This window comes from Brevibacillus sp. RS1.1 (genome assembly GCF_013284365.1).
GTDB classification, from domain to species: Bacteria; Bacillota; Bacilli; order Brevibacillales; family Brevibacillaceae; genus Brevibacillus; species Brevibacillus brevis_D.
This window is the reverse complement of record NZ_JABSVA010000001.1, coordinates 634175-691240: the sequence shown is the minus strand read 5'-3', so window position 1 is coordinate 691240 and position 57066 is coordinate 634175. Positions and strand designations below refer to the sequence as shown.

Annotated in this window: 60 protein-coding genes and 1 riboswitch (2 of these 61 only partly in view); of the genes, 47 read left to right on the top strand and 13 right to left on the bottom strand. The window is 46.5% G+C overall.

The genetic code is table 11. The features are described from left to right. From HP570_RS03125 to HP570_RS03110, 4 genes are all read left to right on the top strand, one after another. Nucleotides 1-997, top strand: the 3' portion of a protein-coding gene (locus tag HP570_RS03125) for a phosphodiester glycosidase family protein (RefSeq protein ID WP_173624859.1). It extends 83 nt beyond the left edge of the window; the window shows 997 of its 1080 coding nt (coding positions 84-1080); its start codon lies off the left edge, out of view; it ends in the stop codon at nucleotides 995-997. A 168-nt stretch (nucleotides 998-1165) separates the two neighbouring features. Next, on the top strand, nucleotides 1166-3199 hold the full coding sequence (gene ggt, locus HP570_RS03120) for a gamma-glutamyltransferase (RefSeq protein WP_173624858.1): 2034 nt from the start codon (nucleotides 1166-1168) through the stop codon (nucleotides 3197-3199). A gap of 26 nt (nucleotides 3200-3225) precedes the next feature. Next, complete coding sequence (locus HP570_RS03115; RefSeq protein WP_173624857.1) at nucleotides 3226-4116, top strand: NAD-dependent epimerase/dehydratase family protein; 891 nt, start codon at nucleotides 3226-3228, stop codon at nucleotides 4114-4116. 82 nt (nucleotides 4117-4198) lie between these two features. Further along, on the top strand, nucleotides 4199-5020 hold the full coding sequence (locus tag HP570_RS03110) for a M15 family metallopeptidase (protein ID WP_173624856.1): 822 nt from the start codon (nucleotides 4199-4201) through the stop codon (nucleotides 5018-5020). A 61-nt stretch (nucleotides 5021-5081) separates the two neighbouring features. Here the strand turns inward: HP570_RS03110 and lepB are convergent, their stop codons facing one another. Continuing rightward, complete coding sequence (lepB, locus tag HP570_RS03105; RefSeq protein WP_015891941.1) at nucleotides 5082-5642, bottom strand: signal peptidase I; 561 nt, start codon at nucleotides 5640-5642, stop codon at nucleotides 5082-5084. Nucleotides 5643-6029: 387 nt separating this feature from the next. Between lepB and HP570_RS03100 the strand changes: the two genes are divergently transcribed. The 4 genes from HP570_RS03100 to HP570_RS03085 all read left to right on the top strand — a co-directional run bounded on the left by HP570_RS03100 (nucleotide 6030) and on the right by HP570_RS03085 (nucleotide 8570). Beyond that, complete coding sequence (locus HP570_RS03100; RefSeq protein WP_173624855.1) at nucleotides 6030-6455, top strand: MarR family winged helix-turn-helix transcriptional regulator; 426 nt, start codon at nucleotides 6030-6032, stop codon at nucleotides 6453-6455. A gap of 74 nt (nucleotides 6456-6529) precedes the next feature. Beyond that, nucleotides 6530-7006, top strand: a complete 477-nt coding sequence (locus tag HP570_RS03095) for a hypothetical protein (protein WP_015891939.1) — start codon at nucleotides 6530-6532, stop codon at nucleotides 7004-7006. Nucleotides 7007-7125: 119 nt separating this feature from the next. Continuing rightward, a complete protein-coding gene (locus HP570_RS03090) occupies nucleotides 7126-7308 on the top strand; it encodes a YozQ family protein (protein WP_173624854.1) in 183 nt (60 codons plus the stop codon). Between the two features lie 146 nt (nucleotides 7309-7454). Continuing rightward, on the top strand, nucleotides 7455-8570 hold the full coding sequence (locus HP570_RS03085) for an aminopeptidase (protein WP_015891937.1): 1116 nt from the start codon (nucleotides 7455-7457) through the stop codon (nucleotides 8568-8570). Between the two features lie 16 nt (nucleotides 8571-8586). On the opposite strand, the gene HP570_RS03080 is transcribed toward HP570_RS03085, so the two are convergent. The 3 genes from HP570_RS03080 to HP570_RS03070 all read right to left on the bottom strand — a co-directional run bounded on the left by HP570_RS03080 (nucleotide 8587) and on the right by HP570_RS03070 (nucleotide 10622). Then, the gene (locus tag HP570_RS03080; protein WP_173624853.1) at nucleotides 8587-8907 is read right to left on the bottom strand and encodes a hypothetical protein; all 321 of its coding nucleotides are present in this window, start codon (nucleotides 8905-8907) and stop codon (nucleotides 8587-8589) included. Between the two features lie 120 nt (nucleotides 8908-9027). After that, nucleotides 9028-9555 carry an isoprenylcysteine carboxyl methyltransferase family protein gene (locus HP570_RS03075; RefSeq protein ID WP_173624852.1) on the bottom strand — a complete coding sequence of 176 codons (528 nt, stop codon included), beginning with the start codon at nucleotides 9553-9555 and terminating at the stop codon, nucleotides 9028-9030. A gap of 2 nt (nucleotides 9556-9557) precedes the next feature. After that, a complete protein-coding gene (locus HP570_RS03070) occupies nucleotides 9558-10622 on the bottom strand; it encodes a type III polyketide synthase (RefSeq protein WP_173624851.1) in 1065 nt (354 codons plus the stop codon). Between the two features lie 286 nt (nucleotides 10623-10908). Between HP570_RS03070 and HP570_RS03065 the strand changes: the two genes are divergently transcribed. From HP570_RS03065 to HP570_RS03055, 3 genes are all read left to right on the top strand, one after another. Beyond that, nucleotides 10909-11595: a GGDEF domain-containing protein gene (locus tag HP570_RS03065; protein ID WP_173624850.1), complete on the top strand. Its 687-nt coding sequence runs from the start codon at nucleotides 10909-10911 to the stop codon at nucleotides 11593-11595. A gap of 159 nt (nucleotides 11596-11754) precedes the next feature. Then, on the top strand, nucleotides 11755-12372 hold the full coding sequence (locus tag HP570_RS03060; RefSeq protein ID WP_007728239.1) for a DUF47 domain-containing protein: 618 nt from the start codon (nucleotides 11755-11757) through the stop codon (nucleotides 12370-12372). After that, nucleotides 12365-13384, top strand: a complete 1020-nt coding sequence (locus HP570_RS03055; RefSeq protein ID WP_015891932.1) for an inorganic phosphate transporter — start codon at nucleotides 12365-12367, stop codon at nucleotides 13382-13384. The genes HP570_RS03060 and HP570_RS03055 overlap by 8 nt, the downstream gene beginning before the upstream one ends. 70 nt (nucleotides 13385-13454) lie before the next feature. Here the strand turns inward: HP570_RS03055 and HP570_RS03050 are convergent, their stop codons facing one another. The 3 genes from HP570_RS03050 to ligD form a co-directional block, all read right to left on the bottom strand. Beyond that, nucleotides 13455-13694, bottom strand: coding sequence for a hypothetical protein (locus HP570_RS03050; protein WP_173624849.1), 240 nt, complete (start codon nucleotides 13692-13694; stop codon nucleotides 13455-13457). A gap of 124 nt (nucleotides 13695-13818) precedes the next feature. Then, on the bottom strand, nucleotides 13819-14616 hold the full coding sequence (gene lgt, locus HP570_RS03045; protein ID WP_015891930.1) for a prolipoprotein diacylglyceryl transferase: 798 nt from the start codon (nucleotides 14614-14616) through the stop codon (nucleotides 13819-13821). Nucleotides 14617-14689: 73 nt separating this feature from the next. Further along, nucleotides 14690-15592: a non-homologous end-joining DNA ligase gene (gene ligD, locus HP570_RS03040; RefSeq protein ID WP_173625127.1), complete on the bottom strand. Its 903-nt coding sequence runs from the start codon at nucleotides 15590-15592 to the stop codon at nucleotides 14690-14692. 145 nt (nucleotides 15593-15737) lie between these two features. Here ligD and HP570_RS03035 point away from each other — a divergent pair, with 145 nt between their 5' ends. The 4 genes from HP570_RS03035 to HP570_RS03020 are packed head-to-tail and all read left to right on the top strand — an operon-like array spanning nucleotide 15738 to nucleotide 20105. Continuing rightward, on the top strand, nucleotides 15738-17342 hold the full coding sequence (locus HP570_RS03035; RefSeq protein WP_173624848.1) for a spore germination protein: 1605 nt from the start codon (nucleotides 15738-15740) through the stop codon (nucleotides 17340-17342). After that, complete coding sequence (locus HP570_RS03030) at nucleotides 17339-18505, top strand: Ger(x)C family spore germination protein (RefSeq protein ID WP_173624847.1); 1167 nt, start codon at nucleotides 17339-17341, stop codon at nucleotides 18503-18505. Before HP570_RS03035 ends, HP570_RS03030 begins: the two co-directional genes overlap by 4 nt. After that, nucleotides 18498-18734: a hypothetical protein gene (locus HP570_RS03025; RefSeq protein WP_064200662.1), complete on the top strand. Its 237-nt coding sequence runs from the start codon at nucleotides 18498-18500 to the stop codon at nucleotides 18732-18734. The genes HP570_RS03030 and HP570_RS03025 overlap by 8 nt, the downstream gene beginning before the upstream one ends. Nucleotides 18735-18746: 12 nt before the next feature. Next, nucleotides 18747-20105, top strand: a complete 1359-nt coding sequence (locus HP570_RS03020) for a GerAB/ArcD/ProY family transporter (protein ID WP_173624846.1) — start codon at nucleotides 18747-18749, stop codon at nucleotides 20103-20105. A 167-nt stretch (nucleotides 20106-20272) separates the two neighbouring features. Here the strand turns inward: HP570_RS03020 and HP570_RS03015 are convergent, their stop codons facing one another. After that, the gene (locus HP570_RS03015) at nucleotides 20273-20992 is read right to left on the bottom strand and encodes an SDR family NAD(P)-dependent oxidoreductase (protein ID WP_173624845.1); all 720 of its coding nucleotides are present in this window, start codon (nucleotides 20990-20992) and stop codon (nucleotides 20273-20275) included. Nucleotides 20993-21267: 275 nt separating this feature from the next. Here HP570_RS03015 and HP570_RS03010 point away from each other — a divergent pair, with 275 nt between their 5' ends. The 9 genes from HP570_RS03010 (at nucleotide 21268) to HP570_RS02970 (ending at nucleotide 30669) form a co-directional block, all read left to right on the top strand. Continuing rightward, nucleotides 21268-21978: a response regulator transcription factor gene (locus HP570_RS03010; RefSeq protein ID WP_309139184.1), complete on the top strand. Its 711-nt coding sequence runs from the start codon at nucleotides 21268-21270 to the stop codon at nucleotides 21976-21978. Nucleotide 21979: 1 nt separating this feature from the next. After that, the gene (locus HP570_RS03005; RefSeq protein ID WP_173624843.1) at nucleotides 21980-22915 is read left to right on the top strand and encodes a HAMP domain-containing histidine kinase; all 936 of its coding nucleotides are present in this window, start codon (nucleotides 21980-21982) and stop codon (nucleotides 22913-22915) included. A 160-nt stretch (nucleotides 22916-23075) separates the two neighbouring features. Beyond that, nucleotides 23076-24029, top strand: a complete 954-nt coding sequence (locus HP570_RS03000) for an ABC transporter ATP-binding protein (RefSeq protein WP_173624842.1) — start codon at nucleotides 23076-23078, stop codon at nucleotides 24027-24029. Beyond that, nucleotides 23992-24684, top strand: coding sequence for an ABC transporter permease (locus HP570_RS02995; RefSeq protein ID WP_173624841.1), 693 nt, complete (start codon nucleotides 23992-23994; stop codon nucleotides 24682-24684). Before HP570_RS03000 ends, HP570_RS02995 begins: the two co-directional genes overlap by 38 nt. Nucleotides 24685-24734: 50 nt before the next feature. Continuing rightward, nucleotides 24735-25550, top strand: coding sequence for a DUF4097 family beta strand repeat-containing protein (locus HP570_RS02990; protein WP_173624840.1), 816 nt, complete (start codon nucleotides 24735-24737; stop codon nucleotides 25548-25550). 492 nt (nucleotides 25551-26042) lie between these two features. Next, on the top strand, nucleotides 26043-26606 hold the full coding sequence (locus HP570_RS29465; protein ID WP_254494994.1) for a hypothetical protein: 564 nt from the start codon (nucleotides 26043-26045) through the stop codon (nucleotides 26604-26606). 813 nt (nucleotides 26607-27419) lie between these two features. After that, entirely contained in the window at nucleotides 27420-28586 is a 1167-nt protein-coding gene (locus HP570_RS02980) for a serine hydrolase domain-containing protein (RefSeq protein ID WP_173624839.1), read from the top strand. A 380-nt stretch (nucleotides 28587-28966) separates the two neighbouring features. Beyond that, nucleotides 28967-29902, top strand: a complete 936-nt coding sequence (locus HP570_RS02975) for an ATP-dependent DNA ligase (protein ID WP_173624838.1) — start codon at nucleotides 28967-28969, stop codon at nucleotides 29900-29902. Nucleotides 29903-30339: 437 nt separating this feature from the next. Beyond that, on the top strand, nucleotides 30340-30669 hold the full coding sequence (locus tag HP570_RS02970) for a DUF1904 family protein (RefSeq protein ID WP_064200666.1): 330 nt from the start codon (nucleotides 30340-30342) through the stop codon (nucleotides 30667-30669). A 49-nt stretch (nucleotides 30670-30718) separates the two neighbouring features. Here the strand turns inward: HP570_RS02970 and HP570_RS02965 are convergent, their stop codons facing one another. Next, nucleotides 30719-30889: a hypothetical protein gene (locus HP570_RS02965; protein WP_173362204.1), complete on the bottom strand. Its 171-nt coding sequence runs from the start codon at nucleotides 30887-30889 to the stop codon at nucleotides 30719-30721. 15 nt (nucleotides 30890-30904) lie between these two features. After that, entirely contained in the window at nucleotides 30905-32659 is a 1755-nt protein-coding gene (thiC, locus tag HP570_RS02960; protein ID WP_173624837.1) for a phosphomethylpyrimidine synthase ThiC, read from the bottom strand. 146 nt (nucleotides 32660-32805) lie between these two features. After that, a riboswitch (TPP riboswitch) is annotated at nucleotides 32806-32918 on the bottom strand. Between the two features lie 246 nt (nucleotides 32919-33164). Between thiC and HP570_RS02955 the strand changes: the two genes are divergently transcribed. Further along, entirely contained in the window at nucleotides 33165-34046 is an 882-nt protein-coding gene (locus HP570_RS02955) for a cation diffusion facilitator family transporter (RefSeq protein WP_087346970.1), read from the top strand. A 61-nt stretch (nucleotides 34047-34107) separates the two neighbouring features. Here the strand turns inward: HP570_RS02955 and ku are convergent, their stop codons facing one another. Both ku and HP570_RS02945 read right to left on the bottom strand, forming a co-directional pair. Next, complete coding sequence (ku, locus tag HP570_RS02950; RefSeq protein WP_173604769.1) at nucleotides 34108-35067, bottom strand: non-homologous end joining protein Ku; 960 nt, start codon at nucleotides 35065-35067, stop codon at nucleotides 34108-34110. A gap of 124 nt (nucleotides 35068-35191) precedes the next feature. Beyond that, nucleotides 35192-35335, bottom strand: a complete 144-nt coding sequence (locus tag HP570_RS02945) for a hypothetical protein (RefSeq protein WP_016743266.1) — start codon at nucleotides 35333-35335, stop codon at nucleotides 35192-35194. 444 nt (nucleotides 35336-35779) lie between these two features. On the opposite strand from HP570_RS02945, the gene rsmD reads away from it, so the two are divergent. Both rsmD and coaD read left to right on the top strand, forming a co-directional pair. Beyond that, the gene (gene rsmD, locus HP570_RS02940) at nucleotides 35780-36346 is read left to right on the top strand and encodes a 16S rRNA (guanine(966)-N(2))-methyltransferase RsmD (protein ID WP_015891910.1); all 567 of its coding nucleotides are present in this window, start codon (nucleotides 35780-35782) and stop codon (nucleotides 36344-36346) included. A 47-nt stretch (nucleotides 36347-36393) separates the two neighbouring features. Continuing rightward, on the top strand, nucleotides 36394-36873 hold the full coding sequence (gene coaD / locus HP570_RS02935; RefSeq protein ID WP_064200670.1) for a pantetheine-phosphate adenylyltransferase: 480 nt from the start codon (nucleotides 36394-36396) through the stop codon (nucleotides 36871-36873). Nucleotides 36874-36877: 4 nt separating this feature from the next. Here the strand turns inward: coaD and ylbJ are convergent, their stop codons facing one another. Beyond that, nucleotides 36878-38107, bottom strand: a complete 1230-nt coding sequence (gene ylbJ, locus HP570_RS02930; RefSeq protein ID WP_173624836.1) for a sporulation integral membrane protein YlbJ — start codon at nucleotides 38105-38107, stop codon at nucleotides 36878-36880. A 147-nt stretch (nucleotides 38108-38254) separates the two neighbouring features. Between ylbJ and HP570_RS02925 the strand changes: the two genes are divergently transcribed. The 20 genes from HP570_RS02925 to ffh form a co-directional block, all read left to right on the top strand. Continuing rightward, the gene (locus tag HP570_RS02925; protein WP_015891907.1) at nucleotides 38255-39049 is read left to right on the top strand and encodes a patatin-like phospholipase family protein; all 795 of its coding nucleotides are present in this window, start codon (nucleotides 38255-38257) and stop codon (nucleotides 39047-39049) included. After that, nucleotides 39046-40113, top strand: a complete 1068-nt coding sequence (locus tag HP570_RS02920; protein WP_173624835.1) for a SepM family pheromone-processing serine protease — start codon at nucleotides 39046-39048, stop codon at nucleotides 40111-40113. The genes HP570_RS02925 and HP570_RS02920 overlap by 4 nt, the downstream gene beginning before the upstream one ends. A gap of 84 nt (nucleotides 40114-40197) precedes the next feature. Further along, a complete protein-coding gene (locus HP570_RS02915; RefSeq protein ID WP_015891905.1) occupies nucleotides 40198-40716 on the top strand; it encodes a YceD family protein in 519 nt (172 codons plus the stop codon). A 140-nt stretch (nucleotides 40717-40856) separates the two neighbouring features. Beyond that, on the top strand, nucleotides 40857-41027 hold the full coding sequence (gene rpmF / locus HP570_RS02910; RefSeq protein ID WP_005834357.1) for a 50S ribosomal protein L32: 171 nt from the start codon (nucleotides 40857-40859) through the stop codon (nucleotides 41025-41027). Nucleotides 41028-41178: 151 nt separating this feature from the next. Then, nucleotides 41179-41940: a DeoR/GlpR family DNA-binding transcription regulator gene (locus HP570_RS02905; RefSeq protein ID WP_087346947.1), complete on the top strand. Its 762-nt coding sequence runs from the start codon at nucleotides 41179-41181 to the stop codon at nucleotides 41938-41940. 183 nt (nucleotides 41941-42123) lie between these two features. Continuing rightward, a complete protein-coding gene (locus tag HP570_RS02900) occupies nucleotides 42124-42903 on the top strand; it encodes an ABC transporter permease (RefSeq protein WP_173624834.1) in 780 nt (259 codons plus the stop codon). A 4-nt stretch (nucleotides 42904-42907) separates the two neighbouring features. Further along, on the top strand, nucleotides 42908-43696 hold the full coding sequence (locus HP570_RS02895) for an ABC transporter permease (protein WP_173624833.1): 789 nt from the start codon (nucleotides 42908-42910) through the stop codon (nucleotides 43694-43696). Nucleotides 43697-43707: 11 nt separating this feature from the next. Then, nucleotides 43708-44676, top strand: a complete 969-nt coding sequence (locus tag HP570_RS02890) for an ABC transporter ATP-binding protein (protein ID WP_173624832.1) — start codon at nucleotides 43708-43710, stop codon at nucleotides 44674-44676. A 127-nt stretch (nucleotides 44677-44803) separates the two neighbouring features. Beyond that, on the top strand, nucleotides 44804-45394 hold the full coding sequence (gene fapR / locus HP570_RS02885) for a transcription factor FapR (RefSeq protein WP_016743276.1): 591 nt from the start codon (nucleotides 44804-44806) through the stop codon (nucleotides 45392-45394). A 13-nt stretch (nucleotides 45395-45407) separates the two neighbouring features. Then, the gene (gene plsX, locus HP570_RS02880; RefSeq protein ID WP_015891899.1) at nucleotides 45408-46415 is read left to right on the top strand and encodes a phosphate acyltransferase PlsX; all 1008 of its coding nucleotides are present in this window, start codon (nucleotides 45408-45410) and stop codon (nucleotides 46413-46415) included. A 5-nt stretch (nucleotides 46416-46420) separates the two neighbouring features. After that, nucleotides 46421-47437, top strand: a complete 1017-nt coding sequence (locus HP570_RS02875; RefSeq protein ID WP_015891898.1) for a beta-ketoacyl-ACP synthase III — start codon at nucleotides 46421-46423, stop codon at nucleotides 47435-47437. A 2-nt stretch (nucleotides 47438-47439) separates the two neighbouring features. Then, a complete protein-coding gene (gene fabD / locus HP570_RS02870) occupies nucleotides 47440-48390 on the top strand; it encodes an ACP S-malonyltransferase (RefSeq protein ID WP_173624831.1) in 951 nt (316 codons plus the stop codon). After that, nucleotides 48384-49124, top strand: a complete 741-nt coding sequence (gene fabG / locus HP570_RS02865; RefSeq protein ID WP_015891896.1) for a 3-oxoacyl-[acyl-carrier-protein] reductase — start codon at nucleotides 48384-48386, stop codon at nucleotides 49122-49124. The genes fabD and fabG overlap by 7 nt, the downstream gene beginning before the upstream one ends. An 85-nt stretch (nucleotides 49125-49209) precedes the next feature. Next, nucleotides 49210-49443: an acyl carrier protein gene (acpP, locus tag HP570_RS02860; RefSeq protein WP_005834336.1), complete on the top strand. Its 234-nt coding sequence runs from the start codon at nucleotides 49210-49212 to the stop codon at nucleotides 49441-49443. A gap of 136 nt (nucleotides 49444-49579) precedes the next feature. Continuing rightward, a complete protein-coding gene (gene fabF, locus HP570_RS02855; RefSeq protein ID WP_015891895.1) occupies nucleotides 49580-50821 on the top strand; it encodes a beta-ketoacyl-ACP synthase II in 1242 nt (413 codons plus the stop codon). A 54-nt stretch (nucleotides 50822-50875) separates the two neighbouring features. Continuing rightward, a complete protein-coding gene (gene rnc / locus HP570_RS02850) occupies nucleotides 50876-51562 on the top strand; it encodes a ribonuclease III (RefSeq protein ID WP_026043146.1) in 687 nt (228 codons plus the stop codon). Between the two features lie 260 nt (nucleotides 51563-51822). Next, entirely contained in the window at nucleotides 51823-55395 is a 3573-nt protein-coding gene (gene smc, locus HP570_RS02845; protein WP_173624830.1) for a chromosome segregation protein SMC, read from the top strand. A 45-nt stretch (nucleotides 55396-55440) separates the two neighbouring features. After that, nucleotides 55441-56448, top strand: a complete 1008-nt coding sequence (gene ftsY, locus HP570_RS02840; protein WP_173624829.1) for a signal recognition particle-docking protein FtsY — start codon at nucleotides 55441-55443, stop codon at nucleotides 56446-56448. Nucleotides 56449-56591: 143 nt separating this feature from the next. Continuing rightward, a complete protein-coding gene (locus HP570_RS02835) occupies nucleotides 56592-56930 on the top strand; it encodes a putative DNA-binding protein (RefSeq protein WP_015891891.1) in 339 nt (112 codons plus the stop codon). Between the two features lie 10 nt (nucleotides 56931-56940). Continuing rightward, nucleotides 56941-57066, top strand: the 5' end (the start) of a protein-coding gene (ffh, locus tag HP570_RS02830) for a signal recognition particle protein (protein WP_173624828.1). Its footprint extends 1287 nt past the window's final position; only the first 126 of its 1413 coding nucleotides appear in the window; its start codon is at nucleotides 56941-56943; its stop codon lies beyond the right edge, outside the window.

Here is a 57066-nt window from a genome sequence, read left to right as displayed (position 1 = left end):
GGACAATCCAGTGGACAAGCTCCAGACAGAAGGACTGAAGCTTTCTTCTGCCGTAGCGAAGAGCCAAGCAGATGAGCTGGGGGAACGGCTCAACGATACCAAGGTGCAGCTTCGAAACGTAGAAATCGTCATCGAAGACATCCGGGATCGCTCGAAAAAGGAACAGAAAGAATACGAGCAACAAAACAAGAAGATTAGCAGCGCACTTGAAGCGAGCAAATCCCAGACACAAAAATCTGCGGATGTATTGGACACGATTTTGTCCAACATGCTTGGCAAGCCGATCGGTCAACACTTCGGGAAAAACTCGACAGTGAAGGTATATTCCCTGCAAGAAGGCGGATACCGCGGCTATATGGCAAAAGTTCGCCTCAATGATCCAAACGCGCTGAAAATGGTGCTGGCCAACAACTCTGTGAAAAGTAAGGGAGAAACAACAAGTCAAGCTGGTAAGCGTACAGGCTCCATTCTTGCGATCAATGCAGGCGGCTTTATGTCGGACAAGCAGGGCAATCTGACTCCGTTAGGCATTACGGTTGTTGACGGCAAGATTCGAACCTTTTCCAATAATGCGAAGCTGAGCTTTGTCGGTTTCAATAACAAAGGTCATCTGGTCGGAACAAGCATCAAGACGCAGGCGCAAATTACGCAACAAGGGATATTGCAGGGAGCGAGCTTCTTGCCGCGTCTTTTGCAGGGTGGAAAACGATTGCCTATCCCGCGTGAATGGGCGAATGCGCGTCAACCGCGAACATTGATCGGGCATTTCGACAACGGCGATTTGCTGCTGATTGTCATTGATGGAAGACGAGATGGCTGGAGTAATGGTGTTACGCTGGAGGAAGCGCAAAGAAAGCTGCAAGAGTGGCATGTCGTGGATGCGTATAACCTCGACGGCGGCGGCTCCAGTGCGTTTTATTACAACGGCAAGCTGTTGAACAAGCCTTCTGGCGGCAAAGAACGACGCGTGGTGAGCAATTTGGTCGTCATGCCTTAAGCAAAAATCGCAACACTCTTCTGCGAAGACGACAAGTCTTGTTGCAGAAGAGTGTTTTTTTCTGTAGAGAAAAGTTTGCCTAGGCAACTGTGAATGTGGGTTGACCTTGAAAATTGCTGAAAATTATAATAATAGGAGGAGTTAATGAAATGGAATAGGAGGGATCGCATGAAAAAAGGGATGATGGTTACCCTCTCGATTGTTACCGTGCTTTCGTTTCCTCATTTGGCTGTGGGGAAAGTCCCGGGTGTGCCAGCAGGCGTGCAAGGAGCTACAAAAGGAATTGTCGCGGTCTCTCATCCAGCAGCGGCACAGGTCGGTAGAGATATCTTGGCAAAAGGCGGCAATGCGATTGACGCTGCGGTTGGGATCCAATTTGCGCTAAATGTAGCAGAACCGTATATGTCCGGTATCGGCGGCGGTGGCTTTATGATGATTTATATGAAGGATCAAAACAAAGTGACGGTGATAGATAGTCGAGAGGTGGCTCCTTCCAAGGTGACTCCCGATATGTTTTTACAGACAGATGGTACGCCGATCCCATTTGAGGAGAGACATACGAGTGGTCAGGCCGTAGGTGTCCCAGGCACATTGCTGGGAGTAGAGCAGGCGTTGGAATCGTATGGGACATGGGATTTGGGAAAAGTGATAGAACCATCGATTGAATTGGCGGAAAAAGGCGTTCGCGTCAACTGGGTGTCCGCTCAATTTATTGCCAATTCCATGGAAAAGCTGAAAAAGCACGGGGCTGCTGCACAGGTGTTTGCGCCAAACGGCGTTCCACTCAAAGAAGGCGAGATGCTGGTTCAGCCCGAATTGGCGAAAACGTTGAAGATCATCCGCGACAAAGGCTCTGATGCCTTGTATGAAGGGGAAATTGGCAAGGCACTCGTCGAGGAAGTACAAAGGACGGGAGGCTCTATGACTCTCGATGATTTGCAGGCGTATCAAGTAAAAGAGCGTGAACCGGTCCGCGGCATGTATCGCGGGTATGAAGTGATTTCGATGGCACCCCCCAGCTCTGGCGGCTTGACACTCATTCAGATTTTGAAGCTGATGGAAGGCTACGATAACCAAAAGGACGGCATTGGGTCGGTAGCCTATTTGCATCATCTGATCGAAGCCAATCACCTTGCCTACGCAGATCGGGCGGCGTTTATGGCGGACGCGGATGTTTATCCAGTACCGAAAAAGGGGCTGATTGCGGACGAATACATCAAGGAGCGGCGCCAGCTCATTCGTGAAGAGACAGCGAATGCCAATGTAATGGCAGGAGATCCTTGGAAGTACGATCCTGGCAAAAAGCCAGAGGTGTCCATGAAACTGAGAGATCAATCTCCGGTTAAGCAGACCACGCATTTCTCTGTGATGGACAAATGGGGGAATATCGTTGCGTATACGACCACGATCGAAGATATTTTTGGCAGCGGTGTGATGGTTCCTGGTTATGGCTTCATGCTCAATAATGAGCTGACAGATTTTGACGCGATTCCTGGCGGAGTCAATCAGGTCGAGCCCGGCAAACGTCCACGTTCGAGCATGACGCCAACCATGGTGCTAAAAGAAGGGAAGCCCTTTTTAGCAATTGGCTCCCCTGGTGGCTCAACCATTATCGCCTCTGTATCGCAGACGATTCTCAATGTGATCGATCATGGAATGGAAATTGAGGATGCCATCCGTGCACCACGCATTTTTTCTAGCAGCTATCCGAATGTGACGTGGGAAGCGGGCATTGAGCAAGATGTCATCTTGCAATTGATGGCAAAAGGTCACGTCTTTGCTGAGGAACCGACAAACATTGGCAACGTCCAAGCGATTGTGTACGATTTTGAAACGGGAAAAATGTACGGCGGAGCAGATAACACACGCGAGGGTACTGTACTCGGGGTCGATGCCATTGCGTATACGGCTGCTCAGCCAATCCAGTCCCCAAAAGAAAAAGATGGGCCCTTTCATTTACGAGTAAACGGTAATGTCTATCCATACACGGCAGATCAAAAAGTGATGATAGATGGAGTAGCGTATGTTCACGCCAACAAGTTGCTGTTAGGGCTGGGACAAAAAGTGACGTCCTTCCAGTCAGATGTGGTCATGTTGAAGGGAATTCCTTACTTGCCTGTCAAAAAAGTTGGCGAGAAGTTGGGCTATACGGTTATGTGGAAGGAAGGAGAGCGGTCCATCGAGTTGAATAGCAAAAAGTAGGCTGATAAGGAAAGGATGTAGCAAAAATGAAGAAAGTACTTGTACTCGGCGGAACGCGATTTTTTGGAAAGCGATTAGTCCAGCTTCTCGTTGAAGCGGGGGCAGACGTTACCGTGGCAACAAGGGGGCTTACCCAAGTGGAGTTGCCTACCGCTGTCAAAAGAATGACGCTTGACCGAGATAACGTCCACTCGCTAGCGGCTGCAGGGGAAGAGCAGTGGGACGTGGTGTACGATAACATCTGTTATTCCTCTCAAAATGCACTGGATGCGTGTACGGTTTTTCGGGGGAAAGTGGGGAAGTACGTTTTGACCACTACCTTGTCCGTCTACGATTATGCCGAGGAACCACTACAGGAAGAAGCATTTGATCCATACACGTATGCAATCAACCTGAAAACGAGAGACGAGACAACCTATCAAGAGGGAAAGCGTCAAGCAGAAGCCGTCTTTTTTCAAGAAAAGGCCTTTCCTGTCGTAGCCGTTCGTTTTCCAATCGTACTGGCGGAAGACGATTACACACAGCGGCTATGGTTTCATATTGAGCATGTCCAAGAGGAACGGCCGATTGGTATCACGAATCCCGCTGCACAGATGGGCTTCATACATGCACAGGAAGCAGCTCAATTTTTGGCATGGCTGACGACAACGTCCATCACAGGGCCAGTGAATGCGTGCTCGGATGGGACTGTTTCGCTTGCTAAGCTAATGGAGACCATTGCGCAAACAGTCGGAAAACCTGCCCGGATCGAACAAACGACAGATGCTTCTGACGCGTCTCCCTTTGGATTTTTAGCATCCCTGTACATGGATAACGGAAAGGCTAAGGCTGCGGGCTTTCCATTTTGGGTGCTGAATGAATGGTTACCAGCGCTTGTCAAACACCTAAACGAGAAATATACCGCTGAAAAAGCGTGACCTATCTACCTTTTTTTTCGTACTACTCCGTGGTAAGGTAGAGCAGAACGTATGTGTCTGTAAGGAACCAGGAGGATCGATCATGAACAAAAATCGCACCAGCAGCCTTGCGATCATCGCAGCGCTATCAGTAGCACTACTCAGTGGATGTGAACCTCCCTCATTAAGTGGATTGCTTTCCAGCGAGTCGAATGGACAGCCCGCAGGTGAGGGCACGCAAGCAACGACAGTTGAGCCGAATAAAGAGGAGACGACACGTCCCCAACGGGCAACGCTTGCAGAGACGATAAAAGATGTGGATGGAGTGCCAACCGTTACGAATGCAACAGATCTCTCGGTTGTCGTAAATAAACAGCGGGCATTGCCAGGCGATTATATTCCACCGGATTTGGTAGAGCCGAATGTTCCGTTTCCTTTTGATGAAAAAGTGGAGAAGCGATTGCTGCGAGCAGAAGCCGCACAAGCATTAGAAGAACTGTTTGCCAAAGCAAAGACAGAAGGTATTGAACTGTATGCCGTTTCTGGCTATCGCTCATATAAGACTCAAAAATCGCTGTACGAAACGTATGTAAGGACGCAAGGTGCAGAACATGCCGCTGCCTACAGTGCCGTGCCTGGAAAGAGCGAGCATCAGACTGGCTTGGCTATGGATGTGTCCGGACATGATGCTAGTACACGCCTGGAAGAATCGTTTGGTGAGACACCTGAAGGATTATGGCTTGCAGCCAACTGTGCAGACTCTGGGTTCGTCATTCGTTATTTGAAGGGCAAGGAAGATACGACTGGATATGCGTATGAGCCTTGGCATTTGCGTTATGTAGGGAAGGAAATGGCAAAAGAAATTATGGCAGGTGGCCTTACTTTGGAGGATTATTTTTCTGAAGCGGCAATTGCCCACAAATAACATCATCAAAACGAAAAGAGCCGCCCCGATAAGGAGCGGCTTTTTGCTGCCTGGATCCATGTTAACGTGGAAGGCGAATCTGGGACAGTGGCCAGTATACAGCTTCTGCACGTCCTACTACATGATCCAGTTGAACAGGGCCAATGACGCGGCTGTCCATACTGTTGTTGCGATTATCCCCCATGACAAACACACTGCCCTCAGGAATCTTCACAGGATCAAAATCTTCGGTTAACGTCACACCTGCCGCAGAGGTTTTTAGCTTGTTTTCGACCAAATACTCTTCGCTGAGCGGTTTGCCATTGACGTACACTTGATCATTTTTGGCTTCAACGGTGTCACCAGCAACTGCGACCACGCGCTTGATCCAGTTGTCGCCAGTAGCATCTGGATGAATGATGACGATATCACCAGGCTGCGGTTCTTTGAGGTAGTAAATCGCTTTGTTTACGATGACACGCTCGCGGTCATGCAACGTACTTTCCATGGAGCGCCCTTGGACGACGTAGGGAGCCATGACAAATACGTAGATGAAGGCTGTCAATCCACCAATCAAGACAAACGATTTTAACCAATCAAGCAATTCCACTTTCCATTTCGGTGTAGGGTTGGTTTGTTCCATTGAAATTCTCCTATGTATGTGATTTCTGTGGCAAATATGCCTGAGTCAATTGCCTCGTGTGTGTAAGGCTGTCTTCCCATTATACATGCTATACGAATAGATACGAAAGATGATTCAAGGAAATAATTGGTTCGTGGATGAAGCTGGAAAAAGTCGAAATATTATTTTGCTAGCTTACCTATTGTCAGTTTTTCCTGTTTGAGTTAAGATGTTCTTGAAATAAGTTTTACAATAAAAATATTAAGTGGTAAACACTTTGTCTGGCTCATACATATCTTTCGTGAAAAGAAATAATTTCGGGAGTCCTATTGATCTTCCGGTACTTAGGCTATATAGTTTTATAGTAAAAGTACTTATATTATTAATTTTCCGAAAATAGGTGATGTCGTGAGCAATTTGTCCCGTGCCAGTAAACTTGAGGAACTGGATCGAGTTTTTGTCGAGATTGCTCGTTTCTTTATTAACAATTGGCTAGAGGAAGAGTCAATCAGTCCCAAGCAGTTTATCTTGCTACGTGTGCTACATCAAAAAGGACGAAGCACAGTTTCTGAGCTGGCGACTATTTTGAAGTTATCCAATAGTGCCACCACGATCGCACTCAATCGGTTGGTCAAGGCCGGTTTTATTGACCGGGTTCGAGATGAACAGGATCGACGTGTCGTGTGGGTCACTTTGTCACAACAAGCCGTTCCAACCCTGGAAGGACTTTTGTGCCACAGGAGAGCACTAGTAGGAAAGCTGCTGGAGAATCTGACTGACGACGAGTTAGAGCAGTTTACGTATTTTCTCAGGAAAATGCAGCAGTGCATATAGCATGCCTTCAAGTTCGGGTTTGGGGACATTCGTGTAAGACAAAAGTGTGTACCGCGGAATGGGAGTGTACACATATGAAAAAGAAAAGCACACTGATCATGAGTTCTTGTATCTTAGGAGCAGCTCTCTTCACACAAGCTGCATTTGCTGAAGAGGCAGTAAAAGCTACTGAAACGACTCCTGCAAAAGAAGCAACAACAACGGCAACAGAAGACAAAGCTGCAACAGATGAAAAGCCAGCTACTGAAGAAAAGCCGGCAACTGATGCTACAACAACTGCACCAGCAACTAAACCTGAAGTAAAACCTGCGACTCCACAAACCGTTACTCCAATTCAAGGTTTGACTCAACAAGGTGGCTGGGTCATCATGCCAGGTAAAGATGAGTATGTATGGGTGAGTGGTCAATATGTTCCAGTCATCTCTAACGTAGCTGGCTGGGCAATGATGCCAGGAGCAGATCAATATGTTATCACTGGTGGCGTAACTCCTGTGAGTGCTCCAGCAGCTGGTTGGGCAATGATCGCTCCAGAATCTGATAACGAAAAATAAGCATAGCTGAAGATAAAGACGCTTTGTCCCTTGATTGGGAAAGGCGTCTTTTTTTGCTAAATCTGGAGATTCCTGTACAAACTAAAGCGGATAGAAATCAAAAGGAAGGAGGAACGAAAATGGCAGGTTATGATAAGGATCAGGCTCAGGCCAGGGCGAGAGAGTTGGGGGCTGAAGATGCTGGCACAGCCGTCTACTATCAAGAGGCAGACGAACATACGGCTGGTCTGGCTACGACGCAGGAGCAGGTCAGTGACATGTACAAGATGGGAACCATTGAGGACAGAGAACAGACGATGTAAAAGCACAGGAAAAGAGCAAGGCCAGCCCGGATACAAGGAGGCTGGCCGCTTTTTATTCCATTGATAAAAAATTTTTTATTGACTTAGTAGATTGTATCGGTAAGAATACAAGAGGAATCAGAAAATTTAAAAAGGGTGTGCCACGAATGAGAGACTCACGATTAGATCAATTAGCGTACAATCTGGTTAACTATTCTGTACGAGTACAGCCAGGGGAAAACATTTTGATCAACGCGAAAGGGGACACACCGGATTTGGTGCAAGCCCTCGTGCGTGAGATTTACAAAGCAGGCGGCAGTCCTTATGTTCAATTGATTGATCCCGCCGTAAGCCGAGAAATCGCAATGAATTGTAATGAAGAGCAGTTGAAGACCATGGCTCAACATGAAGTTGAACTCATGGAGAAAATGCAAGGTTATATCGGGATTCGTGCAGCGAGCAACATCAATGAGATGGCTGATGTTCCAAGTGACAAGCTGAGTATCTATTCTCGCCTGTATGAGCTGCCAGTGATGAACGTGCGCGTGCCAAAAACGAAGTGGGTTGTTCTTCGTTATCCGAATCCTTCCATGGCGCAGCTTGCGAACATGTCTACAGCAGCTTTTGAAGATTTTTACTTCCAAGTATGTAACCTGGATTACGCGAAAATGGACAAAGCAATGGACAGTTTGGTTGACTTGATGAATCGCACAGACAAGGTACGCTTGGTAGGACCTGAAACAGATCTCACCTTCTCAATCAAGGACATCCCTGCTGTGAAATGTGCTGGCCTGCGCAATATTCCAGATGGTGAAGTGTATACAGCACCTGTGAAGAATTCTGTAAATGGTGTTATCACTCATAATGCGCCAACACCATACCACGGCTTCACATTTGAAAATGTTCGCCTGACCTTCAAGGACGGCAAAATTGTCGAAGCAACAGCGAACGATACTGAACGCTTGAATCAAATTTTGGATACAGACGAGGGAGCGCGCTTCATTGGAGAATTCGCCATCGGTGTGAATCCTTACATTCGCAACCCGATGAAAGATATCTTGTTTGACGAAAAAATAGACGGAAGCTTCCACTTCACGCCTGGTCAATGCTATGACGAAGCTTACAATGGCAACAAATCGTCTGTGCACTGGGACATGGTTTCCATCCAGCGTCCGGATTGGGGCGGAGGGGAAATCTGGTTTGATGACGTCCTGATTCGCAAAGATGGTCGTTTTGTCATTGCAGAGCTTGAATGTCTGAATCCAGAAAACTTGAAAGGGTAAGGTATAGCCTACCCCATCATTTGTCGTACTGTCGGAGCCTTTCGTGCGCAAGCATAATATCCATTTCTAACTGAAATAGCATGTGCAGATTGCTTGAAGGAAGAGTAATTCTGCGTGCCGCGTGGTAGAGAAGTGGCTTGTTTTGTTTGACGACCGTCATGATTTCCACAACCGGTGGAATGACTTGCTTGATTCTTAGCAGGCTTTGTAAATAGCGGAGAAATGTTTGAATACTAACCTGGTCATCCTTGTTGGGTACCGCTTCAATCAAAGCGAAAAAGTCTCGGATGATGATCCGCTTTGTCTCCTGAGGCTCCACTATGGTTGTACGATTCACTTGATCCACCTCACGGGAAAGAGTAACAGCTTCTTTTCTTTACCCGTTGAATGATAAGTGATAAACCTTTTGTCTGATAAAAAGTCTTTGGCATGTGCGTGTGCCAAAGACTTTTCGTTTTTATGACTCACGATGACCATCGTAGATGCTTGCTTCTTCTATGGGTATCCGTATGCGCAGGAGCAACCAGGCATTTAAGAGAGAAAACGCCAGGGCAGTTGCCACAGCGGAAAATGTCAGCGGGAGTAGCAGCAGCTCAAGCGATACGACCAAGTAGTTGGGGTGACGAATGAACCGATAAGGACCTCGCTTGATTGGAGCCTCGCCCGGGAGGATGAAGATGCGGGTATTCCACCGTTTGCCCAAGCTGCGAATACACCAATAACGAAGTCCTTGCGCGATTAAAAACAGGCTGAACGGAATTGCCCACCAAGAGGGCAGAACCATTGCGCTGCCTTTCCCCACCACTTCGAAAAGGAGCGAGAGAAAAAAGAGAAAATGAAGAAGGACGATGTATTTGTAATGACGCGCCCCAACTTCGTAGCCCCCTTTTGAGCGGATATAGCGAGCATTCCTCACGGCAATGAGAAGCTCGACCAGCCGTTGTAACACGACTCCAGCCATGACAAATCCAAAAAAGAGCAACATGACTATCTCGCCTCCAGAAGTAAGAGCTCGGAGCTAAATCCAGGTCCAAGCGCAGCGACCAATCCGCGATCTCCTGGCTCCCACGCCTTCTCCATGCTTTTTTCCAGGACGAACAGAACCGTAGGGGAGGACATGTTTCCGAAATTGGTTAGGACATCTTCAGAAAACCGAGTGGCTTCTGTGCCAATGCCCAGGGACCGCTGATAAGCCGTTAGTACCTTGGCGCCACCTGGATGGAAAATGAAATGGCGTAGATGGTCAATAGACATCCCATGCGGTGACAAAAAGCTCTCCACGTTTTCTCGCATCGAAGAACGAATGAGAGTAGGGATGTCACGAGAGAAAATGACTTTTAACCCTGGATCGGTCAATTCCCATCCCATAATATCTACCGTGTCCGGCCATGTTGTCGTTCGCGCATCACAGAATTGAACCTTAGGTGTGTCCGAAGAGGACGAGACTTGATCTCCTTCTATTAATACGGCTGCGGCTCCATCTCCAAAGAGGCAGGTTGCGACCAAGTTGCTTTTGGACAAATCCTGTCGGATGAAGGTCAAGCCGCACAGCTCTACGCTCACAAGCAATACTCGCCGGGAGGGATAAGCCTGGGTGTACTCGCATGCACGCGACAATCCCATCGCTCCACCAGCACAGCCGAGGCCCCACAACGGGACACGGGTTGCTTGGGAACGGAGTCCTAAACGATGGAGCAAGCGGGAATCAAGGCTTGGGGTCGCAATGCCAGTGCTTGATACAAACATCAGACAATCGATGGATGACGGCTCGACCCCAGCTTTTGTCAAACACTTTCGAGCTGCTTCCTCTGCCAAGGCTTCCGCATGCTCGATATACAATTGATTTTTCTCCGCAAACGGTCGGTCTTCCAAAAACCAATCCATTGGCATACTAAAATATCGCTTCTGAATGTGACTATGTGCAAACACGTGTAACAAACGGTCTATGTCGGGAAAAGCATCTTGAAAAAATAGGCGTGCCAGCTTCATGGAATCCTCTTGTGTAATCTCGTGGGAAGGTACTGCTGTAGCTACTGCTTCTATACGGGGCATCCATTCATTCACTCCCGTCTATTTTGATTAGCCCTTAGCTTATCCCTTCCAATTGGTTCCAATTCATGCAGCACCATGTGCGAAGACCGCAGGATGATTGTCAGGATTTTTCTATGATTCATTTGAATGAATAAGTGGCAGTTTCGTGGATTTGCTTGAACTTATAAAAAAAGATAGGTAAAATATTCCTGATTATATGAAAAAAGACCTACTGTAGATTTTGGTAGATAGGTCTAATGTATGAATGAAAAGAGGGGAACATCGGATAGATCGGGGGTAGTGTACTTTGGGCTCACGCTGGATTAGCTTGGGTGTGTCCTGTGGAATCATTTCGGTTTGGCTGATCGGATACGGATTGCCTTCGGATGAGAGTATGGTTGTCTTTCTTTTTCTTGTGGCTGTCATTCAGACGCTTGCTGCCTATCGTATAGGGAAATATATAGATCAGCTGCGGCAGATGGCTTATCACGATTCACTCACAGGCGTTCTCGTCAATCGCAGATTTCTGGACAAGTTGGTCGCAGAAGTAGAGTTGGCAAAAAGCAATCATCAATCTGTTACGTTATTGTTTATTGATTTGGATAATTTCAAAATATTCAATGATTCATTTGGCCATATGGAAGGCGACAGACTCCTTTGCCAATTTGCAAGAATCTTGCAAGCAAGTGTACGGAAACAAGACATTGTTGGAAGGTGGGGCGGGGAAGAATTCGTCGTTTTGTTAACGCAGACAGACACAAGAAGAGCACTGGGAATCGGAGAACGAATTCAAAATCAAGTGCGAGACGCACTTTCAGGGGTCACTGTCAGCATCGGAGTAGCCTCGTATCCACACCATGCCGCAACAGCGGAAGAGTTAGCGAAAAAAGCAGATATGCTTATGTATGAAGCGAAAAAAAGGAAAGATTGCATGATGGTCGCTTCGAATGAAATGATAAATATTGGCAAGGCTAACACTCGTCCTCTCTCTTGACACGAGTGTTTTTTTTAATTGTAAAGAGCATTTACAAAAACTTAATAATTCCTTAAAGAAAAATATACACATTTGACCTTGATTTTAAATTTACGGAAACAATAACATTCGATATAATCTTGTAGGTGCCATTTATTCAAAGGAGTGAAGAAGTCCCGTATGTTGAAATCAAACAAGTATATCTTCTTTGATCTGTTCGAACAGCAGATTGCCACGGTACACAAAGGAACTCATCTTTTCTATGAAATGATAGGAAACTATCAAGATCTAGAAACAAAGGTTAAGGCAATCAAGGCTGTCGAGAAAGAAGGAGACGAAATCGTTCGTCGCATCATGAACGAGTTGAACTCTACTTTTATCACTCCGCTTGAGCGTGAAGACATTCACCAGCTCGCTCATACGATGGACTCGATGATCGACTACATTGACGGTGTCGCTGATCGTATGTATCTGTACCAAGTGACTCAACCAGATCCACGTGTATTGGCACAAGCCAACATTTTGGTGAAATGCTCGGCTAAGCTGATCGAGCTGATTCGCACACTGCGCAAGCTAGATCATAAAGTCGTTACACAAATCGCTGGGGAAATCAAAGATTTGGAGCATGAATCTGACTCCAACTACCGCAAAATGGTATCTGATTTGTTGAATTCTCCTGATACCAACCCAATGGAAGCGATCAAACTCAAAGAGATTTACGATAAGCTCGAAGACTGTGCTGACTTCGCTGAGGACGTCTCCAACCTGGTAGAAGGGATCGTGTTAAAGAATGCCTGATCTTTCGCCAGAGGTGATTATTCTCGTACTCGTCGTCATCATGGCGCTAGCATTTGACTTTATCAATGGTTTTCATGATACGGCGAACGCGATTGCTACTTCTGTTTCGACACGCGCATTAAGTCCGAAAACCGCGATTATTATTGCATCCCTGTGTAACTTGATTGGTGCACTCTCGTATACGGGGGTAGCGAAGACAATCGGGGGAAGCATTACCGATCCATTCAAGCTGGAAAATGGATTGGTCGTCGTTTTGGCGGCGTTGACATCTGCGATTTTGTGGAACCTAATCACCTGGTGGTTCGGAATTCCTAGCTCGTCCTCGCACGCGATTATCGGAGGCGTTGCAGGTGCCGCTTTTGGCGCCGCAGGAAGTGGTGCCATTAACTGGTCAGGTTTCATTAGCATTATCCAGGCGTTGATCATATCACCGCTTGTTGCCTTTGCTATTGGTTTTGTGGTGATCAAGCTTGTGTCTTGGTTTGTTCGTAACTCTGCGTATCACAAAACCAATAAAGGTTTCCGTTCGATGCAAGTATTGTCAGCTTCTTGGCAGGCTTTCAGCCATGGAGCCAACGATGCGCAAAAAACAATGGGCGTAATCACCCTTGCTCTGATTTCTGGAGGATTCTTGGTACAAGCACCGGGCGAATTCGTTATTCCACTATGGGTAAAACTTTCAGCTGCTCTTGCAATGGCATTAGGAACAGCCTTTGGTGGATGGCGGATCATCAAGACCTTGGGTGGTAAGATTATGAAAATCAAGCCAATTTCCGGTTTTTCAGCTGACCTGTCTTCTGCCTTGATTATCACAATCTTTACAGCTTTGAAACTGCCAGTGAGCACAACACATGTGATCACATCCGCCATCTTGGGGGTTGGGGCATCGCAAAAGCTGAACGCTGTAAAATGGGGCCTGGCTGGCCGAATATTGGTCACATGGGTCATTACCCTTCCGATTACCGGACTTTTGGCTGCTGCATGCTACGTCGTGTTTGACGTATTCCTGTAGAGCAACATCTTTATCCAACAGACAAAAGACACCTTTCCGTTGTAAAGTACGCGGGAAGGTGTCTTTTTCATTAACTTGATCCCGTTAAACGCTCCCATAAGCCCGGCTTGGGTTTAATTTGCACGAGGCGTACGGCAGAGAATGGGATATAGTCAAGCGAGCCATCCTGTTCTTCAATTAATATGCCATTTGGGCTGTAATCATACAATTTGCCTTCTGCATACGCGGATAATCCTTGGCCGATCCTATCAGGAGCAAAATGAATACGTACGTAGCGATCAAGATACTCTTCCAAAATTCCGTCATCCATCCTATTTCCCTCCTTTTTCATTCTTTCTCCTAGTTATTGCCTGCATTGCGACAATTCAGACAAGGCAAAGAAAAAACCACCCGGTCGGATTGACCTGAGTGGCAATAGATATGGCATATTGACGTTATTCGATCGAGTTTTGGGAATGTCCGGCCTGCTTGCTTTTCCGTGCAAACACGAGCAACAAGATGACACCGGCAGCAATTAAGCACAGGCTGACTAATTGAGCGACACGCAGGGTATCGGCTATCAACAAACTGTCTGTACGCATGCCCTCAATGAAGAAGCGTCCAATCGAATACAGGATCATGTAGCTAAACAAGACCTGTCCATCGAATTTTTTGAATCGGTACAGCATGAGCATGAGAATGGCGAAAACAACAAGGTTCCACATCGATTCATACAAGAATGTAGGGTGGTAATATTGTCCACCGATAAACATTTGTTCGCGGATGAACGCAGGGAACTTTTCCATAAACTCAGCAGAGACGGGACCACCATGTGCTTCCTGGTTGATAAAGTTTCCCCACCGTCCGATGGCTTGACCCAAAATAACACTTGGCATAAAAATGTCAGCCAAACGAAGGAACGGTAGTTTATGTTTTCGAATATACCAGGCTCCTGCCAGAACACCACCGATTAAACCACCGTGAATAGCCAAGCCGCCTTGCCAAACTGCGAAGATGTCCAGTGGGTTGTCTTTGTACTGCTGCCATTCAAACGTAACATAATACAATCTTGCACAAACGATGGCTGCTGGAATGATCAGAACCACCATGTTCAAGACGTGATCGGGATCAATGCCAGAACGTTTGGAATTGTAGCGAGCGAGATAAGTACCCAAGAAAAACGCCAGCCCCATTATAATGCCATACCAGTGAATCTTTAAGGGGCCGATTGCAATTGCGATCGGATCAATCATGAATGTGCCTCCTTGCCTCAAAACATCTGTGCCAAGTATAGCACAAATAGGCAGCATGATTCCAACTAACGGCTTAATGACACTGCAAAAAGCCGAGGATGGCATCAAGAGAGGCCCGTTTTGTTGGGACAGATATGGAGGAGAATAAATCCCCAAATGTTTCCAGGCGTTTGGGTACCGTATAAACGGTGAAATCTGTGGGATGACAATCGGGAACTTCTTCCCACAGGAGTGGCGTTGAGACGGTTGCCTGTTCTTTTGCACGGGTTGAATAAGGAGCTGGTAATGTCTTTCCGCGCCAGTGCTGCAAATAGTCAATGTAAAGCTTATCACCCCGATTCTTCACTAAGCGCTCGATGGTTAAAAGGGAGGGATGCTTGCTGACTAAATAGGATGCGATGAAATGCCCGACTTGGCGCGTCTGTTCAAACGTATAGCGGAGCTCGATCGGAACATAGATTTGCAAGCCACTGGAACCAGATGTCTTAACCCATGAAGGCAGCTGTAATTCATCGAGCAGCTGTTTCAATAAGAGGGCAGACTCTATCACAACAGCAAAGTCATCTGTGGAAGGATCGAGGTCAAACACGAGCTCTGTCGGAGTCTCATCCTTGGCGAGGTGAAAGGAGACGTGCCATTCCAATGCAGCTTGATTCGCCATCCATACGAGCGTCGCTCGGTCATTGCACAGTACGTAACGTACGTTTTCCCACATATGCGTTTGTATCCAGTCGGGTGCATAGTCCGGGGCGTTCTTTTGATAGAAGTGCTTGTCACCGATTCCGTGAGGGTAGCGAATGACCGTTAAGAGCCGATCCTTGCTATACCGGAGTAGTGGGGCTGCAACAATCAGCAAATAGCGCAAGTAATCTAGTTTGGTTACCTCGGCCTCTGGCCAAAGAGGCTTGTCAGGGTTTGTGATGGACAAAGTGTGATTGTCGATCGTCAGCTCGTACTCTTTTGTTGCAGGACACAATGACATGTTCACCTTCTTTTGAAACGGTATAGGTGTTCCTACTATCTCCCATCCACGATTCACTATGTGATGGGAATAGCTCTTTGCATATATTTCCTGCCAATCAACCATAATACGGGTAGCTTTCCAATGGTTGGTGATGAAAATGAAATTCAAGAAGAAAGATAAAATGAAGGAACTGATTGAGACAATGAATGCCTGCAGCTTGATTGAGCTGGAGGGTATACCGATTTCTCCCAAATTGGAAGAGAACATTGAGCTATTGAAAAAAATGTTCGCTGATTGCTCCGATTTTGTCATACGAGATTTCTGCCAAAAAAACAGTGTCCGTGCGATTGCTGTCTTCGTTGATGGGCTCATTGATACCAAAGAGGTCAATTCCGCACTGAAATCGTTAATGGTGCTTGAAGATGGCGATAAAGATATAAAAGTGATAGAAGAGTCACGTTTGCCTGTTTCCCAGATGGGAAGAGTAGACGATTATAAAAAGCTACTACAGGCTGTGCTTTCAGGTGATACAGGTATTCTTGTAGAGGGAAATACAGAAGCACTTACGCTCGGCATTCGTGGAGCAGAAAAACGCTCGGTTAATGAACCAGAAGGAGAAGCCGTCGTACGGGGGCCGCGTGAGGGTTTTATCGAAAATATTCGCACGAACACGTCGATGCTGCGGCGAAAATTGCGAACACCTCGATTGAAAATGAAGTCCTTGGTAGTTGGACGTGAGACAAACACCAATCTGGTGGTTGCTTTTCTGGATGGGATAGCTGATCCAGAGATCGTACAGGAGGTCACTGGTCGAATCAGTAAGATCAATTTAGATGCGGTGCTGGAAAGCGGATATATCGAAGAGATGATCGAGGATAACACATACTCGCCTTTCCCTCAGGTTATGTATACGGAGCGCCCAGACACGGTTGCTGCGGCATTGCTGGAGGGGCGTGTCGCGATATTTGTGGATGGGACACCGATGGTTTTAATCGTTCCGGTAACGTTTTGGATGATGATGCAGGCAAGCGAGGATTACTACGAGCGATTTCAAATGGCAACCCTTGTTCGATTGCTGCGTTATGTTTTTCTCATTATCTCGCTCGTTACCCCGGCTTTATATGTGGCCATTACGACCTATCACCAGCAGATGCTACCAACCACGCTCCTTTTAAGTATTGCGGCGGCACGCGAGTCTATTCCTTTTCCAGCAATTGTAGAGGCTTTAATCATGGAAATTTCCTTTGAGGCCTTGCGTGAAGCGGGGATTCGTCTCCCGAAAACGGTCGGGCAAGCCGTCAGTATTTTAGGTGCGCTGGTCGTTGGTCAGGCAGCCGTGCAGGCAGGGATTGTTTCTGCCCCCATGGTTATCGTCGTATCACTCACAGGGATAGCCTCATTTACCGTCCCGCATTTTAATGCAGCGATTTCATTGCGAATGCTGCGCTTTCCGATCATGATAGCAGCTTCAATCCTCGGCATCTATGGGATGCTGGTATTGTTATTGTTAATCCTCGGGCATATGGCCAACCTGCGCTCTTTTGGTGTCCCTTATTTATCGCCGTTAGGACCGATGTCGATCGGCGATCTCAAAGATGTACTGATGAGAGCTCCATGGTCGATGATGGAAAAACGCCCGAGCTTTTTGGGCGTACAAAATGCAAGGCGTATGAATGATGAGTTTGCTAATTCTATTCAGCAAAGAGGAGGGCAATCAGGGGTGACAGGCAACCGTCATCCAAACGAGGAGGGGGAATCGTGAAGACTGTAACCCGCATGTTGGTTGTGACGGTCTGTATGTTCTTGGTATCTGGCTGTTGGGATCGGCGTGAAGTCAATGATATGGCTATCGTCATTGCAATGGCGATGGATAAAGAAAGTGACGGCAGGTATCGGTTATCTATTCAGGTCCCGCTGGTCAGCAGCCTTGGTGCACAGTCAGGAGGTGGTGGGGGGACGAGTGGTGATAAGAGTTATTACGTAGATTCCGCAGTAGGCAGGACAATTCGGGAAGCGAATGGATTTATCCAATCAAGAATGTCTCGGCAAATTTACTACTCCCATCACAGGATGATCGTCATAGGCGAAGAATTGGCGAGGGACGGAATGTCGGATGTGCTGGATATCGTCACACGGTTTCCCGAAAACCGATTGACAGCTTATATTGTTATGACGAAAGGCAAAGGAATTGAATTATTAACCGCACAGCCGCAATTTGAACGTTTTTCAGGTGAAGCGATGCGTGAGCTGGTAAAGATGGGGGGCATTGCGGTAACGTTGAAGGATGTGGCCCAAATGCTCAGTACTCCAGGGCTTGATGCCATTTTACCCGTTCTGGCAGCAGTGGATTCCCATCCGAAAGGGAAGTCAAAAGAAGTCGAGACGACGGGGGTAGGTCTATTTCGGAGCGACAAGCTCGTTGCCATCATTAAGCCGAGAGAACTGCTCGGTTTGCGCTTGTTCCAACGCGATTTTACACCGTTTTCGTTTATTCTTCCCCTTAACAAGAAAGAACGGCTTACGATTAGTCTTTCGAAAGGAAGGGCGAAAATCAAGCCCGAGATCAGGAAAGGCCGCATTCATTACAAAATTGACCTCTATGCTTCTGCCGTAGTGGTGGAAAATATGTCAAACCTCGATCTCGAGAAAGAGAAAAATATTAGAATGCTGCAAGCGAAGCTTGACGAACAAATCAATAGCGGTGTGAAACATATGATGCAAACGATCCAACATTATCGATCAGACTTCATTGGGTTAGGAATTACATTATCAAGGAATTATCCGCAAGAGTGGCAAGAGCGATATCGGAACAGGTGGAATGAAGAGCTTCCGAAAATCACTTATGAAATCCGAACAAAAGTGAACATGGCCAATATCGGACAGACAACGAAAAATATTACCCAAGGTGAAGATAATCATGAATAGAATATTTCTGGTCTTTTTTGTCCTCATGCTGATTCTTTCCTTTGGAGAATTCATCCTGAAGCGAAAAGGCATGGATGGAAGACAGCAGGGAGTCATTGTTATTTTCTACACCCTAACCATTGTTTGTCTGATCGCCTTGCAATTCCAGTATTATCAAGTGCTCCCCACGAGTCGTATCATGAACATGTTCTCTCCCTATGTGAAGCGATGGGTGGAACAGTTTATATAAGGAGGCCCAAGTATGATTCACAAGCAAGTTGTCAATCATCGACAAATTGCCTGGCTGGTCGGTAGTGTCTTGATGACAGGAATGATGATCAGTTTATTGCGATCTATTGTGCAGGTAGCAAGGATGGATGCTTGGTTCTCACAAATTTTACCGATTTTCTATGCGTTTTTGATCGCTTACGTTTTGAGTGGACTGGTTGAGGCGTATCCGGGGAAAAACATCTTTGAAATTTTGTTTATTATTGGTGGAAAGTGGATTGGTGGAACGATCAATCTGCTCATTTTGTTTTATATTTGGATCATCTTGGCGCTCGATATCAAAGTGGCTGCTGATTTTTTACATATCTCGTTATTGCCAACCACACCAATGGAGATCATTCTACTCGTCTTCGTGCTGCTGTTAATGTACTATGGAAAAACAAGTCTTGAGGTGGCGGCACGGGTAAATGAGTTTTACTTTCCGCTTTTTTTCATCATGTGGATATCGCTATATTTCCTGCTGATGAATGAATACAACGTAGAGCGTTTGGAGCCAATCCTGACGAGTAGCTTGGACCGGATCGTAATCAGTAATTTGTTTCCGTTGGGTGTGTATGGGGATATTTTTTTGTTTGGGGCATTCTTACATGCCATTGTAGAGCCACGACTATTTCATGCTGCGATGAAGCACGGGATCATCATCGTTGGCTTTATGACGACAATTTTGTTGCTTGTCTTGCTTGGCGTGTTGGGCTTCATTATCGTTGGTCGACTGAATTTCCCCATCCATATCCTCGTCCAGCAAATCCACGTTACAGATTTTTTGGACAGGGTCGAGATAATCCTGTTTAGCGTGTGGTTCCCTGCTTTTACGACCAAGGTCACTGTCACTTACTTGGCATTTTTAGTGGGGGTTGGTTCGTTTGGGGGACAGCGGCATTATAATACATTCAATGCTCCATGCGGATGGTTTATGGTTGTATCGTCCATACTCGGGTTTCCAAATGTCGTACAAAATGATCAGTTTATTAGTTATAGCTTGCCGATGATCGTGCTCGGCTTCCAATTGCCGTTGGCGCTCTTTTTGCTTATTCATGTGAGAAGTAAGAATAAAGGAAGAGAGCAAAGCCTCATTCCCGAAGGAACGAAGCTTTATCGATTTTACCGGTCGATGGTGTGGGGCACGACAGTCTGTTTGATTGGTTGCGTGATAGTCATTTTGATTGGTGACTTTTTAAAAGATAAATCAGCGATAGGTGGGATTGTGACAGCTCTCGTGTACATTGCCCTCTTACTGACAGCGCTGTTTACGAGCTACGGGGAAATGCAGGCTCTTAATCATGGCAAGCAAAGGCTGGGAAAAGCAAAACAGGCAGGAACGTTTCGACAATAAGGTCGAAAGCCAAGGGGTTTCCTACTCCGAAACACACTGGTGGGGAGGGGTATCCACAAAGCCTTGTATGCTTGGCTCATGGAATGCCCTTCCTTCCACTCTGCAAATTTGTTGTTTCTCTGATAGTGGGTAGGAAGTGTTCTATTTGTACGAACCCGCTAGCACAATCATGCATTTGTATCAAGCATCGCTGGTATATTTATTTCTTTCACACAAGACGCCTTGGAAAGGTTCATGACGCATTTAACCAACGAAACGATATCTTGAAGGGGAATCTGTGTGCCATGATAAGCCGATAATACTTTCTCTATTCCGTCTTCATAAGGAATTTGGGTAGCAATTTCACCTGGATTTATACATGTTACACCTATTCCATACTTCTTTACATGTTCCCGTAAAGAATTGCAAATACCACGCAATCCGAATTTTGAAGCTACAAATGAAATTTGTGTAAATTCATTATTTTCAAGACCTGCCGTTGATCCGATTAAGAGGATTTTTGCGTTATCTGATTTTTTTAGATTCGGTAACAGCTTTTGGATGCAAGTAATTGCGGATGTTATATTTACATGAATAATTTTTGCAATTTCGTCCGGATCATCTTTCTCAAAATCATAGCCATCCCTAAATCCTTTGCTCTCCCAGATCCCAACATTATATATGAATACGTCTATGGTAACGCCATTTATTGTCTTCGCAATCCTATTGCTTACATCGGATAACGATAGGTCAGCTTCAATCCAATATCTATGGACACCATCGTTAAGTTTCAAACTCTCTGGGCGACTTCTGGAAACGATCCATACGTTATCACCCGTATCAGGTAATTCTTTGACGAATGCCTCACCTAATCCTTTACTCGCTCCGAAGATAATAAAGTTTTTCATATTTTCCTCCCATGCGCTTTTTTTCCATTATTTTAACTACATTTTTATACTTTGAAAACAAGTATGTTTAGTTGATTGGAAAGATAGGTGCATGCTACCGATTTTGGGAGGATTTTCGTTATCGGTTTTAACGCTTAAGTTTAAAGCCTTAACATGATCTTACGTATATTGCTTAAACGACTAATAACGCATGTCGGATTATAATAAACTTACGGTGTTTTTTGTTATACTAATGAAATGATTAGTCATAGCAAGCGATGAGAGGATTGATCGTTATTAATCATTCGATATTCATTATAGAAGATGATCAAGCCATTGTAGAAATGGTTGAGACTTATTTAACGAAAGAAGGATATGCGGTGACTGTTGCCGGGGATGGCGACGAGGGACTTCGGAAATTCGAGCAGGCGCAGGGGCGATTTGATCTGTTACTCGTCGATCTTATGATGCCCAAGATAGATGGAATGGAAGTTATCCGCCGCATTCGGGCTTACAGCCATGTACCGATCTTGATTATGTCCGCGAAGGACAGCGACATCGACAAGGCGTTAGGCCTCGGGTTCGGTGCAGACGACTACATTGAGAAACCATTCTCGATGATCGAATTGTCTGCGAGACTGAAGGCGATCATCCGGCGGGCCACGCAATACGCGAGCGTTGAGACGGAGGTTGCGCCGAAGCATAACATCCTGAACATGGGCGATTTACGGATTGATTTCGATAATTTCGCCGTCTTCAAGCACGAGGAGCCGTTAAAATTGACATCCAAAGAGTTTGAGATTCTGCGACTATTCGCAGGGCATCCCAATCGCGTCTTTACGAAAGCACAAATTTACACGAAGGTATGGAACGATGACTATTACGGCGACGAGAATGTCATTAATGTTCATATGAGCAGGCTACGGGACAAGATAGAAGATAACCCGTCAGAGCCGCGGTATATTAAGACGCTATGGGGTATTGGCTACAAGTGGGAAGTTCGCTAAGATGACGTTTATTCTATTGATGATCATCGCGATTCTTATCTGTTTAGTCATGTATCAGGCTGTTAATCGCGTGGGCCACCGCAAGCAATTGCGCCGGTTGCGATCAGAGCTCGAACGCATATCATCCCCCGCTAACCATGAGAAGTTATTGCTCATGACGAACGATCCGGAGCTCAAAGCACTGCTGATGGAGATCAACCGACTCTTGGAGGCGCAGCATCAGATGTACTCTGACTATGCCAAAATGGAAATATCGATGAAAAAGATGGTATCGAATATTTCGCACGATCTGAAGACCCCCTTGACCGTCGTACTGGGTTATATTGAGATGCTCCATCTCGATCCGGCGATGCATGCAGCGGAGCGCGAACGTCTGCTGGGCAAAGTGTATGTCAAAACCCAAGAGACGTTGGTGCTCATTCATGATTTCTTCGATTTGGCTAAGCTGGAGTCCGGGGATCAAGATATGCCGATGACCCGAATTCTCATGAATGAACGCTGTGGCACGACGATTCTGGCTTATTACGACATTCTTGTGGAGCAAGGTTACCTCGTTCATATCGAGATCCCGGATCATCCGATTTATGGCTTCGGTAATGATGAGGCGCTCCACCGCGTACTGAACAATCTGATCTCGAACAGCATTCAATATGGCAATCAAGGCAAGCAGCTCGGTTTGACGCTCCGGGAAGATGAAACTTCTGTCTATGTGGATATATGGGACCGGGGAAAAGGCATTGATGCGATGCATATCGATCATGTGTTTGAACGGATGTATACGCTGGAAGATTCGCGGAATAAGTTCTATCAAGGCAGCGGACTGGGACTTACCATCACGAAGCGGTTGGTGGAGAGTATGGGCGGGTCTATCCACCTCCGCAGCAAGCCTTATGAGTTAACGGTGTTCAGCGTTCAATTGAAAAAAGTACAATACTAGCTCATGCATTGAGGAGGGTTAACTCATTTCATGAGTTTTTTTATGAGCATCACCGCATATAGAGGTAGCTTAAGAAATTCGTAAGAGTGACGTAAGAAAAAAGAAGATTACATTCTGTAAGATATCGTTATGAGTGAGCGAGAGGAGAAAAGAAAAGAGTATGGAGCATATAGTACGAACGAATCGATTGACCAAGACTTTTCAAGGGCAGGAAGTCGTCTCGAATGTCAATATGAATATGAAGAAAGGCGAAATCTACGGATTCTTGGGTCCCAACGGCGCAGGAAAAACGACAGTGATGAAGATGATTACGAATCTCGTCAAACCGACGAGTGGGGAGATCGAGATATTTGGAGAGAAGCTAATGCCGAATTCCTATCATCTTCTGGGACGCATGGGAACAATTATTGAATACCCGGTGTTCTATGATAAGCTGACAGCCCGGGAGAATCTAGAACTGCATTGCGATTATATGGGGTACTACAACAAGAAGGCGATTGATGAAGCGCTGGAACTTGTGAATCTGGTAGATACGGGCAAGAAGAAAGTAAAGACCTTCTCGCTTGGGATGAAACAGCGCTTGGGGATCGCCCGTGCTATTACGACCAAACCGGAGCTGCTTATTTTCGACGAACCGATCAATGGACTCGATCCGCTAGGGATCAAAGAGTTAAGGGACCTTTTCCGCATGTTGTGCAAGGAATATGGCACGGCGCTATTGATTTCCAGCCACATTCTAGGCGAGATCGAGCAAATTGCGGATACAATTGGCGTCATTCAAGGTGGTCGGTTACTGCGTGAGATTGCGATGGACGAAATTCGCGGCGACACGACGAATTACATCGAGATCATGACGACGGATTGCAGCCGAGCTGCTTATGTCTTAACGGATAAACTTCAATTGAACAATATCCGAGTCATCGACAATCAATTCATACGAATCTATGACCAGCATATGGCGCAAAGCGAAATTACTAAAACCTTGATCATGAATGAAGTGGTTATTGATTCGATTCATAAACGAAGCGGCTCGTTAGAGGATTACTTTTTGCAAGTATCTAATGGGGGTGGAGTACATGCTAAATTTGATGAAGCTGGAGCTAAGAAAATTTAAGATCATGGGGTATATTCGCAGTGCTGCCATCGCTACTCTGATCATTTTCGGATTTATGATACTGATAAGCTATTCGCCTAAGTTGTACAGCATAAACGTACTTAAAAATTATAGCAGTGTGTTTTCTATGATAGATGTATTTGTGAGAGGGACATTTATTATTTTCGCGGCCGTCTTGCTGGGGCGATTCGTCATCGATGAGTTCAATCAAAAGACGATTACCGTCTTGTTCATGTACCCGATCAAACGTCATAAAATCATTGCGGCAAAGCTTATGGTCGTGTTCGCGTTCACCTTTCTATGTATCGTGGCTTCCATGATAATTTTGAGTGTGTTGTATTTTGTCATCAACTCATTCACACATTTCGTATCGGGTGAACTGACGTTGAATCTGGTGTTGCAGCACGCTGCGAAAATAGGCTTCCATGCGTTGGCGGCAAGTTTCATAGCGCTAATTCCACTCTACTTCGGGATGCGCAAATATTCTATTCCGACGACCATTGTATCCTCCGTCATCATCGTATTGCTGACCTGCTCGGACTTTGGCGGATTCAACTTGAATGACATAATTATCGTTCCCATTCTACTAGCCGCGATTGGCATAGCGGTCGGATACATGGCGATTCGCAAAATGGATCAAATCGATATTTGTTAACTTGGCTGAGTATACAACACATCTAATGCAAAAGAAAGGAAGATAAACATTTGAATAACAACATGAAGTTAGCTATGATTCTCCTGGTCGCTGCCAGTATCGTAGTCGCCGGATGTACGAAAGAATCCTCCGTCACTAGTACACCAAGTGCGTCCCAGCAAAACGCTTCTATTCAGACGAACACAATTGTAAATTCAGAAACATCGGACATTAGAAATGTCTCGAATGCAGTAAAAGGGGATATTTCTCAAATAGATGTAAACAACATTCATTCGCTAAAAATTCAGGGTAACGCTGCTATAGTTACAGTCATAGGCGATAAACAAATCAATCAAGCAGAATGGGAATTATCCAGTGGCAATTCACAAGGTATAGATACCAACGTGACTACGTCAATCCAAAATGGAACATTACAGATTATGCTTAAACAGAAACAACAGAAGATCATAAATACGGAGCCATTGCCATCCTTAACGATCCATCTTCCTTATAAAGACTTCAAATCCATTGAGATAGATAATGAAATTGGCAACATATCCGTTGAGTCAGAATTGTCGGTACAACACTTAAATGTGAGCAGCAGTGCCGGCAACATCACCGTAACGGATATAATTGGCTTGGAAAGCAGTAACATATTTACTAACCTCGGTAACGTCGAATTCGCTCTACCTGATCAATCAGCACCTCTACATGTAAATCTATCAACAAAACTAGGAAATATCGATAATCAGGTTCCTCTTGAAAATGCAACAAATACCACAACGGTTGTTTCCAAAGAACTCCATGGATATGTGGGTGAGGCTCAATCCGAGAGTGCAACGCTCAACATTTCCACACATGCGGGCGATATTCTGTTTAAAAATTAAGTGTCGTCATCGTACCAGGCTTGTCATAATCATGATCAGGCCTGGTATGAACAGTATAAGGAAAAACCTTGAGTAACAGCTAATCACTTACGTATAAATTCAAAGTAAAATCATTCAGAAACAAATAGCTTTAAGGAGATTGCAATGATGGAAACGAAATCACGGAAAGTCATCTTAGTTGGCACCATATACTATACGACTTTCATTTTATTTTTTATGTTCTTTGCATTTAACAGGCTCGAGGGTGCAACCAGTGTAGATAGTTACACCTTTATGCTTGTTCCAGAAGGAGTACCGCTTCTATTTCCAAAACTAACTTTTATGTGGCTTTTTTCTTTTGGAAACATTGCTGCTTTTATCCCTTTTGGAATACTAATTCCCCTGTTGTATAGTGTTAGATTTGGAAAGTTCATATCCTTGTTTGTGTTAACGATTCTCGTCCTATAAACTCTTCAGGCTTTAACTTATCTCGGTAGCTTTGATGTAGATGATGTGATATCCAATACATTAGGTGCAGCGATTGGCTATGTTGCCTATCGAGTTGGATTTTCTTCAAACATTTCTTATAAAAAGCTCATGGCTTCGGGTCTAACTATTGTTGTCCTTCTATTTGGAGTCATGGTGGTCTCTGAAATCATCAAAAAAAGAGAAGGGCCTATTCACTCATTAACGGATATGAAAGAAATGACAGGAGCTACACCTATGACGGAAAATCTCCCAAGTTTCACCGTAGCAGGTGAGCGAATAGAGCCAAAAATGAACGTGTATAGCAGTGAAGGTGAATCAACCAAGACATACAACTATATTCTTGGGAACAAAGAAGATGTCTGGCTTTATTTCTATTTCGGTATTCCCGACAATGGAGACTTTAAGGGTGCAGCCAAAATAATCGTAGATGGACAAGAAATAGCCCAGTTAAACGAACAATCTTATCAAGGAGCAGAGGCTTTAAGGGAGTTGCCTTTTAACGAGGTAAACGAAATTACCATTATCGTTTCCGGAAACGCTAAGCTGTGGGACGTTGGAATCCGTGGAATGCAACATTGGTGGGAGTAAGGAACAGTACATTCTGTATCATCCTGAAGTCAATTAGTGGGACTGTCACTCAGGTGGCAGTCCTTAATTTCATTGGCGGGTGTGAGCGCAGAGCGAATCATTCTATTGACCGCATTTTAGAAACGATCAAGGGAATTAAAACCGAGATAGAGACTCTAAAATCGTTTGATTTACCCGAGGATAACGTCAGCTATTTATGTCAGTAAAGCAGAGCCACGCTATTACGGGACTTAAAGTTTGGCAGCAGTCGATTCACGATACTAAGCCCTCACAACGTCATTGATTACTGGAAAGGGTTTGGTATCGACCATTTTAACAATGTTCGGAGTAAATCGAATCTTTAATAATGAAAAGACGAAAAAAGAAACATAGAAGTGAAAAACTTCTGTGTTTTTTTTGATTAATATATTTATTGGAAAAGCATTTTCACAGATGCTTCCTAATTTATAGAAGCTATTTTGAACGTAAGAAATTTGTAAGGAATGGATAAGAAAAAAGAAATTTCTATTCTATAGGATAAAAGTGTAAAGAAGAGTGAAAGGGGGGATTAGATAAGATATATTTATGTGAAAAAATCTAGTAATAAGAGTGTTCTAAGGAAAAGAAGTCATTTCTGGGTTTAACATACTTGTAAAAAAGAGGGATTCGCCGTTTGTTAGGACAGAATATGGCGTATGTAAAAAAATCATTATAAAGATAATTACGAATTCCATGTTGCCCTTTTGTCATTGCTGGAGATGATCACTATGTAATTAGTACGAACCAACAAACAACACCCACCCATACAATATGAATAGAGGAGAGGAATGCCTTATGAAAACAGGTAGTCAAATTAAATATGCAAGTCTTGCCCTTCTAATAGCTGGAAGTTCCCTGTTATACACAACACCGGCCTCAATTGTAAAAGCAGAGCCCACTGAAAATGTATCTAGTTCGTCACACACTCAGCGAGATCGTAATTCCGTCAAACAAGCAATGCGGGATACATTGCATTTTGGATTCCCGGGGATACTTGCTAAAGCTTCTGAGGGTGGAAAAACGTGGGGTTATGCTGCTGGGGTAGCGAATCTGAGCACCAAGAAACCAATGAAAACAGATTTTCGCTTTCGTATTGCCAGCGTGACGAAGACGTTCACCGCAACGGTTGTCCTTCAATTAGCTGCAGAAAACCGCCTGAATCTAGACGACTCCATCGAAAAATGGTTGCCTGGTGTCATTCAAGGAAACGGATATGATGGTAACCAGATCACTATCCGGCAGTTATTGAACCATACAAGTGGTATCGCTGAATACTCAAGGTCAAAAGAAGCTGATTTCTTTACGAATACAAAAAAAACGTTTACTGCTGAAGAACTAGTGAAGTTGGGACTTTCGCTGCCTCCAGACTTTGCCCCAGGAAAGGGCTGGTCTTATTCAAACACAGGATACGTATTACTGGGTATCCTTATTGAAAAAGTAACCGGAAACAGCTATGCGGAAGAGATTGAAAATCGGATTATTGAACCACTTGAATTGTCGAATACATTTCTACCTGGCAATTCAAGCGTTATTCCAGGCACCAGCCATGCCCGTGGATATTTCCAACCAGACGGAGCAGGTGAGTTAAAAGACGTTACTTATTATAACCCAAGTATAGGTAGCTCAGCTGGAGATATGATTTCTACTGCTGACGACTTAAACAAATTCTTCTCTTCCTTACTTAGTGGCAAATTAATGAAGGAACAGGAACTAAAACAAATGCTTACTACAGTTCCTACAGGAAGTGATACAATCGTCGGATATGGTCTTGGAATCTATGAAACGAAGCTTCCAAACGGTGTCTCGATATGGGGACACTCAGGTGGCATACCAGGGTTTAGTACTTTTGCTGGAGGAACACTTGGAGGTAAGCATACGATAGCCGTCAATTTGAACAGCTTAGGAAAAGCTGACAATCCTGATCCTTTTAAAAATATTTTACTTGCTGAATTTAGCAAGTAGGCAAAAAGGAAAACCGGGTATCACCACACGTATCTATTATAGTCAATGTAAACTCTCACCTTTCGAAAGGGTGGGAGATTTTTTTATGATGTGAAAAGAGCAAATAAATAGTGGATGACAGGATGGACGACGTACAGTCGGTTTTAAAAGAGCTGAAACGATCCGAGAAATGCACGAAGCTGAGGTGGAATCACCTCTTCGATATGCAATATGACAACGCGTTTAAGGTTTTATTTTTATGCATTGCTTGCGGTGTAAGGTTGTACCGTTAATTTCAAAAACGTTAATTTCTGAAATCGAATTTGGTATGAAGAACAACAAATACTCCCATAAAGAGGAGTATAAGAGTAATACTACATTCCCCTTTTTTGAGGTGAAAAATGAATCCAATTATACCTATGGAGCCGATTAGCTGTGAGGTAATACCCCAAGGGGACGACTGGATCGCCCAAGTTAAATGGGATGGAGTTCGAATCCTAACTTACTTTGATGGTCAGGGAACTCGTTTATACAATCGGAGAATAAATGAGCGGACTCACCAATACCCAGAGTTAGCTGAAATACAGACATATTGCAATGCTCGCTCGGTGATCTTAGATGGAGAAGTGATTGCACTAGGAGCTGACGGAAAACCGTCATTTCATGAAGTGATGCGGCGGGATGGGATTAGACGATTGGAGAAAGTCAGCCAGGCACAGAAGGCTGTCCCCATTACCTACATGATATTTGATGTCCTATTTACAAATAATGAGTGGATAAACGATCTTACATTGAGAGAGCGTCTCAACTTACTATCAGAAATCATTATTCCAAATGACCATGTACAATTGGTGACCGGTCATGATGATGGAAACGCTATGTATGAGGTCATCAAACAGCATGGTATGGAAGGCATTGTTGTGAAGAATCTAAACAGCAAATACGTCATTGGTGGGAAAGAGAAGCAGTGGCAAAAGAAAAAATACTATCGGGACACCATAGCTGTCGTTGGGGGAGTTACGCTGCGTGATAATGTTGTGAATTCTCTCTTGTTAGGGCTGTATGATCCCCAAGGCCGCTTATTTTATATAGGCCACGCAGGAACAGGTAAATTAACTCGAAATGACTGGATGGCCCTGACGGAAAAGATTGTACCTTTGATACAAAATGATAGGCCCTTTGTAAATACCCCGGCAAGGTTCAAGGGTGCTGTGTGGCTGAGACCAAGTGTCACGGTTAAGGTGCAATTTGCGGAATGGACAGAAGGCTATACGTTACGGCAACCGAGTATTCAAGCAGTTGTTGATATACCTGTTGATTACTGTGTCTTGGAGTAGATTCTCATGGTGCAACACAATGGAACATAAAAAATATCCTTCATCTTAAATGGTGGGATGTTTTTCTATGAAACTTTGATTCCGAAAGTTGAAAATTCACCGGGCGATCATTAGGTGTGAGTGGATGGATTCTTGTTGGAATTTTACGAAACTTTTTTATTGATTAAGTATTGAATTCGAGCTATACTACTCTGTATAAAGTAACTGATCGGTTTAGCGGATTTGGGCTGTATCTGGTTGAGCTGTTTCCTCCTTCCGTGGTACGTCCACCACACCTCATGGGAAGGGAGCGGCTCTCTGATATGGCCCTCTTTGCGTCTCTTGCTCCAGGTGGGAATGTTAGTTGTTCACTTTCTTTAATCCTTTTTTCATTGATATACGATTAGAGACTTGTTTATAATGACTGTGCGAACTCATTTACGAAAGAAGGAATTGACTTGCCGTTTCTTCGGTTTAAAGGCTTTGCGAAGCAAGACATAGAGCCCATTTCTCAGATTCTTATAGAAGAGTTTTCCAAAAATGCTGAAGTCGCTCAGGAAAAGGTGAAATTGGAGCTGCTTCAGGTAGAGCAACTAACAAACAGTCCTTTGTCTGTAGAGATCATGATGTTCCCCCGCGAACAAAAGCAACATGATGCGATTGCAAGCGCCGTACACGGCATTTTGAAGAAGCAAGGCTTTTTGCATGTCCATATTTTCTTCATCCTGCTATCGCCTACTCTCTATTATAAGGAAGGACTTCCGTTGCAGGTCGGGATAGCGAAATAAGCAAGAAAAAAGGTCGAGATCCTCCAGAAAGGATTTCGACCTTTTTCTATTAATAATAGAGGCTTTCGGATTGCAGGCACTTGGAGCATGTTCGCGTAAGTGGAGTTTCGATATAGACGTGGCTGCAGTCTTGTTGAATGAGCCGCAATTGTTGTTTAAATTGCTCTAGCTCAGCCTCTAGTCGAATGATCTTTTCGCGTAAACGACTGGCTTCCTCCATAGGCATCCCCCTTGATTACGACTGGTACAAACGGCTTCCTTGTTCGCGGAACTCACGCGATTTTTCCTGCATCCCTGCAAGAATGGCGGGATCTTGGGCAGATCCTTGTTCATTAGCAATGTGACGAATGTCGTGCGATATTTTCATGCTACAAAATTTAGGCCCGCACATGGAACAAAAATGGGCGGATTTGGCGGCTTCTGCTGGCAACGTTTCATCGTGATATTCGCGGGCGCGCTCTGGGTCTAGGGACAAATTGAATTGATCGTTCCAGCGAAAATCAAAACGAGCTTTGGATAAAGCGTCGTCTCGCTGTTTTGCCCGCGGATGTCCTTTTGCGAGATCAGCGGCATGCGCTGCGATTTTGTATGCGATTAAACCGTTGCGAACATCCTCTTTATTAGGAAGGCCGAGATGCTCCTTGGGCGTTACGTAGCAGAGCATCGCTGTTCCGAACCATCCAATCATGGCAGCGCCAATCGCTGAAGTAATGTGGTCATAGCCGGGTGCAATGTCTGTTGTGAGTGGTCCAAGTGTGTAAAAAGGGGCTTCATGGCAAATAGATAACTGTTTATCCATATTTTCGCGAATAAGATGCATAGGGACGTGACCGGGGCCTTCAATCATGACCTGTACGTCGTGTTCCCACGCAATTTTTGTGAGTTCTCCCAATGTTTCAAGCTCCGCGAACTGTGCCTCGTCATTCGCATCCGCTATAGAGCCAGGACGCAGTCCATCCCCGAGGGATACACAAATGTCATAGGCCTTCAGAATTTCACAAATTTCAGCGAAATGCGTATACAAAAAGTTTTCCTCATGATGGGCCAGGCACCATGCGGCCAAAATTGACCCGCCGCGAGAGACGATACCGGTAACACGCTTAGCCGTCATGGGGATGTAGCGCAAAAGAACGCCAGCATGAATCGTGAAGTAATCGACACCTTGTTCCGCCTGCTCAATCAAGGTGTCTCGGTAAACCTCCCATGTCAAATCCTCGGCTTTCCCATTTACTTTTTCAAGTGCTTGATAAATCGGGACAGTTCCGACTGGAACGGGGCTGTTTCGGATAATCCACTCCCGCGTGGTATGTATATGTTTTCCCGTCGAGAGGTCCATAATGGTGTCGGCACCCCAACGAACAGACCAAATCATTTTTTCGACCTCTTCTTCCATCGAAGAGCTGACCGCTGACGTTCCTATGTTGGCATTGATTTTCACATGAAAGTTGCGGCCAATGATCATCGGCTCGCTTTCCGGATGATTGACGTTAGAAGGAAGGATCGCACGTCCAGCGGCGATTTCTGCCCGTACAAATTCAGGGGAGACACCCTCGCGAATGGCAACGTATTCCATTTCCGGTGTGATGATATTTTTTCGGGCATAATGAAGCTGGGTAACATTTTTGCCTGGCTTTGCCCGTTTTGGTTTGTAGTCCTCTCGAGGGAAAGTGGGGAGGGAGGCAGCCTTTTCTTCGTTTCGGATTCCGTCGTCGACTAGTTGTGGTTCGCGACCGACATACGTTTCCGCATCATTTCGCTCATCGATCCACTGATGGCGAATGGAGGGCAGTCCGGCTTGAATGTCAGGAACGTAACCCGTTGCGGTATACTCGCCACTCGTATCGTACACGCGAAGAGGAGGATTGGGTGTGGAGCCAGACAATCCTTCGGTAGGATGAAGGGAAATCTCGCGCATCGGGACACGGATGTCCGCACGACTACCTGTTTCGTATACTTTGCGACTACCTGGAAAAGATGACACCAATGACATAAAAAAACCTCCTTGTTTTGGTTGCACGAAAGTGAGAACCGTTAGGGAGGCGAAAGAAACTTCCGCGAAAAAGCGCCGCATAAACAACATGCGACGCCAACGCGAGAGTAGAGAAGAAACGGGTATCCTAAAGATACGCGCATCTTTTCGTGTCGTATATGACATTCCTCCGCTGGCATTACCCAGTTCAGGTTCAACGGTCGATGGCACAGTACCATCCTCTCAGCCTGGTGAATCCCAAGCTCCCGTGCTTTTTTATTTTGGATTGCAAGAATAGGATAACGGGAAGTCCATCTAATTTCAAGGGAAATTTTCCAGGAGGAAATTGCAGGTGTGCAACACATTTTCCTCCCCCCTATTCTCGTGAACCGGACTAAAACTGTTTCTGTAGACCCACATGATTCCGATCTGTTACGATGAAGTTCGAAAAAAAGCAACTGCTTCCAGCGCTTTGATATTCCTCGTTGTCGAAGCAGGATGGAGAAGTATTTTGAGGTGATGAGGTATGGATGTTTATTCGGATCTAAAACAAGGAGAACGTGGAGCGTGGGTGAGTATTTTCGCCTACATTTTCTGCTCTGTATTAAAAATAGGAGTTGCGTATGTCACTGCGTCAGAAGCTTTAATGGCCGACGGTCTTAACAACTCAACAGATGTTGTCGCATCGATTGCTGTTTTGATCGGGCTGCGTATCGCAAGGAAACCACCTGATAAAGATCATCCGTATGGCCATTTTCGGGCCGAGACGATTTCAGCACTTGTCGCATCATTTATTATGCTATTTGTTGGAGTTCAGGTCATTACGAATGCAGTACCATCCTTGTTTGACCCAAAACACTCGGCTCCTGACCTGTTGGCAGGGTGGACAGCACTTGCGACTGCTGTTATTATGCTTTTCGTCTATCGCTACAATAAAAAGCTCGCTATCAAAACAAACAGCCAAGCATTAGATGCAGCAGCGGCTGACAACCGTTCAGACGCATTCGTCAGTATCGGGACGTTTATCGGGGTGGCTGGCGCACAGTTTCAATTGCATTGGCTCGATCCGTTAGCTGCTTTTGTTGTTGGTCTCATCATTTTGAAGACTGCGTGGGACATTTTCAGGGAAGCAACCCACCGTTTGACAGATGGCTTTGACGAGAGCGAGCTCGCGGACCTGCGGGCTACGATTTCCTCGATTTCAGGGGTTAGGGATATCAGTGACATCAAAGCTCGCTACCATGGGAGCAGCGTGCTGGTTGATGTTGTGATCCATGTAGATCCCGGTCTGAATGTGGTGGAGAGTCACACCATCACCGAAAAAATTGAAGAACAGATGCGCAAGATTCACCGCATTAACGCCGTTCATATCCATATTGAACCGTGTAGAAAAATGGCGCCTAGCTAGATTTCGTCATGGGAATACAAAAAAACCTGTCCAGTGTGGGCAGGTTTTTTTGTGTGTGCAGCTAACCAGAAGTAGCCTTCTTTTTGCGGAGTGCTTTGGTTGTAGAAGTAGTCGTAGTCTTTTTCGGACTGGCTGGTGCCGCCTTTTTCGATGCCTGTTCTTTTTCGGACGAGGAGGCAGCGGTGGTGCGTTTTCGCGCAGGCTTTGACGGAGTTGGTTCGGGCTCGATTTTGATGGGCATAGCGGCTTGACCAGCTGTAGATTCCAAGCTTTCTTTTAGGGCCTGCATGAGATCGATAACATTGGTTCTTGCCACGGTAGGTGCAGTGGCGATCTCCTGACCCTCCAATTTTTTCTCAATCAGTTTTTGCAGATCGGATCGATATTCATCCGTATATTTTGCCGGATCAAAAGGGATCGTCATATTGCTAATGAGCTCAGTTGCCATCTTTAGTTCGTTTTCGGCCAACTGTACAGTGGCTTCAGGCAAGGCAGGTACTTGACTGACGGGACGTACCTCATCTGGATAGAAGATCGTCTCCAGCATGATGCAATGTTCATACAGTCGGATAACGGCCAGGCTTTGCCGATTACGCATCGTCACCTGTGCAACGCCGATTTTTCCTGTCTGTTCCATAGCGGATCGCAGCAAGGCGTATGCTTTTTCGCCAGTGTCCTGTGGAGATAGGAAATAGCTCTTATGAAAATAAACGGGATCGACCTCCGACAAGTCTACGAAGTCGATAATTTCAATGGCTCTGCGTGTTTCTGGCGTAATGGCTTCCAGATCGTCATCGTCGATCATGACAAAATGTCCTTTTTCGTATTCGAAGCCACGGACGATTTCGCTCGTATCGACCTCGCGTTGACAGTGCGGGCACATTTTCGTGTACTTGATCGGGGTATTGCACTCTTTATGCAGTTGACGAAAGCGAATATCGCGCTCTTCCGTTGCAGTAAACATACGAACAGGTATATTGACGAGGCCGAAGCTGATTGAGCCCTTCCACACCGTATGCATGCGGATACCTCCTTCACAGTTATTTTTGTATAGTATCTGTATCCGCTTAAAAGAAGTGCCGAGGGAATTGAAGGTGGAAAAGTAAAAAGCCAGCCGATTCGATGCGGCTGGCTATTGTATGCAGCTACTGTCCATGTTTGACGATGTCCGATTGATCTGCACGCGATTGCATGTCACGCGCCAGCTCGACGTCTTTGCCTGTGCGGTCTGCAATGGACTGGGCTTTGGACGCCTTCAGCTTTTGTGCGGACGGTCGCTTTTCTGCCATGAATGACTCACTCCTTTCAGGCAAGCTACATGAAGAAGGTGTTGCAGGTATATGTAGTATGTGCTGGACACAAAAAAATACCCCATCGCCAAATGACGAGGGGCGACCGTTCAACTCCTCCCGGTGAAGGGAGCGATGGCACGAAATGCTCCTATCAGACACGTCGTGCGCCTAAGTGAACAGCCTTTCAATTATGGGAGAGGAGAAACCGGAGGAAGAGCTTATGGGGAAACGTAAGTCTTCTCCGCGGTTGTCAGCGACACCGTTGCGTCGCTATTCAACATCTTTTCCAATTGAATGGGGTTATATACCTTTCTTGCGATAAATTTTTCCAGTTGCTAATTTTACGGGTGTATGCAGTTGTGATAGTATGATATCATTCTCAGTCTTAGAAAATCGCGTCGTAAAACATACATATTAGGAAAGCAGACAGGTGAAATGAGTATGCGAGTCATCGCTGGAGAACACAGAGGAAGACGGTTGGCAGCTGTTCCGGGAAAAGGAACGAGACCGACAACCGATAAAGTCAAAGAATCGATTTTTAATATGATTGGCCCGTATTTTGATGGCGGATGGGCATTGGACCTATACGCAGGAACAGGTGGTCTCGGGATCGAGGCATTGAGTAGGGGCGCGGATCGAGCTGTTTTCGTGGAGCGAGATCAAAAAGCGTTTGCCGTGGTAAAGGAAAACGTCAGCACTTGCAGGCTAGACGATTATGCCGAGCTATATCGAATGGATGCGGAGCGAGCTATTCGCACACTGAGTACCCGCAATCAAAAATTTGACCTCGTCTTTTTGGATCCGCCATACGCCCAGCAAAAGATCGTAGAAGAAATTGAGATGTTGCAGGAGCTGGGAATGTTGGCAGACGGAGCGTGGATCGTGGCTGAGCATGATATCGCAGACTCCTTTCCGGATGCAATTGGTCATTGTGTGAAGGATCGAGCGGCAAAGTATGGGGATACGGCCGTTACCGTGTATTATTACGATTTGGAGCCACACGCCTAATTTTTAAATCAAGGTGCGAAAAGAGCACGAAGGGAGGATAACCCGCTATGGCAATTGCCGTATGTTCAGGAAGCTTTGACCCTGTTACTTATGGGCATCTCGACATTATTGCGCGGGGTGCCAACGTTTTTGATAAGGTCATTGTTGCTGTCTTGATCAATTCAAAGAAAAACTCATTGTTCAGCGTAGAAGAGCGTGTCGAATTGCTTCGTCAGGCAACGTCTGACATGAAAAATGTAGAAGTGGACTCTTTTGACGGCTTGTTAATTGACTATATGAACAAAAAGGGCGCACAGGTGATCATTCGTGGCCTTCGTGCTGTTTCTGATTTTGAATATGAGATGCAAGTCGCCTCGATTAATAAAAAGCTCGACGAAAATATTGAAACGTTTTTCATGATGACGAACAATCAATATTCATACTTGAGCTCAAGTATCGTAAAGGAAGTTGCGAAGTACAAGGCGAGTGTCGCCGATTTAGTGCCGCCGATTGTAGAAGAGGCACTGAAGCGAAAAATGGCTGAGTAGATTATCACGTCTTGCTGCGGTTCATGTGCGAAAGGGTCAGGCTGGTACACAACAGAATCGCACCGACGCCGATGGCGAGTCCCCCTGATAATAGGAAGGTCTCCCACCAACTCGTCGCAGGAATCTCAGCTTTCGCATGCACAAATACAGGGACGGCTTTCTCCACGAACCAGGAACTGACTGTGGCAAGTGGCCCCCAAAGGACAAAGGTCAAGATCGCAGCTAGCAAAGCATGCAGGGATCTGGCAATCAAGTAAGGGGCGACACGAATATCCGTTTCACTCAAGATACTTGCGACTTGTGCGTGAACACTCAGACCGCCCCAGGACAATATCGCACTGGCAATGGCTGCTTTCCAGACCAAGGAAACATCATTAGGCACAATGCTCGCTGCCTGTGCGCCAAGGGTTACTTCGAACAATCCAGCTACGATTGCTTGGGAGAAGGCTGGTGGAAAACCAAAGGGACCGAGAAAAATCGAGAGAAGCGTACTGATGATTTGCGTCAGATGAATTGTGGAGAAAAGTTGGATTAATACCGAGAAAACAATGATGAAGCCACCGATCATAAGCAGTGTATTCAGAGCGGATTGCACGGCTTCTCCCATTAATTTTCCGAACGGACGACGATCGCGGATACGTGCCCGATGCATCGCTTGCAAGGCCCGTAAAGGAAGAGGTAGTGAATTTTTCTCCAATGGGGCTGAAGTAATCGCAAAAGGCGCATGAAAACGATAGATTACGCCCATGAGTACAGCTGACAAATAATGAGTCAGGGCTAAAATGACGCCCATTTGCTCGCTGTGGAAAAAGCCGATTGCCACTGCTCCCATGACGAATAAGGGGTCTCCTGTTGTTGTAAAAGAGACGAGACGTTCACCCTCAGCCTTCGTCACATTGCCTTGCAGACGCAGGCGTGTAGTCAGCTTAGCGGCTACCGGATAGCCGGACGAGAAGCCCATAGCCAGTACGAATCCGCCAGTGCCCGGAACGTTAAACAGTGGGCGCATCAATGGCTCCAGTAACACGCCGACGAAATGGACGACGCCCAGACCCATCAACACCTCAGATAGCACAATAAAGGGAAGGGTAGAGGGAAAAACTACCTCCCACCATATCTTTAGACCGCGTACGGCAGCTTCAAAAGATATCTGCGAGTAAGCAATCAACGCAATAACAATGAAAACGGTCGAGATGGCGAGCAACAAGGTAAGTACGGGTGAGTGGCGTGACATGGATTCCTCCTGAATCGAAGAAAAGTAGTAGTACATGTCTACGTGGCAGGCGGGAGAACTATGCGTAAGCTTGGTCGACGAATCTCTCCCAAGTGTGAAAGGTTCAGCGATTTACCACATAGGCTGGTTACAGGGAGGGGTTTTTCCATGCAGACAAAGCGTAAACCAATCGTGGGTGTAGCCCTGGGTTCTGGGGGTGCTCGCGGTTTTGCACATATTGGTGTATTGAATGCGTTAGAAGCACATGGTATCCAGATTGACATGCTGGCTGGCTCCAGTATGGGCAGTCTGATTGGGGCCGTCTATGCCAACGGGATTGAACCGAGCATGATGGGAAAGCTTGCCATGAATTTAAAACGCAAGCATTGGCTCGATTTAACTGTACCCAGCATGGGCTTTGTTACGGGGGAAAAGATCAAGCAATTGATTCGCCTGTTAACGCACGGGAAGCGCTTGGAAGAGCTGAACAAGCCGCTTGCCATTGTGGCGACGGATATTGAAACAGGGGAACGAGTAGTATTTCGGGAAGGCCCAATTGATCAAGCAGTGAGAGCGAGCATATCCATTCCAGGCATCTTCGTCCCTGAAAAAGTAGGGGGGCGGCTTTTAGTTGACGGAGGAGTCATTGATCGTGTACCGGTGACAGTGCTGCGTGAAATGGGTGCCGATATCGTGATTGCGGTAGATGTCGCCCAATTCGATACGAGGGTGGAGGTCAAAAGTATTTTTGATGTTATCGCCCAAACCATTGATGTCATGGAAAGGGAAATTCTGCGACATCGAATCATTGCGGCAGACATCGTAATCAGGCCGGATGTTGGACACTATAGCAGTATCGCATACACGGGTGTCGAAGAAATAATCGAGCTAGGCGAACGTGCGGGTACTGAACATATCGAACGCATTCAAGAACGAATTGCAAATTGGGAGGCACAAGAATGAGTGAGGAACAGCTTTATGCCAACAGACGCAGATCTTCAGGAACCAGAGGCTTTAGCTGGATACTTGCCTTGGTTTTTGTCTTGTTGGGTATTTCTTTTTTTGTACCGACGAATTATTACGTGAGTCGTCCGGGTTCAGCGATTGAGTTGGGGCCGATGATCCAAGTGGAGGGCGGCAAGAAGGACGAGACCGGCTCCTACATGCTAACGACAGTTCGAATGGGCGAAGCGAATTTGCCGTGGTATTGGTATGCAAAAATGGCGCAGGATGTTGAGCTGTTGCCCAAGGAACTGGTTGTCAGCAAGGGCGAGGACAGCGAAGATTTTATCCGTCGAGAACAAGCAGTCATGGACAATTCACAAAAAATTGCGGAGGCAGTCGCATTCCGTCTTGCTGGTTTCGAAGTGAAAATCGAAAAGCAGGGCGTGTGGGTGATGGGTACCTTGGAAGGCTTCCCTGCCCATAAAACGTTGCAAATCGGTGATGTCATTACGTATGTAGACGGGGTTCGCACATCTGAGGCAAAAGATTTGCTGACAGCCCTCTCTGCAAAAAAAGCAGGCGATCAAGTCGAAATTACGTACACAAGAGATGGACAAGAGGCCAAAACGATGTTAACCTTGGAACCACTACCTGAATCCAAGTCAGTTGGAATTGGTGTACGCCCTGACAACAAACAGGAAATCATCATTCCAAAAGAAGTAACCATTGCCTCTCAAGGGATTGGTGGTCCTTCTGCGGGATTGATGATGACGCTGGAGATTTATGACCAGTTAAATACGGAGACGGATTTGACAAAAGGCTATAAAATTGCAGGAACAGGCACGATTTCGTTAGACGGAAAAGTAGGCAGAATCGGTGGCATTAATTTAAAGGTAATCGCAGCGGACAAAGCGGGTGCAGAGATCTTCTTTGCTCCACAGGATACGCCAGATACGAGCTCCAATTACGAGGAGGCGTTAGCAACTGCCAAGCGGATTGGAACGTCAATGAAAGTGGTTCCGATCAAGACGGTAGAAGAAGCGATTACCTACTTGAATGCTCAAAAACCGAAATCTACCTGAGCAAACTAGCTGTCAAGCAAAAATGGTTGACAAAGCTTTGGGCAGGGTCTATAATCATCTTTGTTGTGCATGAGGTGAAATGCTATGAACATTAAGTTAGCAGAGTTAGAGCACCGAAAAGGAGAGCCGTTGCCATTCCAGGTAACTCTGGATGCAGATGAGCTGAAGAAGCGCCATCATGAGATTCGTGGGATTACTCCTGTGACTGCGAGTGGTGAAGCCGTACAGCTGGGCAATCTCTATTACGTAAAAGGAAGCATGAAGGCAGATGTGAATTTTGTCTGCGCGAGATGCTTGAATCCTTTTGTCGATCAGGCAACAGTAGATTTCTCTGAGACATTTGCGCTTTCGGATGATCCGATCCTGCAAGATGATGAGGACAGCGATATCCTTCCTCTGGAAGGCGATGAAATCGAGCTGGACTCACTGCTTCAAGAGGATTTCTTACTGGCAATGCCGACCTTCCCGCTTTGCGAGGAGGATTGTAAAGGTCTGTGCCCGACTTGTGGTGTAAACCGTAATGAAGTGGCATGCAGCTGCAAGAATGAGCGTGTTGACCCGCGATTGGCTGGGTTGGCTGACTTTTTCAAAGACAGCAAATAAGTATTCTTACCGTATTCAAGATGATTCGCCGACCATTCGTGGCAGCGTCTCATTTTTGAAGGATGGCATAAGCATTTTGCCTATACTGTCCACCCAATAGAGCTTCTTAGCATTTGTCAGTTGAAGGAGGTGTAAGGAAGATGGCAGTACCTCAACGGAGAACTTCCAAAACCCGTAAAAGAATGCGTCGTACGCACTTCAAATTAGAGATTCCAGGCATGATCAAATGCGATAATTGCAGCGAATACAAGCTTGCGCATCGTGTTTGCCCAAGCTGCGGTCACTACAAAGGCGTGAAAGTAGCGAAGTAATATTCGCTGCTAAGAAAGCAAGGTGAGAAATCGCCTTGCTTTTTTTGTTCCTTCTTATTACTTATGATTACTTATAAATGCTTATTATCGCTTGTAACTTTCGCTTAAATGACTTATAATGAAGGCAAGATAAGGATGGGGTTGAGGCTTCGTGTTTCAAGAGGAGAGGCTCGCTGCAATTCTTGCGTATTTGCAGGAGCACCAGCGTATCAGTGTGCAGGAGGTAGTTGAGCAGTTTGGTGTTTCCCGTGACACAGCGAGGCGTGATATCGTCAAGTTGGAGGAGCAGGGGCAAATCCTGCGGACCAGGGGAGGAGCGGTACTGCCCAGCCTCAACAAAAAGAACTACTCCCATCAGGAACGAATGCAGCTTGATTTGACAGGAAAGCGCAGTATTGCGACAGCGGCGGCTCGTCTGATCAAAGACGGCGATTACATGCTGCTTGATGCTTCCACAACTGTTCAGCTCGCAGTGGAATCGTTACAGACCCGCGACCATGTCATCATTACGAATTCATTAGCGACTGCCGCCAGTATGTCCCGAAAAGAAGGCGTTCTTGTCAAGCTATTGGGCGGAGACGTACATGCAGAAGATCAATGTGTGCTCGGTACACGTGTGATTCAAAACCTCGCTGATTTTCATGTCGATAAAGTACTGGTTGGTGCATGCGGTCTTACAAAGGAAGGGCTCATGTCCACGCAGGAGGATCACGGCTTTCTGATTAAAGAAATGATCAAGCGGGCCGATCAGGTGATCATACTCACCGACCATACTAAGTTTGGAAAAAGCATGCTGTATCGCGTTGCAGGTTTTGACCAGATCGATATTATCGTGACCGATAAGCTGCCTGAAAAGGAAATAGCTGAGGCTTTGCACGCCAACGATGTAGAGGTGATTGTAGCTTCCACATGAAGCTATTGATCCATAAAGAAGAGGATAAGTTCCATTTGGCTGGCGTGAATGGGTGACCAGCGTGACAGCAAATGGATTTATCAGGGAGAGTCCTTCAAATGGGAAGGGCTCTTTCTTTTTTCTTGCATTTGTGTACGGCCCCTGCTATTCTGGTAATCCTGACTTTTCCAAGAGGAGGGTTTTATGGTCTATTGGCGGATTATTTGCAAGAGTTATCGTCGAAATCTTCAGTATCGTTTATCGCATGTCGTCAACAATGTCGCAAGCTCGATTTTTGGGCTTGTTTTTATTGCCATTTGGACGGGGGTCCTTTCTGGAAAACAAGTTTACGGCCCCTATGATGTAAAAACGATGGGGTTTTACATCGCGATTTGTCAAAGTGTTCTCTGGATGACAACATTTTTGTCCCCAGGTCTGAATGTGCAAATCGCGGTTAGAAGCGGGGCTGTCAGTCTGGATATGATCAAGCCTGTTCACTATCTCTGGTACATGCTCAGCCAGGAGTTTGGACGACTTCTGTACAACGCTTGTTACCGAAGTGTTCCGATTGGCTTGCTGCTAGGATTAGCGGTGGGCTTCTTTTTTCCCTCCCAGCCGTTTACTTACTTCTGGTTTATCCTCTCGCTTCTACTAGGAACGTACATAGGCATGCTGCTCTTTTATCTCGCGGGCATTTCTTCCTTCTGGACGACAGAAATTCGCTGGGTACACCTCATCCTTTTGTCATTGATCTTTGGGTTAGGCGGACAAATGATTCCGATAGACTTGATGCCCGGGGTCATTGGAAAGGTAGCGCCTTATTTGCCCTTTTCGGCAATGATTTATTATCCGGTCATGACTTTGCTAGAGCTTGCACCTCCTTATGGCATGCTTGTACAAGCCGGCTGGGCGCTCGTTTTAACGGCAGTTGCTTTATTGGTGACGAATATGGCAAGAAGAAAGCTAGAAATTCAAGGAGGATAACCACATGTTTGCCCTCTATCGCAAACTGATTGCGGCCAGCATTCGCTCGCAAATGCAATACAAGATAAATTTTGTCACGAGCGCTGCCACGACCGGAATGATTATGGTGCTTGATTTTATTATTCTCTCTGCGATTTTGTATCGATTTCACGATGTGGTCGGCTGGAATATTTACGAGGTTGGGATGCTTTACGGGATTTCCTCGGCATCTGTCTCCTTGTATCGGCTGTTTGCCCCGGAAATTAACGATTTTGAGAAGTACATCGTACAAGGGGAGCTCGATCAATTGCTCATCCGTCCTGTTTCGCCTTTGCTTCTGCTATTGACACGCAATCTTGATTTGTCGAGAGTGGGAGGGTTGGTACAAGGGGTGTCTGTTTTGGTCATCTCCTTGTCGGGTCTTGCGGCGGACGGAAAATCGATCATAGGGTTGGTGCTATTCTCACCGGTTGCTATTTTGTCTGGCGGCGTGATTTATTTCTCGATTGGACTTGCTACGGCTGGGGTCGCTTTTTGGACGCATCAGATGAAAGACATGCTGACCTTCACCATTTATGCGCCAGCCAATGCTTCCAATTATCCGGTCGGGCTCTATCCAAGCTGGCTCAAGTGGCTGTTTTTCTCAGCGATACCGATCGCGTACATGAATTATTTGCCAATGTTGACGCTTCTGGGCAAAGGGGGCGAATGGTTTTATCCAATACTCACCCCGGTAGCCGCAGCGTTTGCTTTTTATTTCGCTCGTATGCTGTGGAATGTCGGGATTCGACACTACCATAGTACAGGGAGCTAAGGAGGGGTAACATGATTGAAGCAAAGCACATCGAAAAATCATTTTTCCTGAATCAAGCCAAAGAGGGGCGCTTTGCTTCTCTACGAACACTCTTTTCTCGTGAACGAAGGGAAGTTAAAGCCGTCCATGATATCTCCTTTTCCATTGGCAGAGGTGAGTTCGTAGGATATATCGGGCCGAATGGTGCAGGAAAATCGACGACAATCAAAATGCTGGCAGGAATTCTTCATCCCAGTCAGGGGGAGATACGAATAGGCGGATATAGTCCACAGCGGGAAAGAATTCAAGTAGCCTCACAGATCGGAGTAGTGTTCGGGCAGCGAACACAGCTGTGGTGGGATTTGCCAGTCAGAGATTCCTTCGAAATTTTGCAAGCGATGTACAAGATTGACGACCAATCATATCAGCGATCGATGGAGGTGTATCAGGAACTGCTGGACCTCCATGAATTCCTTGATACGCCAGTGCGCAAGTTGTCGTTGGGTCAAAGGATGAGAGCTGATTTAGCGGCGGCACTGCTGCATGATCCTCCTGTCCTGTTTTTGGACGAGCCTACGATTGGGTTGGATGTGGTTGCGAAGACGCGCATCAGAGCTTTTTTGAAGGAAGTGAATCAGACCCAGAAGAAGACCATTCTATTGACGACTCATGATATGGACGATATTGAACAACTCTGCAACCGGATTATCGTGATTAATCATGGCAAAAAGATGATGGATACGAGCTTGGCTGATTTGCGGCAACAGATAGGGCTGCCAAGCCTCATACGAATTGAATTTCGACAACCGCCCAAAAAGCTTTACGACCTAGAGGGAATCGAGCGGATGGAGCTTTCAGAGAACGTACTTTCGATCTACTTCGACAAAGGAAAAATTTCTTCGCCGCGAATCCTTGCCGAAGTGGCGGGGTGGGGTGAACCTTTGGACATCCAGATGAAAGAACCGGGGATTGAGGAGATCATTCGTCTCATTTATCGGTAGGGACGGCTACCTAATTTCGTGATCCATACTTGTAATTCCACATCTTCTCCCTTATACTGTGTTTTGGTACCAGGTATTAAAAACAGATCGCAATCATACATAGTACAACTGAATCCTGCTTTAGGGGGTGTTCGGCATCGCCCGCTTGCCAAAAAAAGATCGCCAGTCTCGCTTGGTGCAGTATCTGGCGGATAACCCATTTGCGACGGACGAAGATCTGGCTGAGTTATTTCATGTCAGTATTCAAACCATACGTTTAGACCGACTGGAATTAGGAATACCGGAGCTGCGTGAACGTATCAAGACAGTCGCAGAGAAAAGTCTTGATCCTGTAAAATCATTGGGCATCGATGAAATCATAGGTGAAATGGTTGATTTGCAGCTTGATTCACAGGCTATTTCCGTATTGGAAATAAAAGAAGAACACGTTTTCTCCAAAACACAAATTGCCAGAGGGCATTATATATTTGCTCAGGCCAACTCATTGGCAGTAGCAGTAATTAACGCAGACGTAGCGTTGACAGCTACGGCGAGGATCCGCTTTGTCCGTCCTGTACGAACAGGGGAAAAGCTGGTTGCCAAAGCAGTGGTGAGAAGCCGTAACGGCGACGAATGCAAGGTGCGCGTAGAGACGAAGGTCCAAGGTGAACTGGTCTTTACCGCAACCTTCCGGGTAGTTGAAATGTCGAGCTACCATAACAGCATGGATGAGGAGTAAGGAGGAATCACGGTTGCGAATTGCAGTGGATGCGATGGGCGGCGATCACGCACCGAAGAGTACCGTATTAGGGGCGCTTGCTGCCATCAAGGAAAACCCGGCCATTACAGTTGTATTGGTGGGAGATGAACAGGCTATTCGGAACCATTTGCCGCAGGATATTCCGGCAAACATTGAAATCGTTCCTGCAGCGGAAGTGATTTTGCCAGATGATGAACCGGTTCGAGCTGTTCGACGTAAGAAAAATTCTTCGCTGGTCGTAGCAGTTGAGATGGCGCGCGAGAAAAAAGTCGACGCGATGATTTCGGCAGGAAATACAGGCGCATTAATGACAGCGGGCTTGCTGTACGCAGGTCGCATGGATGGAATCGAGCGCCCGGCGCTTTGTGCCTATATCCCGAATTCAAAAGGCCGCGTAACACTGACGCTAGACGTCGGAGCCAATATGGATGCCAAGCCACATCAGCTTGTACAATACGCGGTGATGGGGAGCTTGTATGCTGAGAAAGTGTTGGGCTTTGAGCGTCCGACAGTAGGCTTGCTCAATGTCGGGACGGAAGAAGGAAAAGGAAACGAATTGACGAAAGCTGTTTTTCCTCTCCTTCAAGAAGCTGACTTGAATTTTGTAGGAAATGTGGAAGCACGCGATGTTATGCAAGGAGCTTGTGATGTGCTCGTATGCGACGGCTTTGTAGGAAATGTTTTGTTAAAAGCCGTAGAGGGTGCAGCCTCCACAATCTTTTCGCAGTTGAAGCAGGAGTTTACTTCCAGCCTGATTAATAAGCTAGGAGCGGCCATTCTGAAACCTGGATTGGTTCGTTTTAAAAAGAAAATGGATTATGCGGAATACGGTGGAGCTCCCTTGTTGGGATTGAAATCCCCTGTGATCAAGGCTCACGGTTCCTCAAATGAGCGTGCAATGAAAAACGCGATCGTCAGTGCTACGCGGTTTGTTCAGCAGGACGTGAACGAGGTTATCCAGCAATCATTACAGAAAAATACTTTGGGAGAAAGCGAGTGAAGCAGATGAGTGCAAAGCGTTCAGTAGGGATTTTGTCTACAGGCTCTTATACACCGGAGCGGGTATTGACGAACTTTGATCTGGAGAAAATGGTGGAAACCTCTGATGAGTGGATTGTTTCCCGTACTGGAATCAGAGAACGCCGCATTAGCTCACCGGAGCAAGCTTCTTCCGACTTGGCTTACGAGGCTGCCAAAGCTGCTCTCGAAAAAGCAAACATCAGTGCGGAACAGCTGGATATGATCATTGTCGCTACCGTAACACCTGACATGTCGTTCCCGTCTACTGCTTGCTTGTTGCAAGAAAAGCTGGGTGCTACACGCGCCGCTGCAATGGATCTTTCCGCGGCCTGCACAGGCTTTTTGTACGGAATTACAACAGCGACTCAGTTCATCCAAAACGGTTTGTATAAAAAAGTGTTGGTCGTAGGCGTTGAGACCTTGTCCAAAATTACGAATTACAAAGATCGAAATACATGTGTGTTGTTCGGAGACGGTGCGGGTGCGGCTGTTATCGGTGAAGTTACCGAGGGCTACGGCTTCCAGTCCTTTGAGCTCGGCGCAGATGGATCAGGCGGTTCACTCTTGTGCATGCCGGCAGGTGGCTCCAGAACGCCTGCATCTGTTGAGTCTGTGGAACAAGGACTGCATTATCTCTACATGGCAGGCGGAGAAGTTTTCAAATTCGCCGTTCGCGTGATGAATTCTGCAACAGAGGCTGTCTTGTCCAAAGCGGGCGTATCGAAGGATGAGATCGACCTGTTAGTGCCGCATCAGGCAAACAAACGCATTATCGACTCTGCTGTACAGCGTTTTGGTCTGTCTGAGGATAAAGTTGCGATCAACCTAGATCGCTATGGAAACATGTCCTCTGCTTCTATTCCTGTAGCACTGGATGAAGCAGTAAAGGCTGGTCGCGTAAAAGAAGGCGATAACCTGATTCTGGTTGGGTTTGGTGGCGGCTTGACTTGGGGAGCGACGCTCTTGAAGTGGTGCACAACCCCGGCAGAAGGGAGCAAGTAGGAATGGGAAAGGTAGCCTTTGTTTTTCCAGGGCAAGGTTCACAATTTGTAGGAATGGGGCAAGCGCTCTCCGAACAATCGGAAGCGGCCCGTCACATATTTGAGCAGGCTGATGAAGCGCTCGGCTTTTCCTTGTCGGGACTGTGTTTTGCAGGACCAGAAGAGGAATTGAAGCTGACAGCAAACACACAGCCAGCTATTTTGACAGCAAGCATCGCTGTTATGGCAGCATTGAACGAAAAGTTGCCTGACTATAAGCCTGCGTTCGTCGCAGGTCACAGCTTGGGTGAGTATTCCGCTTTGGTTGCAGCTGGGGCCTTGTCCTTTGCAGATGCAGTCAAAACTGTGCGAGCTCGTGGTCAGTTCATGGAAGAGGCAGTGCCAGCGGGACAAGGTGCGATGGCTGCTGTCTTGAACATGGATCGCGCAGCACTGCATACGGTTTGCGAAGAAGTAACGGCATCTGGACATCCTGTTCAATTAGCGAACATGAACTGCCCAGGCCAAATTGTCATCTCTGGTTCAGCTGAAGGTGTGAAGCTGGCCGGTGAAAAAGCGAAGGAAGCTGGCGCAAAGCGCGTCCTTCCATTGAATGTAAGCGGGCCGTTCCACTCGAGCTTGATGCAGCCGGCAGCAGATAAACTGCAAGCTGTTTTGGCTGGCGTTACGGTACAAGAAGCGACAGTGCCTGTCGTGGCAAACGTAACAGCTAGACCAGTATCTGAGGCTACAATCATTGTAGATCAATTGGTTCAACAAGTTTCCGCTCCAGTTTTGTGGGAGGATTCTGTACAATGGATGGTCGAAGCAGGCGTGACTACTTTTGTAGAAATCGGTCCAGGAAAAGTTTTGGCCGGTTTAATCAAGAAAATCGCACCAGCGGATACGACGATTATCTCTGTGCAGGACATGGATTCACTTACTGAGCTTTTGAACGGAGGGGTACTATGTTAACTGGAAAAACAGCACTGGTCACAGGGGCTTCCCGTGGTATCGGGCGTGCGATTGCATTGAAGCTGGCAGAAGCTGGTGCGAATGTAGTTGTCAATTACGCAGGTAGTGAAGCGGCAGCGAGTGAAACTGTTGCCCTTATTAAAGAAATGGGCCGCGATGCCATTATGATTCGCGCGAACGTTTCTTCTACAGAAGATGTCAACGAGATGTTCAAAGCTGCTTTGGAACATTTTGGTGTGATCGATATTCTCGTGAACAATGCGGGAATTACTCGCGACAACCTGATCATGCGTATGAAAGAAGACGAGTGGGATGATGTGATTGCGACGAATCTGAAGGGTGTATTCAACTGTGTAAAAGCAGCGACTCGCCCGATGATGAAGCAGCGTTCAGGCAAAATCATCAACATCACTTCTGTGGTAGGTGTTTTGGGGAACGCAGGACAAGCAAACTACGTGGCGGCAAAAGCTGGGGTTATCGGCTTGACGAAGACGGCTGCTCGCGAGCTGGCTAGCCGTAATATTACGGTGAATGCTGTTGCGCCAGGATTTATCGATACAGAAATGACTGCTGTATTGCCGGAGGATGTCAAAGCAGGGCTCACAAGCCAAATTCCGCTTGCCCGTTTGGGACAAACAGATGATATCGCATCTGTCGTGCTGTTCCTGGCATCCGACGCAGCCAACTACATGACAGGGCAGACCCTGCACGTAGACGGCGGAATGTACATGTAGGAAGAAAACCTCAAACGAGCGTTTTTACGAGAACTGGTTTTTTGAAAGCTCATCCACTATAATACGGGAGAGGGGGTGAAGCAAGATGGCAGATACTTTGGAGCGTGTAAAGAAAATCATCGTCGATCGTCTGGGTGTAGATGAGTCCAAAATTACTTTGGAAGCTTCTTTCAAAGAAGACCTGGGCGCTGACTCCCTGGATGTGGTTGAACTCGTAATGGAACTCGAAGATGAGTTTGATTTAGAGATTTCCGACGAAGATGCTGAAAAGATCACTTCTGTTGGTGAGGTTGTTAAATACATAGAATCTCACAAGTAGGTTGATCTGTTGGAAGTCCCGTACCATACGGGACTTCTCCTTCAATAGTCACCTGTACATAATCCAAATAAATACACGTTTTGCATGCAGTGAATGTTAGAAGCTGACTGCTGACTTTCATATAGAGGTGATTGCAATGAAACGCAGAGTGGTGATTACTGGCGTTGGTGTCGTTTCTCCAGTAGGGAATGACGCACAGACTTTTTGGAACAGCTTGCTGGAAGGAAAATCAGGCATTGACCGTGTGGCTGCCTTTGACGCTTCTGATTATCCAACACAAATTGCAGGCGAAGTGAAAAACTTCGATCCTGAGCAGTATATGGACAAGAAAGAAATCCGACGTACAGACCGATTCGTTCAGTTTGGATTAGCTGCTGCCAAAATGGCTGTAGAAGATGCAAAACTGGAGATCACGCCAGAAAATGCGGAACGAGTGGGTGTATACATCGGGTCCGGAATCGGTGGTCTGACTACATGGGAAGAACAGCATTCCGTCTTGTTGGAAAAAGGACCACGTCGTGTGAGTCCATTCTTTATTCCGATGCTAATTGCGAACATGGCGTCTGGTGCAGTATCCATTCAATACGGTGCAAAAGGACCAACCTCCAGTGCGATTACCGCTTGTGCGACAGGTACAAACGCAATCGGTGAAGCACTGCGTTTGATCCAGTTCGATCACGCAGATGTCATGATCGCAGGTGGAGCAGAAGCAACCGTGCGTCCAATGGGATTTGCAGGCTTTTGCTCAGCGAAAGCGATGTCCACCAGAAACGATGAGCCACAAAAAGCAAGCCGTCCGTTTGATAAGGATCGCGATGGCTTTGTAATGGGCGAAGGTGCTGGTGTTCTGATTCTGGAAGAGCTCGAGCATGCGAAAAAACGTGGAGCAACGATCATCGCGGAACTCATTGGCTACGGGATGAGTGCAGATGCGCATCATATTACTTCTCCATCTCCTGGTGGCGAAGGAGCTGCGCGTTGCATGGCAAGCGCACTGAAAGACGCTGGCGTTGACCCAACAGAAGTTCAATATATTAATGCACATGGTACTTCTACTGGCCAAGGAGATATCGCAGAAACACAAGCGATCAAGACTGTATTTGGCGAGCACGCATACAAATTGGCTGTCAGCTCAACCAAATCGATGACAGGCCATTTGCTGGGTGCTACTGGTGGCGTCGAGGCAATCGCGACGGCATATGCGCTACGTGATCAAATACTGCCTCCAACAATCAACTTGGAAAACCCGGATCCAGAATGTGATCTGGACTATGTTCCGAACCATGCGCGTAAGGCGACCGTCAATGTGGCTGTTTCCAATACATTTGGATTCGGCGGTCACAACGCAACGGTAATCCTGAAGCGATACGAAGCATAAATGAGCCCTACTGATAGAAAAAGTAGGCAGTCTCCTGGAATGGTGGTGAGGGTGATGAATTTTGCACAGCTGCAAGAAACGATAGGCTTTCGCTTTCGCGATGAAAGTGTTTTGCGGCAGGCATTCACCCATTCTTCCTACGTGAACGAGCAACGCGGCAAACGAATATCAGACAATGAGCGGCTAGAGTTTTTGGGGGATGCTGTGTTGGAGTTGACCGTCTCCCAGTTTTTGTATAAAACTTTTCCGAAGATGAGCGAAGGGGAAATGACAAAGCTGCGTGCAGCCATTGTCTGTGAGCCTTCTCTCGTCAAGTTTGCTGAACTGTTGAATTTTGGCGATCTCGTATTGCTGGGAAAAGGGGAAGAGCTGACAGGTGGACGTCAGCGACCAGCCTTGCTAGCGGACGTTTTTGAGGCGTTTGTAGGTGCGCTTTACTTGGATCAGGGGTTGGACGCAGTCTTTTCCTTTATGGAAAAATACGTCTACCCGCGCATTGACAAAGGAGAGTTTGCCCAGGTAACCGACTTCAAGAGCCAGTTGCAGGAATTTGTTCAACAAGACAATCTGGGAGACATCCATTACCGAATTGTAGAAGAAAAAGGACCAGCTCATAATCGAGAGTTCGTATCTGAGGTGCTTTTGAACAATCGTTCGCTTGGCATCGGCTCTGGCCGCTCTAAAAAAGAAGCGGAACAGCAAGCTGCTGCACGAGCATTGGTCAAGCTGGGGGATAAATAATCACTCGTCAGCGAGAAGGGCTGCATCATCTGCTACAAGATGGTGCAGCTTTTTTCTTTCGGGTGGGAAACAGAGGGAAAATACTGCGAGATGACCGCTATCTATGATACACTTACCTACAGATGACCATGTAGGCTCGTAGTAGGTAGCTCCTGTTCGATGCAGGGGCTTCTTTTCGGGTACCATCCGATCCTTGCATGTTTGTAAGTCTGTCCATTTGGCAGGCAGTCTTGGATGGTTTCTTAAGGAGGACCGTACGTATGTATTTGAAACGCCTGGAGCTGGCTGGATTCAAATCCTTTGCCGATCGCACGGAATTGGAATTTGTACCAGGGGTAACAGCCGTAGTGGGACCGAATGGAAGTGGGAAAAGTAACGTTTCTGATTCGATTCGCTGGGTGCTGGGAGAACAGAGCGCGAAGTCGTTGCGTGGAGCGAAAATGGAAGACATTATTTTCGCGGGCAGTGACAAGCGCAAGCCAGTGAATTTCGCAGAAGTGACACTCACCTTGGACAATACAGATCGTTCGCTCGATGTGGAATATTCGGAGGTATCCGTTACCCGCAGAGTGTATCGTTCTGGTGATAGTGAGTACTACATAAACAACAGATCCTGCCGTCTAAAAGACATTATGGAGATGTTCATGGATACCGGGCTGGGGAAAGAAGCGTATTCGATTATCGGCCAAGGTAAAATTGAGGAAATTCTCAGTACCAAGTCCGAGGATCGCCGTGGAATATTTGAAGAAGCAGCCGGAATCGTCAAATACAAAACACGCAAGCGCGAGGCGGAGAAAAAGCTCGATGACACCGAGCAAAATCTCGTGCGTATTCACGATATCGTCAGTGAAATTACGGAGCAAATCGGACCTTTGCAAGAGCAAGCAGAAACAGCCAAGACGTACAAGGAGCTTCATCGCAAGCTGGTTGAGCATGAAGTAGCTCTTTACGTGCAGCAAATTGAAGTAGCTCATACGAAGTGGGAAGCAGCCACTGGACGCGTAGAGGAACTCAAGCATCTGTTAATCGGACAAACGACCGAAGCATCCAAGCAAGAAGCTGATTTGGAGCAGGCGCGTTTTCATGTCACTCAAATTGACCAATCGATCGAAGAACTGCAACAAGTGCTTTTGACAGTTAGTGAAGAGACCGAGAAAGTCGAAGGACAACGTGAGGTATTGCGGGAGCGTATGCGCAATCTCAATGCCAATCGCCAGCAGACGATGGAGCAGATGCATCGGATTACTGAGAAGCAGCACGGTCTTGAGGCCGAACTGGTAGAAGAACAAGAGCGGGCCAAGGAAGCGGATCGTCGCATGACCGAAGCCCATGCTTCGCTGCAAGAAGCAGAAGGTCAATTTTTTTCCATGGTGCAATCACTGACAGATGACGTAGAGCGTTTGAAGAGTGATTACTTCGAAAAGCTCAACGAAATGGCGAATCTGCGCAACGAAAATCGTCATCAAGAGCAGCTTCTCAAGACAAGCGAGGCCAGAGTCGAACGTCAATTGTCTGGAAAAAAACAGCTCGATGAAGAAGAAGAGCAGCGTCTAAATCAGTTGAGCCAACTCCAGGATCAGCTGGAGAAGATCGTTTCTACCATTCAAGAAACCGGCGTTAGATACAAAGAGCTAGTCGAGGGCATGCGAGAAGGACAAGCCCGCCTTGAAACAGCCCGTCGAGAGCTGCGCCACTGGGAACAAAAGCGGGAAGCAGCGAAGTCCCGTTTTGACCTGTTAAAAGAAATGCAGTCGGAGTTCGCAGGGTTTCAGCAAGGGGTAAAAGAAATTTTAAAAGCACGCGAGCGGGGCTTCAAAGGGATCCATGGAGCAGTCGCTGAGCTCGTTGTCGTGCCACAGCAATACGAGACAGCGATGGAAGTCGCATTGGGTGGCGCACTGCAAAACGTCGTCGTGGACAACGAAGCATCTGGTCGTGCAGCCATTGCTCACTTGAAGCAGCATAATGCAGGTAGGGCAACATTTCTACCGCTCGATGTCATCCGTCCCCGCACCTTGCAGGCAAGCGATAAGCGCCAGCTGGAGGAAGAGAGAGGAGTCGTCGGAATCGCGAGTGAGCTCGTGACCTTTGAGGAAGCGTATCGACCCATCCTCGAAAGTCTATTGGGCAATGTCATTATTACGGAAAAGCTGGAGCAGGCAAACCGTGTGGCCCGTACGCTTGGCTACCGCTACCGCGTCGTGACGCTGGAAGGCGATATCGTGAATGCTGGCGGTTCCATGACAGGGGGTGCCTTGAAAAAGAACAGCACGAACCTGCTTGGACGCAACCGTCAATCAGAAGAGCTGGAAGCACAGCTGGTAGAAATCGACCAGGCAATTTCTGGGCATACTACCCTTATGGAGCAGCTAACGAAAGAACTAGCGCAAATGCAGCAGGAGCAAGAAGCTCTGCGGACAGAGGGCGAAAGTCTGCGACTGAAAGAACAGGAAGTAAAAGGGCTCTTGCAGCAAAAAGAATCGGAAGGCAGATCCTTGGGCGAGCGAGCAAAGCTAGTTGAGCAAGATATTGAAAGCTATCGCCGCGAGATGGAAGAAGCCAAACGCAAGCAAGAGCAGCTGCAAGCTTCTTTGACTGCCATGGAGCAAGAGGAAAAAGAGCTCAGTGAGCAGATCGCAGAAGCTGAGGCGAAACGCCAAGAGCAGCTCGAATCCAAAGAAGAAATGAATCAAAAAATAACGAGTCTCAAAGTGCTGAATGCGCAGGTCAAGCAAGAGTATCAATCACGCTTGGAGCAAACAGAACGCTTGCTGGAGCAAAAAAGCCAATTGCAGCACGAATGGGAAGAGCAAAACGCGAACTTGGCATCTCTTGATGAACTGGAGCGTACGAACGAATCGTCCGGGCTTGAGCTGGATCAACGCATTAGCGAATTGCGTCAGGATAAAGACCGTGTAGCTGGCTTGATTCAAGAGCGGCGAAGTGAGCGGGCCACTCTCTTTTACAAACAGGAGCAAGTGGAACAGCAGGTCAAGGAAATCCGCCGCGAGGTCAAATCGCTCGAGGAAAAGCTTCATCAAGAAGAAGTAAAAGTCAATCGTAACGAGGTAGAGCTTGATCATCTGTTGAATAAACTCTCCGAAGAATACGAAATGAGCTACGACCTGGCGAAGCAAAAATATCCGGCACGTGGCGAGATTCAGGAAGAGACACAAGTGGTCAATCGTCTGAAAAAGCAGATTGGGGCACTTGGCACTGTGAATCTTGGTGCGATTGAGGAATATGAGCGCTTGTCAGAGCGTCAGCAGTTCTTAAGCTCGCAGGAAGCTGATTTGAATGAAGCAAAAGACATGCTCTATCAAGTGATCCAAGAAATGGACGCAGAGATGTCGCGCCGCTTCAAAGAAACATTTGATGCGATCTCGGAGCAGTTCCGCGATGTGTTTGTCCAACTGTTTGGCGGAGGACGTGCAGATCTTGTGCTCTCCAACCCAGATAATCTGCTAGAGACAGGCATCGATATCGTGGCGCAGCCACCTGGCAAGAAGCTGCAAAATCTTGCGCTCTTATCCGGGGGCGAACGTGCTTTGACTGCGATGGCCTTGCTTTTTGCCATCCTGCGTGTGAAGCCAGTGCCATTCTGTGTATTGGATGAGGTAGAAGCCGCTTTGGATGAGGCAAACGTTAATCGTTTCGCCGAGTACATGCACCATTTCAGCAACCAGACGCAGTTTATTTGCGTCACACACAGAAAAGGCACAATGGAGAGCGCAGATGTGCTATACGGTATCACGATGCAGGAGGGCGGCGTGTCCAAACTCGTCTCCGTGAAACTGGAGGACAGTGACAAATTTATCGAATCAGCCTCTTAAACGGATTTGCCATTCAATTGATACTACCCGCAAAGGAAGATGAACATGAGTTTTTTCAAGCGCCTTCGTGATGCTATTGTCCAAAAATCCGAAGAGGTCACCCAAAAGTTTACGGATGGTTTGGCGAAAACGAGAGACCTGCTAGTAGAAAAAGTAGAGGATCTGGTACGTCGCTACAAAAAGATCGACGATGACTTTTTCGATGAATTAGAAGAAATTTTGATTACATCTGATGTGGGCGTCAATACCGTAATGGAGCTCATAGACGACCTGCGGACAGAGGTGCGCAAGCAAAAAATCGAGAATGCGATCGACCTGCAGCCGATTCTCTCAGAAAAACTGGTTGCCCTTTTGAAAAATGATGATTCTGCGGATACGACTCTGAACGTAGAGGACGGTCGTCTGAACGTCATTTTGTTCGTAGGGGTCAATGGAGTAGGGAAAACAACCACAATCGGTAAAATGGCGCATATGTTCAAGCAGCAAAATAAAAAAGTGCTGCTGGCAGCAGGTGACACATTCCGTGCAGCAGCGATTGAACAGCTGGAGGTTTGGGGAGAGCGTGTAGGAGTTGACGTAATCAAGCAGCAACAAGGCTCTGATCCGGCTGCCGTGATCTACGATGCGATTCAGGCAGCGAAATCTCGACAGGTCGATGTGCTGTTGTGCGATACCGCAGGTCGCTTGCAAAACAAAGTCAATCTCATGGAAGAGCTGGCGAAGGTACACCGTGTATTGCAACGCGAATTGCCAGGAGCTCCGCACGAGGTTTTGCTAGTTTTGGACGCTACCACAGGGCAAAATGCACTTTCGCAGGCGAAAACGTTTGGACAGTCTGCTGGAGTAACAGGTTTAGTCCTGACCAAGCTGGATGGTACAGCAAAGGGTGGTATCGTCATTGCGATTCGCAACGAGCTGAACATTCCGGTGAAATACGTAGGGTTGGGTGAAAGAATGGATGACTTGCAGCAGTTTGATCCTGAGCAATTTGTTCATGCGTTATTCGCTGGATTGATTCAAAAAGATGAAACAGAAGAGCAGGAAAATGCGTAAAAACATAGTGTTTCAAAGATAAAAAAATGATGTCAATAAAAAACCTTGACACTAGGTGTGGAATTAGGTACTATAATCTACGTGCTGTAAAGAAAAAGTCTTTACAGTTTGAAACGAGTACCTCATAGCAAAGGATTGGTTTCATGTTAGAAAAGACCAATCAAGTCAATCTCTTGTTTGACTTTTACGCGCCGCTACTCAAGGGCAAGCAGCGAGAATATCTTGAGCTGTATTATCTGGACGATTTATCGCTCGGAGAAATTGCCGAGATGCATGAGGTCAGCCGCCAAGCTGTTTATGATCATATCAAGCGGGCAGAGAAGCAACTGTTTGAATATGATCAGAAGCTTCGCCTCGCTGAACGTCATGAAAACCGCATGGACGTGTTGAATCGCATGAACGAACTTGTAAATGAGCTTTCGGAGAGCGAGACAAGAGACGAGCTGAACACTTTGCTCCACCAACTGTCAGAGATGGATTAGGAGGGCTCGCATGGCGTTTGAGAGCTTAGCCAATCGGCTGCAAAACGCGTTTGACAAACTGCGCGGCAGAGGGAAAATAGACGAGACCATCGTGAATGAAGCGATGCGTGAAGTTCGTCTGGCCCTGCTGGAAGCA

Bases quoted from the DNA above. Each gene is read 5' to 3' on its own strand.
- thiC (WP_173624837.1), bottom strand. From the start codon at position 32,659: ATGTCATTGGTGTCATCTTTTCCAGGTAGTCGCAAAGTATACGAAACA.
- lepB (WP_015891941.1), bottom strand. From the start codon at position 5,642: ATGGAACAAACCAACCCTACACCGAAATGGAAAGTGGAATTGCTTGAT.
- HP570_RS03020 (WP_173624846.1), top strand. From the start codon at position 18,747: ATGATTCACAAGCAAGTTGTCAATCATCGACAAATTGCCTGGCTGGTC.
- HP570_RS03070 (WP_173624851.1), bottom strand. From the start codon at position 10,622: ATGCCCCGTATAGAAGCAGTAGCTACAGCAGTACCTTCCCACGAGATT.
- HP570_RS02890 (WP_173624832.1), top strand. From the start codon at position 43,708: ATGATTGAAGCAAAGCACATCGAAAAATCATTTTTCCTGAATCAAGCC.
- ftsY (WP_173624829.1), top strand. From the start codon at position 55,441: ATGAGTTTTTTCAAGCGCCTTCGTGATGCTATTGTCCAAAAATCCGAA.
- HP570_RS03115 (WP_173624857.1), top strand. From the start codon at position 3,226: ATGAAGAAAGTACTTGTACTCGGCGGAACGCGATTTTTTGGAAAGCGA.
- ggt (WP_173624858.1), top strand. From the start codon at position 1,166: ATGAAAAAAGGGATGATGGTTACCCTCTCGATTGTTACCGTGCTTTCG.
- HP570_RS03095 (WP_015891939.1), top strand. From the start codon at position 6,530: ATGAAAAAGAAAAGCACACTGATCATGAGTTCTTGTATCTTAGGAGCA.
- rpmF (WP_005834357.1), top strand. From the start codon at position 40,857: ATGGCAGTACCTCAACGGAGAACTTCCAAAACCCGTAAAAGAATGCGT.
- HP570_RS02900 (WP_173624834.1), top strand. From the start codon at position 42,124: ATGGTCTATTGGCGGATTATTTGCAAGAGTTATCGTCGAAATCTTCAG.
- HP570_RS02875 (WP_015891898.1), top strand. From the start codon at position 46,421: ATGAGTGCAAAGCGTTCAGTAGGGATTTTGTCTACAGGCTCTTATACA.
- HP570_RS03000 (WP_173624842.1), top strand. From the start codon at position 23,076: ATGGAGCATATAGTACGAACGAATCGATTGACCAAGACTTTTCAAGGG.
- HP570_RS03060 (WP_007728239.1), top strand. From the start codon at position 11,755: ATGTTGAAATCAAACAAGTATATCTTCTTTGATCTGTTCGAACAGCAG.
- HP570_RS03085 (WP_015891937.1), top strand. From the start codon at position 7,455: ATGAGAGACTCACGATTAGATCAATTAGCGTACAATCTGGTTAACTAT.
- HP570_RS02920 (WP_173624835.1), top strand. From the start codon at position 39,046: ATGAGTGAGGAACAGCTTTATGCCAACAGACGCAGATCTTCAGGAACC.
- HP570_RS03110 (WP_173624856.1), top strand. From the start codon at position 4,199: ATGAACAAAAATCGCACCAGCAGCCTTGCGATCATCGCAGCGCTATCA.
- fabD (WP_173624831.1), top strand. From the start codon at position 47,440: ATGGGAAAGGTAGCCTTTGTTTTTCCAGGGCAAGGTTCACAATTTGTA.
- acpP (WP_005834336.1), top strand. From the start codon at position 49,210: ATGGCAGATACTTTGGAGCGTGTAAAGAAAATCATCGTCGATCGTCTG.
- HP570_RS02895 (WP_173624833.1), top strand. From the start codon at position 42,908: ATGTTTGCCCTCTATCGCAAACTGATTGCGGCCAGCATTCGCTCGCAA.
- HP570_RS03075 (WP_173624852.1), bottom strand. From the start codon at position 9,555: ATGTTGCTCTTTTTTGGATTTGTCATGGCTGGAGTCGTGTTACAACGG.
- HP570_RS03090 (WP_173624854.1), top strand. From the start codon at position 7,126: ATGGCAGGTTATGATAAGGATCAGGCTCAGGCCAGGGCGAGAGAGTTG.
- smc (WP_173624830.1), top strand. From the start codon at position 51,823: ATGTATTTGAAACGCCTGGAGCTGGCTGGATTCAAATCCTTTGCCGAT.
- HP570_RS03005 (WP_173624843.1), top strand. From the start codon at position 21,980: ATGACGTTTATTCTATTGATGATCATCGCGATTCTTATCTGTTTAGTC.
- HP570_RS02955 (WP_087346970.1), top strand. From the start codon at position 33,165: ATGGATGTTTATTCGGATCTAAAACAAGGAGAACGTGGAGCGTGGGTG.
- ku (WP_173604769.1), bottom strand. From the start codon at position 35,067: ATGCATACGGTGTGGAAGGGCTCAATCAGCTTCGGCCTCGTCAATATA.
- HP570_RS03050 (WP_173624849.1), bottom strand. From the start codon at position 13,694: ATGGATGACGGAATTTTGGAAGAGTATCTTGATCGCTACGTACGTATT.
- HP570_RS03015 (WP_173624845.1), bottom strand. From the start codon at position 20,992: ATGAAAAACTTTATTATCTTCGGAGCGAGTAAAGGATTAGGTGAGGCA.
- HP570_RS02945 (WP_016743266.1), bottom strand. From the start codon at position 35,335: ATGGCAGAAAAGCGACCGTCCGCACAAAAGCTGAAGGCGTCCAAAGCC.
- HP570_RS02980 (WP_173624839.1), top strand. From the start codon at position 27,420: ATGAAAACAGGTAGTCAAATTAAATATGCAAGTCTTGCCCTTCTAATA.
- rnc (WP_026043146.1), top strand. From the start codon at position 50,876: ATGAATTTTGCACAGCTGCAAGAAACGATAGGCTTTCGCTTTCGCGAT.
- HP570_RS02965 (WP_173362204.1), bottom strand. From the start codon at position 30,889: ATGGAGGAAGCCAGTCGTTTACGCGAAAAGATCATTCGACTAGAGGCT.
- HP570_RS03025 (WP_064200662.1), top strand. From the start codon at position 18,498: ATGAATAGAATATTTCTGGTCTTTTTTGTCCTCATGCTGATTCTTTCC.
- HP570_RS02975 (WP_173624838.1), top strand. From the start codon at position 28,967: ATGAATCCAATTATACCTATGGAGCCGATTAGCTGTGAGGTAATACCC.
- coaD (WP_064200670.1), top strand. From the start codon at position 36,394: ATGGCAATTGCCGTATGTTCAGGAAGCTTTGACCCTGTTACTTATGGG.
- fabF (WP_015891895.1), top strand. From the start codon at position 49,580: ATGAAACGCAGAGTGGTGATTACTGGCGTTGGTGTCGTTTCTCCAGTA.
- lgt (WP_015891930.1), bottom strand. From the start codon at position 14,616: ATGATTGATCCGATCGCAATTGCAATCGGCCCCTTAAAGATTCACTGG.
- HP570_RS03035 (WP_173624848.1), top strand. From the start codon at position 15,738: ATGAAATTCAAGAAGAAAGATAAAATGAAGGAACTGATTGAGACAATG.
- HP570_RS03055 (WP_015891932.1), top strand. From the start codon at position 12,365: ATGCCTGATCTTTCGCCAGAGGTGATTATTCTCGTACTCGTCGTCATC.
- fabG (WP_015891896.1), top strand. From the start codon at position 48,384: ATGTTAACTGGAAAAACAGCACTGGTCACAGGGGCTTCCCGTGGTATC.
- HP570_RS02925 (WP_015891907.1), top strand. From the start codon at position 38,255: ATGCAGACAAAGCGTAAACCAATCGTGGGTGTAGCCCTGGGTTCTGGG.
- HP570_RS02995 (WP_173624841.1), top strand. From the start codon at position 23,992: ATGCTAAATTTGATGAAGCTGGAGCTAAGAAAATTTAAGATCATGGGG.
- rsmD (WP_015891910.1), top strand. From the start codon at position 35,780: ATGCGAGTCATCGCTGGAGAACACAGAGGAAGACGGTTGGCAGCTGTT.
- HP570_RS02915 (WP_015891905.1), top strand. From the start codon at position 40,198: ATGAACATTAAGTTAGCAGAGTTAGAGCACCGAAAAGGAGAGCCGTTG.
- ylbJ (WP_173624836.1), bottom strand. From the start codon at position 38,107: ATGTCACGCCACTCACCCGTACTTACCTTGTTGCTCGCCATCTCGACC.
- HP570_RS02835 (WP_015891891.1), top strand. From the start codon at position 56,592: ATGTTAGAAAAGACCAATCAAGTCAATCTCTTGTTTGACTTTTACGCG.